General features: G+C 59.5%; 62 protein-coding genes (1 of these 62 only partly in view). 13 read left to right on the forward strand and 49 right to left on the reverse strand.

The features are described 5' to 3' along the window. The 4 genes from AC19YY_RS16145 to AC19YY_RS16160 all read left to right on the forward strand — a co-directional run. Nucleotides 1-1,368, forward strand: the 3' portion of a protein-coding gene (locus tag AC19YY_RS16145; RefSeq protein WP_169952772.1) for an N-acetylglutaminylglutamine amidotransferase. Its footprint begins 405 nt before the window's first position; the window shows 1,368 of its 1,773 coding nt (coding positions 406-1,773); its start codon lies beyond the left edge, outside the window; it ends in the stop codon at nt 1,366-1,368. 3 nt (nt 1,369-1,371) lie between these two features. Beyond that, entirely contained in the window at nt 1,372-3,117 is a 1,746-nt protein-coding gene (gene ngg / locus AC19YY_RS16150) for an N-acetylglutaminylglutamine synthetase (protein WP_500604517.1), read from the forward strand. A 170-nt stretch (nt 3,118-3,287) separates the two neighbouring features. Continuing rightward, nucleotides 3,288-4,472, forward strand: a complete 1,185-nt coding sequence (locus AC19YY_RS16155; RefSeq protein WP_115127811.1) for an osmoprotectant NAGGN system M42 family peptidase — start codon at nt 3,288-3,290, stop codon at nt 4,470-4,472. Nucleotides 4,473-4,531: 59 nt separating this feature from the next. Beyond that, nucleotides 4,532-4,759 carry a YheU family protein gene (locus AC19YY_RS16160; RefSeq protein ID WP_003192759.1) on the forward strand — a complete coding sequence of 76 codons (228 nt, stop codon included), beginning with the start codon at nt 4,532-4,534 and terminating at the stop codon, nt 4,757-4,759. On the opposite strand, the gene csrA is transcribed toward AC19YY_RS16160, so the two are convergent. Together csrA and AC19YY_RS16170 are read right to left on the reverse strand one after the other, a co-directional pair. After that, nucleotides 4,756-4,950 (reverse strand): carbon storage regulator CsrA, encoded by a 195-nt coding sequence (gene csrA / locus AC19YY_RS16165; protein WP_500604518.1) that lies wholly within the window; start codon nt 4,948-4,950, stop codon nt 4,756-4,758. The two genes, AC19YY_RS16160 and csrA, sit on opposite strands and share 4 nt — an antisense overlap. Nucleotides 4,951-5,124: 174 nt before the next feature. Next, nucleotides 5,125-5,940, reverse strand: coding sequence for an SDR family oxidoreductase (locus AC19YY_RS16170; protein ID WP_169952778.1), 816 nt, complete (start codon nt 5,938-5,940; stop codon nt 5,125-5,127). Nucleotides 5,941-6,269: 329 nt separating this feature from the next. Between AC19YY_RS16170 and AC19YY_RS16175 the strand changes: the two genes are divergently transcribed. Next, nucleotides 6,270-6,422 (forward strand): DUF3309 family protein, encoded by a 153-nt coding sequence (locus AC19YY_RS16175; RefSeq protein WP_032863216.1) that lies wholly within the window; start codon nt 6,270-6,272, stop codon nt 6,420-6,422. A gap of 68 nt (nt 6,423-6,490) precedes the next feature. On the opposite strand, the gene AC19YY_RS16180 is transcribed toward AC19YY_RS16175, so the two are convergent. From AC19YY_RS16180 to AC19YY_RS16200, 5 genes are all read right to left on the reverse strand, one after another. Then, entirely contained in the window at nt 6,491-8,578 is a 2,088-nt protein-coding gene (locus AC19YY_RS16180; protein ID WP_169952780.1) for an LTA synthase family protein, read from the reverse strand. Nucleotides 8,579-8,970: 392 nt separating this feature from the next. Next, entirely contained in the window at nt 8,971-9,162 is a 192-nt protein-coding gene (locus tag AC19YY_RS16185; RefSeq protein ID WP_003172956.1) for a PLDc N-terminal domain-containing protein, read from the reverse strand. A gap of 67 nt (nt 9,163-9,229) precedes the next feature. Further along, entirely contained in the window at nt 9,230-9,760 is a 531-nt protein-coding gene (locus tag AC19YY_RS16190) for a hypothetical protein (RefSeq protein ID WP_169952782.1), read from the reverse strand. A gap of 41 nt (nt 9,761-9,801) precedes the next feature. Next, nucleotides 9,802-10,317: an ankyrin repeat domain-containing protein gene (locus tag AC19YY_RS16195; protein WP_170042765.1), complete on the reverse strand. Its 516-nt coding sequence runs from the start codon at nt 10,315-10,317 to the stop codon at nt 9,802-9,804. 109 nt (nt 10,318-10,426) lie between these two features. Then, entirely contained in the window at nt 10,427-12,253 is a 1,827-nt protein-coding gene (locus AC19YY_RS16200; RefSeq protein ID WP_172314023.1) for a long-chain-acyl-CoA synthetase, read from the reverse strand. A gap of 350 nt (nt 12,254-12,603) precedes the next feature. Here AC19YY_RS16200 and AC19YY_RS16205 point away from each other — a divergent pair, with 350 nt between their 5' ends. Further along, nucleotides 12,604-12,882, forward strand: a complete 279-nt coding sequence (locus AC19YY_RS16205) for a DUF3509 domain-containing protein (RefSeq protein WP_038447301.1) — start codon at nt 12,604-12,606, stop codon at nt 12,880-12,882. 53 nt (nt 12,883-12,935) lie between these two features. On the opposite strand, the gene AC19YY_RS16210 is transcribed toward AC19YY_RS16205, so the two are convergent. The 4 genes from AC19YY_RS16210 to aroC form a co-directional block, all read right to left on the reverse strand. Then, nucleotides 12,936-13,238: a response regulator transcription factor gene (locus AC19YY_RS16210; protein WP_169952788.1), complete on the reverse strand. Its 303-nt coding sequence runs from the start codon at nt 13,236-13,238 to the stop codon at nt 12,936-12,938. A gap of 214 nt (nt 13,239-13,452) precedes the next feature. Then, nucleotides 13,453-13,998: a 1,2-dihydroxy-3-keto-5-methylthiopentene dioxygenase gene (locus AC19YY_RS16215; RefSeq protein ID WP_169952790.1), complete on the reverse strand. Its 546-nt coding sequence runs from the start codon at nt 13,996-13,998 to the stop codon at nt 13,453-13,455. 46 nt (nt 13,999-14,044) lie between these two features. Beyond that, the gene (locus tag AC19YY_RS16220) at nt 14,045-15,193 is read right to left on the reverse strand and encodes an MFS transporter (RefSeq protein WP_500604519.1); all 1,149 of its coding nucleotides are present in this window, start codon (nt 15,191-15,193) and stop codon (nt 14,045-14,047) included. 10 nt (nt 15,194-15,203) lie between these two features. Next, nucleotides 15,204-16,295, reverse strand: a complete 1,092-nt coding sequence (gene aroC, locus AC19YY_RS16225) for a chorismate synthase (protein WP_170042763.1) — start codon at nt 16,293-16,295, stop codon at nt 15,204-15,206. 142 nt (nt 16,296-16,437) lie between these two features. On the opposite strand from aroC, the gene AC19YY_RS16230 reads away from it, so the two are divergent. Beyond that, nucleotides 16,438-17,400: an alpha/beta hydrolase gene (locus AC19YY_RS16230; RefSeq protein ID WP_500604520.1), complete on the forward strand. Its 963-nt coding sequence runs from the start codon at nt 16,438-16,440 to the stop codon at nt 17,398-17,400. Nucleotides 17,401-17,500: 100 nt separating this feature from the next. Then, nucleotides 17,501-18,304, forward strand: a complete 804-nt coding sequence (locus AC19YY_RS16235) for a hypothetical protein (protein ID WP_170057020.1) — start codon at nt 17,501-17,503, stop codon at nt 18,302-18,304. A gap of 123 nt (nt 18,305-18,427) precedes the next feature. Here AC19YY_RS16235 and prmB read toward each other — a convergent pair whose 3' ends face one another. After that, entirely contained in the window at nt 18,428-19,336 is a 909-nt protein-coding gene (prmB, locus tag AC19YY_RS16240; RefSeq protein ID WP_169952800.1) for a 50S ribosomal protein L3 N(5)-glutamine methyltransferase, read from the reverse strand. A 238-nt stretch (nt 19,337-19,574) separates the two neighbouring features. Between prmB and AC19YY_RS16245 the strand changes: the two genes are divergently transcribed. From AC19YY_RS16245 to AC19YY_RS16260, 4 genes are all read left to right on the forward strand, one after another. Beyond that, complete coding sequence (locus AC19YY_RS16245; protein WP_169952802.1) at nt 19,575-20,165, forward strand: cysteine hydrolase family protein; 591 nt, start codon at nt 19,575-19,577, stop codon at nt 20,163-20,165. A gap of 142 nt (nt 20,166-20,307) precedes the next feature. After that, the gene (locus AC19YY_RS16250; RefSeq protein WP_169952804.1) at nt 20,308-20,628 is read left to right on the forward strand and encodes a hypothetical protein; all 321 of its coding nucleotides are present in this window, start codon (nt 20,308-20,310) and stop codon (nt 20,626-20,628) included. 76 nt (nt 20,629-20,704) lie between these two features. Continuing rightward, complete coding sequence (locus AC19YY_RS16255; protein WP_169952807.1) at nt 20,705-21,262, forward strand: Smr/MutS family protein; 558 nt, start codon at nt 20,705-20,707, stop codon at nt 21,260-21,262. Between the two features lie 339 nt (nt 21,263-21,601). Then, entirely contained in the window at nt 21,602-21,958 is a 357-nt protein-coding gene (locus AC19YY_RS16260; RefSeq protein WP_115129373.1) for a hypothetical protein, read from the forward strand. Here the strand turns inward: AC19YY_RS16260 and AC19YY_RS16265 are convergent. Continuing rightward, on the reverse strand, nt 21,900-22,457 hold the full coding sequence (locus tag AC19YY_RS16265; RefSeq protein WP_463989376.1) for a lysis system i-spanin subunit Rz: 558 nt from the start codon (nt 22,455-22,457) through the stop codon (nt 21,900-21,902). The genes AC19YY_RS16260 and AC19YY_RS16265 overlap by 59 nt on opposite strands. Beyond that, entirely contained in the window at nt 22,457-22,882 is a 426-nt protein-coding gene (locus AC19YY_RS16270; protein ID WP_115127804.1) for a cell wall hydrolase, read from the reverse strand. Before AC19YY_RS16270 ends, AC19YY_RS16265 begins: the two co-directional genes overlap by 1 nt. Before the next feature lie 189 nt (nt 22,883-23,071). On the opposite strand from AC19YY_RS16270, the gene AC19YY_RS16275 reads away from it, so the two are divergent. Beyond that, complete coding sequence (locus AC19YY_RS16275; RefSeq protein WP_170060773.1) at nt 23,072-24,439, forward strand: hypothetical protein; 1,368 nt, start codon at nt 23,072-23,074, stop codon at nt 24,437-24,439. 692 nt (nt 24,440-25,131) lie between these two features. On the opposite strand, the gene AC19YY_RS16280 is transcribed toward AC19YY_RS16275, so the two are convergent. From AC19YY_RS16280 to AC19YY_RS16450, 35 genes are all read right to left on the reverse strand, one after another. Next, nucleotides 25,132-25,380 carry a hypothetical protein gene (locus AC19YY_RS16280; protein ID WP_115129372.1) on the reverse strand — a complete coding sequence of 83 codons (249 nt, stop codon included), beginning with the start codon at nt 25,378-25,380 and terminating at the stop codon, nt 25,132-25,134. A 29-nt stretch (nt 25,381-25,409) separates the two neighbouring features. Further along, complete coding sequence (locus AC19YY_RS16285; RefSeq protein ID WP_115127802.1) at nt 25,410-25,781, reverse strand: hypothetical protein; 372 nt, start codon at nt 25,779-25,781, stop codon at nt 25,410-25,412. Further along, nucleotides 25,778-26,311, reverse strand: a complete 534-nt coding sequence (locus AC19YY_RS16290; protein WP_115127801.1) for a glycoside hydrolase family 19 protein — start codon at nt 26,309-26,311, stop codon at nt 25,778-25,780. The genes AC19YY_RS16285 and AC19YY_RS16290 overlap by 4 nt, the downstream gene beginning before the upstream one ends. 62 nt (nt 26,312-26,373) lie before the next feature. Next, entirely contained in the window at nt 26,374-26,922 is a 549-nt protein-coding gene (locus tag AC19YY_RS16295) for a tail fiber assembly protein (protein ID WP_115127800.1), read from the reverse strand. A 2-nt stretch (nt 26,923-26,924) separates the two neighbouring features. Continuing rightward, nucleotides 26,925-27,683, reverse strand: coding sequence for a hypothetical protein (locus tag AC19YY_RS16300; RefSeq protein WP_500604521.1), 759 nt, complete (start codon nt 27,681-27,683; stop codon nt 26,925-26,927). A 38-nt stretch (nt 27,684-27,721) separates the two neighbouring features. Beyond that, entirely contained in the window at nt 27,722-28,447 is a 726-nt protein-coding gene (locus AC19YY_RS16305) for a hypothetical protein (RefSeq protein WP_397470011.1), read from the reverse strand. Nucleotide 28,448: 1 nt separating this feature from the next. Next, a complete protein-coding gene (locus AC19YY_RS16310) occupies nt 28,449-28,844 on the reverse strand; it encodes a hypothetical protein (protein ID WP_092236114.1) in 396 nt (131 codons plus the stop codon). 30 nt (nt 28,845-28,874) lie between these two features. Next, entirely contained in the window at nt 28,875-32,786 is a 3,912-nt protein-coding gene (locus tag AC19YY_RS16315) for a TipJ family phage tail tip protein (RefSeq protein ID WP_500604522.1), read from the reverse strand. A gap of 9 nt (nt 32,787-32,795) precedes the next feature. Continuing rightward, the gene (locus AC19YY_RS16320) at nt 32,796-33,392 is read right to left on the reverse strand and encodes a tail assembly protein (protein ID WP_238353741.1); all 597 of its coding nucleotides are present in this window, start codon (nt 33,390-33,392) and stop codon (nt 32,796-32,798) included. Continuing rightward, nucleotides 33,392-34,144, reverse strand: a complete 753-nt coding sequence (locus AC19YY_RS16325) for a C40 family peptidase (protein ID WP_456134291.1) — start codon at nt 34,142-34,144, stop codon at nt 33,392-33,394. The genes AC19YY_RS16320 and AC19YY_RS16325 overlap by 1 nt, the downstream gene beginning before the upstream one ends. A 6-nt stretch (nt 34,145-34,150) precedes the next feature. Next, a complete protein-coding gene (locus AC19YY_RS16330) occupies nt 34,151-34,837 on the reverse strand; it encodes a phage minor tail protein L (protein WP_463990072.1) in 687 nt (228 codons plus the stop codon). After that, nucleotides 34,834-35,172 carry a phage tail protein gene (locus AC19YY_RS16335; protein WP_463990071.1) on the reverse strand — a complete coding sequence of 113 codons (339 nt, stop codon included), beginning with the start codon at nt 35,170-35,172 and terminating at the stop codon, nt 34,834-34,836. The genes AC19YY_RS16330 and AC19YY_RS16335 overlap by 4 nt, the downstream gene beginning before the upstream one ends. Next, nucleotides 35,172-38,549 (reverse strand): tape measure protein, encoded by a 3,378-nt coding sequence (locus AC19YY_RS16340; protein WP_500604523.1) that lies wholly within the window; start codon nt 38,547-38,549, stop codon nt 35,172-35,174. The genes AC19YY_RS16335 and AC19YY_RS16340 overlap by 1 nt, the downstream gene beginning before the upstream one ends. Nucleotides 38,550-38,605: 56 nt before the next feature. Then, nucleotides 38,606-38,950 (reverse strand): hypothetical protein, encoded by a 345-nt coding sequence (locus AC19YY_RS16345; protein ID WP_463990069.1) that lies wholly within the window; start codon nt 38,948-38,950, stop codon nt 38,606-38,608. 116 nt (nt 38,951-39,066) lie between these two features. Further along, on the reverse strand, nt 39,067-39,372 hold the full coding sequence (locus AC19YY_RS16350) for a phage tail assembly protein T (RefSeq protein ID WP_463990068.1): 306 nt from the start codon (nt 39,370-39,372) through the stop codon (nt 39,067-39,069). A gap of 23 nt (nt 39,373-39,395) precedes the next feature. Next, entirely contained in the window at nt 39,396-39,842 is a 447-nt protein-coding gene (locus tag AC19YY_RS16355; protein WP_500604524.1) for a phage tail assembly chaperone, read from the reverse strand. Between the two features lie 23 nt (nt 39,843-39,865). Next, a complete protein-coding gene (locus AC19YY_RS16360) occupies nt 39,866-40,333 on the reverse strand; it encodes a phage tail protein (RefSeq protein WP_092239178.1) in 468 nt (155 codons plus the stop codon). 8 nt (nt 40,334-40,341) lie between these two features. Next, a complete protein-coding gene (gp17, locus tag AC19YY_RS16365) occupies nt 40,342-40,689 on the reverse strand; it encodes a tail completion protein gp17 (RefSeq protein WP_500604525.1) in 348 nt (115 codons plus the stop codon). A gap of 5 nt (nt 40,690-40,694) precedes the next feature. Continuing rightward, nucleotides 40,695-41,165: an HK97-gp10 family putative phage morphogenesis protein gene (locus AC19YY_RS16370; protein ID WP_500604526.1), complete on the reverse strand. Its 471-nt coding sequence runs from the start codon at nt 41,163-41,165 to the stop codon at nt 40,695-40,697. Continuing rightward, a complete protein-coding gene (locus AC19YY_RS16375) occupies nt 41,162-41,467 on the reverse strand; it encodes a phage head closure protein (protein ID WP_500604527.1) in 306 nt (101 codons plus the stop codon). Before AC19YY_RS16375 ends, AC19YY_RS16370 begins: the two co-directional genes overlap by 4 nt. Before the next feature lie 11 nt (nt 41,468-41,478). Beyond that, on the reverse strand, nt 41,479-41,796 hold the full coding sequence (locus AC19YY_RS16380; protein ID WP_282405307.1) for a head-tail connector protein: 318 nt from the start codon (nt 41,794-41,796) through the stop codon (nt 41,479-41,481). Continuing rightward, the gene (locus tag AC19YY_RS16385; protein ID WP_282405306.1) at nt 41,789-42,202 is read right to left on the reverse strand and encodes a HeH/LEM domain-containing protein; all 414 of its coding nucleotides are present in this window, start codon (nt 42,200-42,202) and stop codon (nt 41,789-41,791) included. The genes AC19YY_RS16380 and AC19YY_RS16385 overlap by 8 nt, the downstream gene beginning before the upstream one ends. Before the next feature lie 41 nt (nt 42,203-42,243). Then, nucleotides 42,244-43,446 (reverse strand): phage major capsid protein, encoded by a 1,203-nt coding sequence (locus AC19YY_RS16390; RefSeq protein WP_500604528.1) that lies wholly within the window; start codon nt 43,444-43,446, stop codon nt 42,244-42,246. Nucleotides 43,447-43,456: 10 nt separating this feature from the next. Beyond that, nucleotides 43,457-44,116, reverse strand: coding sequence for an HK97 family phage prohead protease (locus AC19YY_RS16395; RefSeq protein WP_092239167.1), 660 nt, complete (start codon nt 44,114-44,116; stop codon nt 43,457-43,459). Further along, nucleotides 44,094-45,305: a phage portal protein gene (locus AC19YY_RS16400; protein ID WP_500604529.1), complete on the reverse strand. Its 1,212-nt coding sequence runs from the start codon at nt 45,303-45,305 to the stop codon at nt 44,094-44,096. The genes AC19YY_RS16395 and AC19YY_RS16400 overlap by 23 nt, the downstream gene beginning before the upstream one ends. Further along, nucleotides 45,305-45,496: a hypothetical protein gene (locus tag AC19YY_RS16405; RefSeq protein WP_080520369.1), complete on the reverse strand. Its 192-nt coding sequence runs from the start codon at nt 45,494-45,496 to the stop codon at nt 45,305-45,307. Before AC19YY_RS16405 ends, AC19YY_RS16400 begins: the two co-directional genes overlap by 1 nt. After that, a complete protein-coding gene (locus tag AC19YY_RS16410; protein WP_080520370.1) occupies nt 45,493-47,172 on the reverse strand; it encodes a terminase large subunit in 1,680 nt (559 codons plus the stop codon). Before AC19YY_RS16410 ends, AC19YY_RS16405 begins: the two co-directional genes overlap by 4 nt. A gap of 5 nt (nt 47,173-47,177) precedes the next feature. After that, nucleotides 47,178-47,627, reverse strand: coding sequence for a terminase small subunit (locus AC19YY_RS16415; protein WP_186765955.1), 450 nt, complete (start codon nt 47,625-47,627; stop codon nt 47,178-47,180). A 155-nt stretch (nt 47,628-47,782) separates the two neighbouring features. Further along, nucleotides 47,783-47,992 carry an HNH endonuclease gene (locus AC19YY_RS16420; RefSeq protein ID WP_229752169.1) on the reverse strand — a complete coding sequence of 70 codons (210 nt, stop codon included), beginning with the start codon at nt 47,990-47,992 and terminating at the stop codon, nt 47,783-47,785. A gap of 119 nt (nt 47,993-48,111) precedes the next feature. Next, the gene (locus AC19YY_RS16425; protein ID WP_169901843.1) at nt 48,112-48,444 is read right to left on the reverse strand and encodes a phage holin, lambda family; all 333 of its coding nucleotides are present in this window, start codon (nt 48,442-48,444) and stop codon (nt 48,112-48,114) included. A 227-nt stretch (nt 48,445-48,671) separates the two neighbouring features. Beyond that, nucleotides 48,672-49,235 carry a hypothetical protein gene (locus AC19YY_RS16430; RefSeq protein WP_169872141.1) on the reverse strand — a complete coding sequence of 188 codons (564 nt, stop codon included), beginning with the start codon at nt 49,233-49,235 and terminating at the stop codon, nt 48,672-48,674. A 514-nt stretch (nt 49,236-49,749) separates the two neighbouring features. Further along, nucleotides 49,750-51,045 carry a tyrosine-type recombinase/integrase gene (locus tag AC19YY_RS16435; RefSeq protein ID WP_500604530.1) on the reverse strand — a complete coding sequence of 432 codons (1,296 nt, stop codon included), beginning with the start codon at nt 51,043-51,045 and terminating at the stop codon, nt 49,750-49,752. Then, on the reverse strand, nt 51,042-51,350 hold the full coding sequence (locus tag AC19YY_RS16440) for a DUF1364 domain-containing protein (protein ID WP_500604531.1): 309 nt from the start codon (nt 51,348-51,350) through the stop codon (nt 51,042-51,044). Before AC19YY_RS16440 ends, AC19YY_RS16435 begins: the two co-directional genes overlap by 4 nt. A 198-nt stretch (nt 51,351-51,548) precedes the next feature. Beyond that, nucleotides 51,549-52,238 (reverse strand): replication protein P, encoded by a 690-nt coding sequence (locus tag AC19YY_RS16445; protein WP_500604532.1) that lies wholly within the window; start codon nt 52,236-52,238, stop codon nt 51,549-51,551. Continuing rightward, nucleotides 52,235-52,993 carry a helix-turn-helix domain-containing protein gene (locus AC19YY_RS16450; RefSeq protein ID WP_500604565.1) on the reverse strand — a complete coding sequence of 253 codons (759 nt, stop codon included), beginning with the start codon at nt 52,991-52,993 and terminating at the stop codon, nt 52,235-52,237. Before AC19YY_RS16450 ends, AC19YY_RS16445 begins: the two co-directional genes overlap by 4 nt. Nucleotides 52,994-53,225: the final 232 nt, after the last annotated feature.

Below are 53,225 nucleotides of genomic sequence, written 5' to 3' on the forward strand. Positions count from 1 at the left end.
TTCATCGCCCGCGACCGCCTGGGCGTCAAGCCGTTGTACCTGTCGCGCACCGGCCAGCGCCTGCGCTTTGCCTCGGCATTGCCGGCGTTGCTCAAGGGCGGTGATATCAACCCGATCCTCGACCCGGTGGCGCTCAATCACTACCTGAATTTCCACGCCGTGGTGCCGGCACCGCGCACTTTGCTGGCGGGCATCGAAAAACTGCCGCCGGCCACCTGGATGCGTATCGAGGCCAACGGTGCCACCGAGCAGAAAACCTGGTGGACCCTGCCCTACGGCCCCCATGACGATGAAAAACACCTGACCCTGGAAGACTGGACCGACCGCGTGCTCGACAGCACCCGCGAAGCCGTGGCCATTCGCCAACGGGCGGCGGTGGATGTGGGCGTGTTGCTTTCAGGCGGTGTGGATTCGAGCCTGCTGGTGGGCCTGCTGCGTGAAGTCGGGGTGCAGGACCTGTCGACCTTCTCCATCGGTTTTGAAGATGCCGGCGGCGAGCGTGGCGATGAGTTCCAGTACTCTGACCTGATCGCCAAGCATTACGGCACCCGACACCACCAACTGCGCATCGCCGAAAGCGAGATCATCGAGCAGTTGCCGGCTGCGTTCCGTGCCATGAGCGAGCCAATGGTCAGCCATGACTGCATTGCCTTCTACCTGCTGTCGCGGGAAGTGGCCAAGCATTGCAAGGTGGTGCAAAGCGGCCAGGGCGCCGATGAACTGTTCGCCGGTTACCACTGGTACCCGCAGGTGGACGGCGCCAGCGACCCTTACGCGGCTTACCGCGAGGCCTTCTTCGACCGCAGCTACGACGACTACGCGGCCACCGTGGCCCCGCAATGGCTGACTGCCAATGACGCCGCCGGCGACTTCGTGCGCGAGCATTTCGCCCAACCTGGCGCCGAGGCGCCTGTGGATAAGGCCCTGCGCCTGGACAGCACGGTGATGCTGGTGGATGACCCGGTCAAGCGTGTGGATAACATGACCATGGCCTGGGGCCTGGAAGCGCGCACGCCGTTTCTCGACTACCGCCTGGTGGAGTTGTCGGCGCGGGTGCCGGGCCGATTCAAGCTGCCGGACGGCGGCAAGCAAGTGCTCAAGGAAGCCGCGCGCCGGGTCATCCCCAGCGCGGTGATCGACCGCAAGAAGGGCTACTTCCCGGTGCCCGGCCTCAAGCACTTGCAGGGCGATACCTTGAACTGGGTGCGTGACCTGCTGCTGGATCCGAGCCAGGACCGTGGCTTGTTCAACCCGGCGATGCTCGACCGCCTGCTCACCGACCCCCAAGGGCAACTGACGCCGCTGCGCGGCTCCAAGCTGTGGCAATTGGCAGCGCTGAACCTGTGGCTCAGCGAACAAGGAATCTGATTGATGAAACCTCACGCCACGGCCTACAGCCAACGCCTGCTGCGCGGCCAGGCGCCGTCCTACGAACGCCTGCAAGCGCGCCTGGCCGAAGACGGCAGCGAACCGAGCGCGCAACCGATTGCCGTGCATTGCGGGTGGGGCCGGCTGTTGATCGGCCATACCTTCCCCGACCCGGCGAGCCTGGCCCTGGAGCTGCTCAACGAGCAGCCGGGAGAACGGGATATCGCCCTGTATGTGGCCGCGCCCCAGCAGATCCTGGGGATCGATCCGCAACAGTTGTTCCTCGACCCCTCCGACACCTTGCGCCTGTGGTTCACCGACTACCGCCCGGCCACCCGGGTGTTTCGCGGCTTTCGCATTCGCCGCGTCCAGAGCGAAGCCGACTGGCAGGCGGTCAATCGCCTGTACCAGGGGCGCGGTATGTTGCCGGTGGATGCCAACCTGCTGACCCCGCGCCACCAGGGTGGCCCGGTGTACTGGCTGGCCGAGGATGAAGACAGCGGCGCAGTGATCGGCAGCGTCATGGGCCTCAATCATCAAAAGGCCTTCCATGATCCGGAAAGCGGCAGCAGCCTCTGGTGCCTGGCCGTGGACCCGCAATGCTCGCGGCCTGGCGTCGGCGAAGTGCTGGTGCGCCACCTGATCGAGCACTTTATGAGCCGCGGCCTGAGTTACCTGGACCTGTCGGTATTACACGACAATCGCCAGGCAAAAAGCCTGTACGCCAAGCTCGGCTTTCGTGCGCTCACCACGTTTGCCATCAAGCGCAAGAACGGCATCAACCAGCCGCTGTTCCTCGGGCCGGGGCCGCAGGCGGGGTTTAACCCCTATGCGCGCATCATTGTCGAAGAAGCGCACCGACGCGGGATTGATGTGCAGGTGGACGATGCCGCAGCCGGGTTGTTCACCCTCAGTCATGGCGGGCGCCGGGTGCGCTGCCGTGAGTCGTTGAGCGACCTGACCAGTGCGATCAGCATGACCCTGTGCCAGGACAAAAGCCTGACCCATAAAGTATTGAGCGCCGCCGGCTTGAAATTGCCAGCGCAACAACTGGCGGCCAGCGCCGACGATAACCTGGAGTTTCTCGACGAACACCAGCGCATCGTCGTCAAGCCCCTGGACGGTGAACAGGGCCAAGGCGTGGCCGTGGACTTGCAGACCATCGAAGAAGTGCAAGGCGCCATCGAGGCGGCGCGCCAGTTTGACTCGCGGGTATTGCTCGAGAGTTTCCACGAAGGCCTGGACCTGCGCATCCTGGTGATCGGCTTTGAAGTGGTGGCCGCCGCGATCCGCCGCCCGGCCCAGGTGATCGGTGACGGCAAGCATAGCGTCGGCGCCTTGATCGAGGCGCAAAGCCGCCGACGCCAGGCAGCCACCGATGGCGAAAGCCGGATCCCCCTGGACGACGAAACCCTGCGCACCTTAAAGGCAGCGGGTTACGACTACGACAGCATCCTGCCTGCGGGCGAAGTGCTGGCGGTGCGGCGTACCGCCAACCTGCACACCGGGGGTTGCCTGGAAGATGTCACGGCGACGCTGCATCCGACGCTGGTGGATGCAGCGGTGCGTGCGGCGCGCGCCCTGGATATTGCGGTGGTCGGCCTGGACCTTATGGTGCCGGCCGCTGACCAGCCGGAGTACGTATTTATCGAAGCCAACGAACGCGCAGGATTGGCCAACCATGAACCACAGCCCACGGCAGAACGGTTTGTGGATTTGTTGTTTCCCCACAGCCAAACCACGGCTTGAGACATGAGCTGTCTAGACGGGCCTCATCGCGGGCAAGCCCGCTCCCACAGGTTGATGTGTGAACACATTTAAAGGTGGGAGCTGGCTTGCCTGCGATGGGGCCGGCCGAGGCAACACATACCCAGCCCCTCATCGAAACCATCGATGCCCTCAATTCATCAGGAGTTTCCATGACCCGAACCATCCCCGAACCGGATCTCAACTACCTGCAGAAAGTGCTGCTGGAAATGCTCGCCATCCCCAGCCCCACCGGGTTTACCGACACCATCGTGCGCTACGTCGCCGAGCGCCTGGAAGAGCTGGGCATCCCCTTTGAGATGACCCGGCGCGGCACCATCCGCGCCACCCTCAAGGGCCAGAAAAACAGCCCGGACCGCGCGGTTTCCGCGCACCTGGACACCATCGGCGCCGCCGTGCGGGCGATCAAGGACAATGGCCGCCTGACCCTGGCCCCGGTGGGCTGCTGGTCCAGCCGTTTTGCCGAGGGCAGCCGCGTCAGCCTGTTCACCGACAATGGCGTGATCCGTGGCAGCGTCCTGCCACTGATGGCCTCCGGGCACGCGTTCAATACCGCAGTGGATGAAATGCCAATCAGTTGGGACCATATCGAACTGCGCCTGGACGCCTACTGCGCCACCCGCGCCGATTGCGATTCCCTGGGGATCAGCGTCGGTGATTTCGTGGCCTTCGACCCGCTGCCGGAATTTACCGAAAGCGGCCATATCAGCGCCCGCCACCTGGATGACAAAGCCGGCGTCGCAGCCTTGCTCGCGGCCCTCAAGGCCATCGTCGACAGTGGCGAACCGTTGCTGATCGACTGTCACCCGCTGTTCACCATCACCGAAGAAACCGGCAGTGGCGCGGCCGCCGCCTTACCCTGGGATGTCAGCGAATTCGTCGGCATCGACATTGCCCCGGTCGCCCCCGGCCAGCATTCCAGCGAGCATGCAGTAAGCGTGGCGATGCAGGACTCTGGCGGCCCCTACGACTATCACCTGTCCCGCCACTTGCTGCACCTGGCGGCGGAAAACGACCTGCCGGTACGCCGTGACCTGTTTCGCTATTACTTCAGCGACGCGCACTCGGCGGTCACCGCCGGCCACGATATCCGCACCGCGTTGCTGGCCTTTGGCTGCGATGCAACCCACGGCTACGAGCGCACCCATATCGACAGCCTCGCCGCCCTGAGCCGCCTGCTGGGCGCCTACATCCTCAGCCCGCCGGTATTTGCCAGCGATGCGCAACCGGCCCAGGGCTCCCTGGACCGCTTCAGTCATCAACTGGAACATGAAACACAAATGGAGAGCGACACCCGTGTGCCCTCGGTGGACAGCCTGGTCGGACAGAAATCCTGAGGCTGGCAACTATGATCCCGGCACAGTAGGATCGCCGGGATCCACCATTTGAGGCTTGTATGCTGATTCCCTACGATGCACTTGAAGTCGACACCCTGACCCGCCTCATCGAAGACTTCGTGACCCGCGACGGCACCGACAACGGCGACGACACGCCCCTGGAAACCCGCGTACTGCGGGTACGCCAGGCGTTGACCAAGGGCCAGGCGCTGATCGTTTTCGATCCGGAGAGTGAACAGTGCCAGTTGATGCTCAAGCACGACGTGCCCAAGCACCTGTTCGACTAAGGGTTGGCCACGGGCACCGGGTACCCCTGTAGGCTGCGGATCTTTTCGTAGACCTCCGCCCGATGCACATTGACCCCTGCCGGCGCTTCCACGCCGAGTTTCACCTGGAGGTTGTTGACCTCCAGGATCCGCAGGGTGATGTGATCGCCGATGGAAATGATTTCGCCTACCGCGCGGCTAAGTACCAGCATGGCGTTTGTCCTTTGGAAAGTTACCGGACCGCGACCATGCGCCCTCCCCTACGAGCCATCAATAACCTGCTAGATAAACAGATCCACCCTACAAACCATAGCTGCCTTTACTGACAGACGAATATCAAACAGCCCAATAAGTCCGCAAAAACATAAACCCATTGTTTATATCTTTCAGCCTTTGGCCGACTGCGCCTTGGCGCGCATTTTTTCCGACATGTTGGTCATTTCGTCATACAGCAACTGCGGATTTTTCTGCTTCAGTGCCCAGGCCATCCGCCCCTGTTCGTGAGGCAGGATCATGAATTCACCGACGGCCACACGCTGGTAGATGTAATCGGCAATGTCTGCTGCAGTGATGGGCGAACTTTCCAGCAATTTGCCGACCTGGGCCTTCATCGCCGGGGTCGGGCCGCGGAATGAGTCCAGCAGGTTGGTCTGGAAGAACGACGGGCACACCACATGCACCCCGACTTCCTGCTGCTTGAGTTCCACCAGCAGGCTTTCCGAGAGCGCCACCACACCGGCCTTGGCCACGTTGTAGTTGCTCATGGCCGGGCCTTGCATCAGGGCCGCCATGGAGGCGATGTTGATGATTCGGCCCTTGCTCTTTTCCAGCAGCGGCAGGAAGGCCTTGCAGCCCTTGACCACGCCCATCAGGTTGATTGCGATCTGCCAATCCCAATCCTCCAGGGACAGTTCGCTGAAGAACCCACCGGAGGCGACCCCGGCGTTGTTGACGATCACATCAATGCCGCCCAGCTTGACCTCACAGGCCTGGGCAAAGGCCGTGAGCTGGCTGTAGTCACGCACGTCACAGCGCTGGATAAACCCGTCGCCACCGGCCTGGCGCACCAGCGCGAGGGTTTCCTGCAAGCCCGGCTCGCTGACATCCGACAAGGCCAGTTGCCAGCCTTCGCGGGCCCAGCGCAGAGCGATTTCGCGACCCAGGCCGGATCCGGCGCCGGTGATCATCATGCGATTTTGCATAGGAAGTAGCCTTGTGGTTCAGGGAGGAAGTAAGCGCCAGTGTAGCGAAGGTTATTCACCGGCCCATGCACCATCAAGTTGCTGAATGCCCGGGGCAAACCAAAAGCCCGGTCGGATGCCGGGGCCTGGGGTAAGTTCAATCTTTTTAAACTAAGTGCGACACAGCACAACAATTAAAAAGGAAATAAGCCAGCGGCCAAATCGCATTAAAAAAACAGGGAATTTTCTGCAAAGTGCAGGAGTCGGATCAGTTAAGGCAGCCGTTTTAGATGTTCGGCTCTGGTATTAACAATCTGGTCTTTTCAGAAGACGAATAAGGAAAACACACTATGAGCCTCATTCTTATCATTGTTCTGATCCTCCTGCTGGTCGGCGGTCTGCCGGTGTTCCCGCACTCGCGCAACTGGGGTTATGGGCCATCGGGTATTCTCGGCACGGTGCTGGTGGTGCTGTTGATTCTGTTGCTGCTGGGCAAGATATAACCCCCCAGCGTTAAAAAAATGCAAAAAAAAGAGGCCTTGTAAAAGGCCTCTTTTTTATTGCCGGGCGATTAGTCCGGCTTGCCGTCCACTACGCCTGCGGTGTTATCCAGCAGGCTCTTGGTGGCGGTTTGCAGGAACGACTCAAGTTTCTGCTTGAGTTGCGCCTCATCCGCCGACTCAGGGATCACCTTGCCACTTGGGTTGGCGCCCAGTTCGTATTGCCACAGCTTGGGTGGCATTTCCTTGGGCAGTACCAACACGCGGTCAGCGGTGAGCAAGGCCACGGTCTGGTCGCTGCCCGAGGGCTTGATCACGCCAAAGCCCTTGTCGCCTTCCGGCAGGTTGAGCAGGTCACGGCCCCAGCACTGGTGGCGGGTTTCCCCGCCCAGGCGGCCCATGATGGTCGGCACGATATCGATCTGCGTGCCCACGGTGTGGTCACGCACACCGAACTTGTCCTGCACGCCCGGTGCGATCAGCAGCAGCGGCACGTTGAAGCGGCCCAGGTCCATTTCGGTGATCTGTTGCTCGTTACCAAAACCATGGTCGCCGACGATCACAAACAGAGTGTCCTTGAAGTACGGTTCCTTGCGGGCCTTCTCGAAGAACTGGCCCAGGGCCCAGTCGGAGTAGCGCATGGCCGTCAAATGCTCGTTGAGGCGACCACGGTCAGTCACCGCCTCGACCGGCAACGGCGTCGGCAAGGCGTACGGCGTATGGTTGGACAGGGTTTGCAGCAGGGCGTAGAACGGCTTGCCGCCTTCGCGTGCCTTCAGTTCCTGCAGGCCACGATTGAACATGTCCTGGTCGGACACGCCCCAGGTCGGATCGGAGAACACCGGGTCGACGAAGTCATTGCGGCCAATGAAGTTGGTCATGCCCTGGTTGCTGAAGAAGCCCGACTGGTTGTCCCAGGCGAAGTCGCCGTTGTAGACATACACGTCGTCGAAATCACGGGCACTGAGCAATTGCGGCAGGCCCGACAGCTTGTGGCTGCCTTCGGGGGTCTGCATCAGGTATTCGAAGCCTGGCAGGTTCGGGAAGCAGGCCATGGTGGCGAACATGCCCTGGTGGGTATGGGTGCCATTGGAGAAGAAGCGGTCGAACAGCAGGCCTTCCTTGGTCAACTCGTCGAAGTACGGCGTGATCTTGCCGCCACTGCCCAGGGCGCCCACCGAGTGACCGGCGAAGCTTTCCATCAGGATTACCACGACGTTCTTGATCGGCAGGGTCTTCTCGGCCGGTGGCGTAAAGTCACGGCGCACGGCGGCAGTGTCGGTATCCACCAGTTTTTCGTCAGGCAGCACCAGCATGTCGCGCACGGTCTGGGTGGCCAGCGGCTGCTCCAGGGTGGCTTTCCAGACGTTCTCGCGGTGCTCGGAGAACCGCGCCTTGGCCGCCCCGATCAGCGACAACGTACCGTTGAGGCCCAGGTGGTTGGCGAAGTTCGAGTCGGTGGTGTACACGTCACCCCAACGCAGCGGCGGGCCCTGGCGCAGGGTGCCGCGCGCGGCGACCACGGCAATCAGCAGGCACACCACGAACACCGCGATGCGGCTGTACCACGGCGCGACCTGGCGGGTGCCGACGGTGCCACCGCTGAACGGGCCACGGGGGCGCGTTGCGCGGTCGGCGCCCTTGAAGGCGATGCTCAGGATAAACGTACCCACGGCCCAGCCCAGCAGGTAGCGCACCACCGGGAAACCGTACCAGAGCATGCTCATCACGGTTTTCGGATCTTCCTTGACGTACTGGAAAACCAGGCCGTTGAGGCGCTGGTGGAACTCGCGGTAGAAGTCCATCTCCATCAGGCCGAGGAACAGCGCAATACTGGAGACCACGGTCAGCCACAGCCGGAAGAACCCGCGGGCGGCCATGGCGCGCACGCTGAACAGGGCCAGGATCAGCGGGATGCTCAGGTACACCACCAGGCGCAAGTCCAGGCGCAGGCCATTGGCGAACGCTTCCAGGAAGGTCGCGGCCGGGGTGTCGAGCATCATGTCGCGGTTGTACACCAACAGTCCCAGGCGCAGCAGGGAAAGCATCACCATCATGACCAGGGCGCAGAGCAGCGTGTAGGCCAGGTGGGATTTGACGGTCGGTTGCAGCAGGCGATTAGCAGCTCGCTGCTGATTCAGGGCGTCCGGGTTTGCCATGTTGTTTGAGGACCCATTGGAAGTTTAAGTTGCGAAATAATGCAGCGGCGTCCTGCCCCGCCAATAAAGGCGCAGGGTCCAGGGTATTACGCGGTGGGCAGATGGTGCCCGATCAACGTCGGCAACGCTATTGATTACTCATTGCGCAGGGCTCCTGGCGGCACAGACGGACCGTGGCAGGAAAATAAAGCGGGGGAATTGTCTTGGATGAAGTGTGAAAATTTTGTGCAGCGAATATCTCGAAACACAAATCTACAGAACACAGCGTAATTAAAGGTGGGAGCGGGCTTGCTCGCGATAGCGGTGTATCAGTACCAGATTGATTGGCTGACACACCGTTATCGCGAGCAAGCCCGCTCCCACATTATTTATCTGCTTGTGCGCGCTAAGGGTCAGATCCGCACATTGCCCCGTGGCCCGGCGATGGCCCAGATAATCAGGCCCAGTACCGGCAACAGCAGGATCAACAGGATCCACAACACTTTGGCCCCGGTGCTGGCGCCGCTTTTGAACACGTTGATGATCGCCCAGATATCCAGCGCCAGGATGATCAACCCGATCAGACCATTAAATGTGGAACCCATGGTGTCGCTCCTAAGTGAGGGTTTGCCTGTTTAGGATAGCCAGCCCTGGCCAGGGTTCCGTTTTATTTCAGACATGCACTGCGATGCGCAGGGCTTCCAGGGACGGTTCGCCCTTGATCCCGAGTTCGGCACACAACGCCAGCACCCGTGGCACGTCGTTGCCATACACCAACACCGCCTGGATTTCGTCGTCGAGCAACTGGCTGAAGTTCATCAGGGTATAGCCGCCGTTTTCCGGGTTCATGGCGTCGAGCTGGATCTGGATGCGATTGAGCGCCGTCAGGGCTTCGGTCTTGGCCAGTTGCTTGGGCTTGAGGTTGAACGCTACGTCGGGGCCAAAGGAGGCGACGATCTGGGCGAACAGGTCCTGGTAGGTATCGGCCTGGAACAGCACCGTCTCCGGCAGGCTGCCCACCACAATCCACTCGCCCAGGGGGATGGGGAAGCTGTCGTCGTAGTTGATATCGGGGTTGGCCGCCAGGAATCCATCGGCATCGGCGTATGCCTGACTGGCCTCATCGGCGATCCGCACGATCTCGGCGTCGCCCAGGCAACCGGAACTGATTTTAGTGATGAGTTCGACGAGCGCGGTGTTCATGGGCGAATCCTGTGGCGAGGCTGATTTTGAGGGCGCAAAGCCTACACCAGTTTTTGCAACTGCGCCGTCGTATCCGCTGCTCCCATGGTCTGGGCCGCACCCAGCGCAGTCACACCCTGGGCATCCGTGGCCTTGGGGTTAGCCCCGACGCTGAGCAGGTACTCGACCATCTCGGTACGGTTGAACATCGCCGCCATCATCAGCGCCGTGCGGCCATCGGCAGAAGCGCCGTCAACCGGGTTGCCGCCCTCGATCAATGCCTTGACCACCGCCAGGTTGCCCTTGAATGCCGCGCCGGCAATCGGCAGTTGGTTCTTGTCGTTGGCGATCTGCGGGTCGGCCTTGAACTCCAGCAGCACCTTCACCGCCTCGGCGTGCCCGTGGTAGGCGGACAACATCAACAAGGTGTCGCCATTGTGGTTACGCAGATTGACCGGCAAGCCCTTGGCCAGCAGCGCGGCCAGCATGGCGGCATCGCCTCGACGGGCGACGTCGAAGACCTGCTCGGCAAATTCGGCGGCTTCTTCTTCGGTCATTTGTTTGGCTTGATCTGACATCTGCGGCTCCCTGGAGGGTGTGGCGTAAGGCCGTCAGTTTCCCGAGCAGCGCCACGCCTGTCACCCCTTTTCTATCGAAAGCTTCGATAGCCAGACTCTATCAAGTGCCTTAGTAGCGATACTTTCCACCCTGGATATCCGCCAGCACCTGGCCGGTTACCGGTACGTAGGCATCCGTACCCGGCAGCCAGGCATACAGTGGATCGTCGCCAACCCGGGCCGGGTCGAACGCTTCTTCCTTGAGCCGCACCTTCTGGTACTTGAAAGTGCCGGTGGTTTCCATCTTCACCTTGATCCGCAGGAACAGCGGCACCGCATAGGCTGGCATCTGGCTCTGGGCGAATTGCAGCAACGCCTGCATATCCAGGGTGGCCAGGGATTCGGACGGGGTAATCGCGGCCATCCCGGCACGACCGTTGGTGTTGGCGATTTCCACCCCGTAGGCCACCGCCTCAGTGATCTGCGGGTGCTGCATAAAGATGTTCTCCACTTCGGTTGTGGAGACGTTCTCGCCCTTCCAGCGATAAGTGTCGCCCAGGCGGTCGACGAACTGCGCATGGCCAAAGCCGATACTGCGCAACAGATCGCCGGTGTTGAAATAGCGATCGCCCTTCTCGAACACATCGCTCAACACCACCTTGCGGTTCTTTTCCGGGTCGGTGTAGCCATCGAACGGCGCTTTGTCGTCGATCCTGGCCAGCAGCAGGCCCTGGCCGCCCTTCTGCACTTCACGCATAAAACCATTGCTGCCACGGATCGGCTCGCAGGTGTCGTGGGCGTAGTCCACCAGCGCCCAGTGCATCAGGGAAAAGCCGATGGTGTTGTCGAAATTCAGCACGTTGGTGAAGCCGATATTGCCGTCGCTGGCCGCGTACAGCTCGCAGATATGATCGACGCCAAAGCGCTCCTTGAACGGCCCCCAAACACCGGGACGCAAGCCGTTGCCGATCATCTTCACCACGCGGTTGTCGCGGTCGCGCTCGCTGGGCGGCTGGTCGATCAGGTAGCGGCACAACTCGCCGACGTAACCCAGGGTAGTTGCGTTGAATTTGCGCACATCGTCCCAGAACTGGCTGGCGCTGAACTTGCGCCGGATGGCAAACCCCGACGCGCCGGCAATCGCCGAGCCCCAGCACACACACAGCCCGGTGGCGTGGTACAGCGGCAGGGTGCAATAGACGACGTCTTCAGGACCCATGTCCAGGGCAATGGTGCCGAAGCTGGCCGAGGACTTCATCCAGCGGCCATGCTTGAAGATGCCGGCCTTGGGCAAGCCCGTGGTGCCGGAGGTGTAGATATAGAAGCAGGGGTCGTTGAAGTAGATCTGTTGGCTGCTGGCCGGGTTATCCGTCGAGCAGTCCGCGCTGGCGGCCATCAGGTCGATATAGCCCTGGGGCACCGGCGCCGCCTGCTGATCGGCGACATACCAGGTACGCAGCGGATCAATCGCCACCTGCCCCCGCACCGCGTCGAAGGCCTCGACCAGTTCGGCGCCGACTACAATCGCCACGGGGTTGACCAGGGTCAGGCTATGCACCAGCACCGCCTGGGTTTGCGCGGTGTTGAGCATGGCGCAGATACCGCCGATCTTGGCCACCGCCAGTACAGTCAGCAACAGCTCGGGGCGGTTTTCGATAAATAGGGCGACCACATCGCCCTTGCCAATGCCTTGGGCCTGCAAGTGATGGGCGATGCGATTGGCGTGCTGGTTGGCCTGGCGGTAACTGAGCACCTGGTCGCCATATAACAGCGCGGCGCCCTCGGGGTTGCGCTGGGTAGCCTGCTCGAAGGTCCAGCCCAGCCCGCAGGGCTGGTCGGGGTCAGTGATGTTGGCGACGCGGATCCCGCGCACCAACCGTGGCAGGGCCCGGACAATGGTCGGCACCTTACGCAACATCATGCCGAGGGTGATCATCTCGCTGTTCGGATTGCTCATGCACAGAAGTCCTTTTTCTTATTGTTGGTAGGGTGCGCGGGCCTTCATGCGGCGTAGGACCGTTCCTGAATGACTTGCAGGAAAATACGACAGCCGTTCCCTGGCTGTACACGCAGGATTTGCAATGTTTTGTATCCCGCCCAGAGGTAAACGCCAGCACCGCTCGTCAGCGGCCAATAGCGCAAAATGCAGGATGCACGATGGCCATTCATGCATATTGCACGAATCTGAAAATTTCGAATTTTTATAAGATGCTGATTTATATGATGTTTTTATAAATAGCGATACTGGCACAATCACTGCACCTATCACTCCATGCCGCACAACACGAGCCAATGGAGCCGATAGACATGAGCCTGATCCAAGACAAATTCGCTTCTGTATTCTCCAACTACGACGTCACCACCCAGCCACGTCCCGACGGTGGCATCCTGCTGACCCTGCGCAACACCGAGGGCAAGCAGATCAAGCGCTCGATCTCGTACCAGCAACTGCACACCGCCGACCAACTGACCTGGGTCATTAGCGCAATCCGCCGTGACCTGGCAGAACAGGCCAGCGAGTTGCCACAGATTTCGATGCTGCAAAGCCAGCACCGCTTTGCCCTGCCGACCTACCACTCGGCCTGACTACCAGCTTGTTTCCCAGGGCCGTGAAGCCGTTGCGCTTCACGGCCCTTTTTTTACCCGCATAAACCGCGCCGGATCGCTTCGCTTGCCGCCTGGACCCGGTTATTGACGTGCAACTTGCTGTAGATATTGCGCAAATGAAACTTCACCGTGGCCTGTGAGACACAGCGGATCCGGCTGATTTCCCACACTGTCTTGCCCTCCGTGGCCCAGCGCAGTATTTCCAACTCCTTGGCGGTCAACGGTTTATCCGGCAACGCCAGTTGCGCGCCGCCGGCCTGGCCGTCGCATGCCTGTACACAGGCTTCGTCTGCCGCAGGCTCCACGGATGGGGTTGGCTCCTCTGGGCTGCTCATACATACCTCTCCGTCTCTTATTGATTTGCACTGTCAATAATCGGATTCCTCCTATTGACAGACGAAATACACAGCGACGGGAGAGTTACATAAAGCCTGGGATTAACACATCGACCCACAGACAAATAGCTGGAACTTACAAACTATAGAGCCCATTCCCACAAACTTTTCCAACTTAGGTGTATTGAATAAGTTTCCGGAGAGTGAACTAACGTCAATCATCCAACCCAGGGAAATGTTGGGCGATGTCACTGCCGCTTACTTGCGCAACGGCCCCGGACGCCGTCTGGAACAGGCTGATCGCGACCACGCGCGGCTCTTCCCCCAAGTCGAACCAGCGCGGCATGCCGGCAGGGATGCGCAGCAGGTCGTGTTTTTCGCAGAGCACCGTGTACACGTAATCGTCGATGTGCAAGCCGAGCAACCCACGCCCGGCGGCAAACAGGCGGATTTCGTCGGCATCATGGCGATACTCGTCGCGCAAACCTGCAGCCACGGCATCCTTTTGCGGATGCTCGCGACTCACGCTCAACACCTGCACCTGCGCATAACCGTGTGCCGTCATGCAGGTGTCGATTTGCGCCTGGTACGCTGCGCTCACCTCGGCCGCACTGGCGCCGGCCTCGACACGGGTACTCGCCTGCCAGCGCTCGAAACCCACGCCCTGCTCGGCCAGGGTCGAGGCAATGTCGTCAGCGTGGGTCAGGACCTTGTTCGGGGTGTCCGGGGTAGAAACGTGATAAACGCAAAGAATGCTCATAAAAAGGGTCCTCGGGCGGTAAGAGTCTGCAGATGATGGGCCGGGCTCACGGCCGCTCCTCGGGCAAGCGCTGCGCCATGATCAACGCAGCGGCCAGGGCTGCGAGGCTGGCGATACTGAAGGTCAGGGTCGGTCCCAACTGGTTCCAGCTATACCCGGAATACAAGGCGCCCAGCGCGCCGCCGGTACCGGCCAGCGCGGCGTAAAGGGCCTGGCCCTGGCCTTGTTGGCGCGCACCGAAGCTGCGCTGCACAAATTGGATGGCCGCTGCATGAAAGCTGCCAAAGGTTGCGGCATGCAGCAATTGGGCAAATAGCAGCGCCCACAGGAACTCGGCGAACGCGCCCAGCAACAACCAGCGCAACGCCGCCAACAGGAAACTGGCCACCAGCACCCGGCGCACCGAGAAGCGCGAGAGGATCCGGCTCATGGCCATGAACATCAGCACTTCCGCCACGACGCCCAGAGCCCACAACAGACCAATCACGCCACGGCTGTAACCGAGGCTTTCCAGGTGCAGGGTGAGGAAGGTGTAGTACGGGCCGTGGCTCATTTGCATCAAGGCGACACAAGCATAAAACGCCAGCACACCTGGGCTGCGCAGTTGCCGCAGGAAGCCGTCGCCGGCACCGCGCTCGCCCGTGGCAGCCGGCTGGGCATTGGGCACCCACCAGCTGGCACCGATGATACCGGCCATGATCAATACGATCGCCACCGGGTAGATATCCAGGCTCAGGGCCTCGAACAGCCGCCCCAGGGCGACGACGGCGAGGATGAACCCCACCGAACCCCACAGGCGGACCTGGCTGTAGCGCGAGGTCTGGCCTTGCAGGTGCGCCAGGGTGATGACCTCGAACTGCGGTAATACCGCGTGCCAGAAGAACGCATGCAGGGCCATCACCAGCGCCAGCCAGGCGTAGCTCTGGCTGACAAAGATCAGCGAAAAACTGAGCAGCGTACACACCGCGCCAAAACGCACGATGGCCAGGCGCCGACCGGTGTAGTCCCCCAGCCAGCCCCAGATATTGGGGGCCACGCAGCGCATCAGCATCGGGATTGCAACCAACTCGCCAATACGCGCGCTGGAGAACCCCAGATGATGGAAGTACAGCGCCAGGAACGGCGCCGTCGCCCCCAGCAGGGCGAAATAGAACAGATAGAAGCTGGAAAGTCGCCAGTACGGGAGTGCGGTCACGGTCAGACCGTCACAGCTGGCCCAGTACCGGGGTACTTACACGCACATCGGCATTCTGCCCACGGTGCCGCAGCAGGTGATCCATCAGCACAATGGCCATCATTGCCTCGGCAATCGGCGTGGCGCGGATGCCAACGCACGGGTCATGGCGGCCCTTGGTGATCACATCCACCGGGTTGCCATGCACATCAATGGAGCGCCCCGGCGTGGTGATGCTCGACGTCGGCTTGAGCGCCAGGTGCGCCACAATCGGCTGGCCGGACGAGATGCCGCCAAGAATGCCGCCCGCATTGTTGCTGACAAAACCTTCTGGGGTCAGCTCATCGCGGTGCTCGGTGCCGCGCTGGGCCACGCAGGCGAAACCGGCGCCGATTTCCACGCCCTTGACCGCGTTGATGCTCATCAGCGCGTGGGCCAGTTCAGCGTCCAGGCGGTCGAAAATCGGCTCGCCCAGGCCCGGCATCACCCCTTCGGCGACCACGGTGATCTTTGCACCCACCGAATCCTGGTCACGGCGCAGCTGGTCCATATAGGCCTCCAGCTCCGGCACCTTGTCCGGGTCGGGGCTGAAGAAGGCGTTGTCTTGCACACTGTCCCAGCTCTTGAACGGGATTTCGATCGGGCCCAACTGGCTCATGTAGCCACGGATCACAATGCCCTGGGTTGCCAGGTACTTCTTGGCAATGGCCCCGGCGGCCACGCGCATTGCGGTTTCCCGCGCCGAACTGCGGCCACCGCCACGGTAGTCGCGCTCGCCGTATTTATGGTGGTAGGTGTAGTCGGCGTGGGCCGGGCGGAACAGATCCTTGATTGCCGAGTAGTCCTTGGACTTCTGGTCGGTGTTGCGGATCAGCAGGCCAATGGCGCAGCCGGTGGTGCGGCCTTCGAACACGCCGGAGAGGATTTCGACTTCGTCGGGCTCCTGGCGCTGGGTGGTGTGGCGGCTGGTGCCAGGCTTGCGGCGGTCGAGGTCGCGCTGCAGGTCGTCCAGGGACAGCTCAAGGCCGGGCGGGCAGCCGTCGACAATGGCGACCAACGCCGGGCCATGGCTTTCGCCCGCGGTGGTGACAGTGAACAGCTTGCCGTAGGTATTGCCGGACATGCAGAGCGCTCCGTGAAATCAGTTGAATCAACTCAACCGTGATAACTAAGCGCGCCAGTATACGCAGGCTCACCCAGTAGTTCATCCTCGAAACCTTCCCGGTAGACGTTGGTCCAACCGGCACCTTCCTCATGATGGCGCGATGATGCTGCGAGTTTTGCTGTTCACCCTCACCCTGTTCTGTACCGTCGCCCACGCCGCCAGCCCTGTGGTGCTGCAACGCCCCATCAGCCTGGACACCGGCAGCGGCGAGTTGTTTGGCTCTCTGTTGCTGCCCCAATCTGACAAACCGGTGCCCGTGGTGCTGATCATCGCCGGCTCCGGCCCCACCGACCGCAACGGCAACAGCGCCGAAGGGGCACGCAACGACAGCCTCAAGCGCCTGGCCTGGGTCCTGGCCCGGCATAACATTGCCAGCGTGCGCTACGACAAACGCGGCGTGGCCGCCAGCCTCAAGGCCACACCCGACGAGCGCAACCTGACCCTGGACGCCTATGTGGCCGACGCGGTGGCCTGGGGCCAATTGCTCAAGACCGATCCACGTTTCGGCCCCCTGGTGGTACTGGGCCACAGTGAGGGCGCCTTGGTGGCTGCCCTCGCCGCCCCTGAACTCGAGCCCGCCGGGGTGATCTCCCTGTCCGGCAGTGCCCGCCCGGTAGACCAGGTGATTCGCCAGCAACTGGCAGATCACATGCCGCCGGCCCTGCTGCTGCGCAGCAACCAAATCCTTGATCGACTCAAGGCCGGCCAGGTGGATGCCGATGTACCAGGCCCGCTGCAAGGGATTTTCCGTCCCAGCGTGCAGCCATACCTGATCAGCCTGTTTCGTGCCGACCCCGCCGCGGCGTTCGCCCGCTTGACGATGCCGGCCCTGATCGTCCAGGGCACCACCGACCTGCAAGTGGGAGTGGCCGATGCCGAAAGGCTCAAGCAGGCCAAACCCGACGCAGAACTGGCGGTGATCCCCGGCATGAACCACGTGATGCGCATCGTGCCCAACGATGTGAAACAGCAATTGAGCTCCTACAACGACCCGCAGTTGCCCCTCGCCGATGCGCTGGGCAGGCGCCTGGTTGGCTTTATCGACGGACTTCGCCCCCGATAAGCGACTATTGCCCCTCCAGTCCTGGAGAAAACGGCCGATAAGCACAGGGTCGACAGCAAAAAGACTGTCGACTTGCTGGGCTTGGACAGGATCGCGCCGAATGACGAACACCGAAGCAGTACCACAACCTCCCGCCGACACCACCGCCGACACCGAAGCGGCGGCTGCGGCTGCGCTGCCGTGGGCAGAGGTTGAGGCCGAACACTTCAAGATGCTGCGCCTGGCGCCCTTGGCCACCGACCGCGCCACCGGCGCCCGACCATTGCGTTTTGTGCAATTTGGCTATGCCGAGCGCAACAACAAGGACCACAGCCTGCTGCGCATGGTCATCCAATTACCCGCCCAACGGGTGCGACGCGAACAGAATCACCTGGACGTGTGGGTCGACCACGCCACCCACCGCGTGCATTTTGGCCCGGGCAACAGCCTGGAAATCGAGCCGGCCAACCGAGGCCTGGGCCGCTTCCTGGTGGCCCAGGGTGCCGCATGGGCGAAAAAGAAGTGGTCGCACTATCGCGTCGACGGCGTGGACCTGGCGAACAAGGATGCATTGAACGAAGCCACCCGCCTGCGCCGCGACCACTTTTTGCGGATCCAGGGATTTGATGTGGCCTATGCCGATGTCCAGCATCTGAAGGGGCATGTGCAGCCGGGCAAGGTCAGCGAAGTGCTGGACAGCTGGAACACCGAGAAGGTGCAGTTCGTGGAAATCCTCGAAGCCGCGCAGATGCTGCAACAGGCTGAGCAGAACCTGGCGGAGCAGGAAGTGAAGCTGCGCCACGAAGAAGAAAAGGTCATCAAGTTCAAGCGCGAGGACAGCGGCCTGCGTTTCACCATCACCTGCCTGGTGGCGTTCACCGTGTTCCAGGCGGGGCTGTTGATCTGGATTGCGACGCACCGCTGACAACACGCTTTAACTGATCAAACCAAATGTAGGAGCTGGCTTGCCTGCGATGCAGACGACTCGGTGTATCAGCCACACCGAGTTGATGCCATCGCTGGCAAGCCAGCTCCTACATGGACCGGGTTAGACCCTGGAGGCAAACACCGCCTGATGCTCCCGGCACTGCTGCGCCGTCAGCATGAACACGCCATGGCCACCGTTCTGGAATTCCAGCCAGGCAAAATCCACTTCCGGGTACAGCGCTTCAACGTGCACCTGGCTGTTGCCCACCTCGACAATCAGCAAACCCTTCTCGCTCAGATGGTCGGCCGCCTCGGCCAACATCCGGCGCACCAGGTTCAAGCCGTCGTCACCGCAGGCCAGGCCCAACTCGGGCTCGTGCTGGTATTCGTCGGGCATGTCGGCAAAGTCTTCGGCATCGACATACGGCGGGTTGGACACAATCAGGTCGAAGCGCTGGCCGGGCAAACCGTCGAAGCCGTCACCCTGCACGGTGTACACGCGCTCGTCGACGCCATGGCGCTCGATGTTCTGGTTGGCCACTTCCAGCGCTTCGAAGGACAAGTCCCCCAGCACTACTTCGGCTTCCTGGAACTCGTAGGCACAGGCGATGCCGATGCAACCGGAACCGGTGCACAAGTCGAGGATGCGCGCCGGTGGCTGGGCCAGCCAGGGTTCGAAACGGTTTTCGATCAACTCGCCAATCGGGGAGCGCGGGATCAGCACGCGCTCGTCGACAATAAACGACATGCCGCAGAACCAGGCCTCTTTCAACAGGTAGGCGGTGGGCACGCGCTCGTGGATACGCCGATGCAGCAGGCGCTGTACGTGGGAAATCTCTTCTTCTTCGAGGTTACAGTCCAGATAGCTGTCGGCAATTTCCCAAGGCAGGTGCAGCGCACCCAACACCAATTGCCGGGCTTCGTCCCAGGCATTGTCGGTACCATGGCCAAAAAACAGGTCTTCCCCATGGAAACGGCTGACAGCCCAACGGATATGGTCGCGCAAGGTGCGCAGGCGGGAAGTGATCACGGGGCAAGCTCCAGGAAAAAACGACTGGCAATTCTAACAGCCTTAAGCTGTACGGACGATGTATGAAAAACCTTTGCGCCACGTCGGATTTAACCTGATTCAAGGTTTTTCTGTTACACCGCAGTCCCTCTTGACATGGCTGTAGGCCAACAACGGCGCACCTTACGTTAGTAGCGATTCACAGAACCGCTCAGCCAGAGGACAATGTCGCAAAAGCCCCACTCACAGGAGCCCCAGAATGTCCGTTCCAAAGACGATGTTTCAACTCAGCGGTCGCGGTTACGCACCGGCCAATTTGAGCCACGCGACCCTTGTGATCATCGATGCCCAGAAAGAATATTTGAGCGGCCCGCTCGCCCTGTCAGGCATGGACGCCGCCGTAGAAAATATCCAGCAACTGAGCGCTGCCGCACGCAGGGCCGGGCGGCCCATCGTGCATGTCCGCCACTTGGGCACCGTCGGTGGCCTGTTCGACCCCCAGGGCGAGCGCGGCGAGTTCATCCCCGGCCTGGAGCCGCAAGCTGACGAAACCATCATCGGCAAGCTGCTGCCCAGCGCTTTCCACGGCACGCTCCTGGAAAAAACCCTGCAGGACCTGGGCTCCCTGGACCTGATCGTCTGCGGCTTCATGAGCCACTCCAGCGTCAGCACCACCGTGCGCGCGGCGAAGAACCTGGGCTTTCGCTGTACCCTGGTGGAAGACGCCTGCGCCACCCGTGACCTGCCTTACAAAGGCGGCATCCTCAGCGCCGAACATGTCCAGCAGACCGAAATGGCCATCATGGCCGACAACTTCGCCACCCTCGCCCTGACCCAAGATCTGATCTGATCGCCCTGTCGATGAGCGGCGCGGCCACCGCAACGGCCCCGCTCATCCGCTAAAGCCTGTCATTTACCGCAATTGCCTCCCAGCCCGGAACAAGTTGTTTATCTTCCGGTCGAAGGGCCGATACCCTGGAGGAAAGGTCGGAATGAAGATATCCGATGGTTTTGACGCTCGTCGCTTGCGCCCCAAGGGCCCGAGCAACTGGCGTCTGCGCCTGGGCGTGGCATTTGCCGCGTTGCTTGCGTTGTTTGGCTTACTGCTTGCGTTGGCCGGTGGTGCCGGCCTGTTGGGCCACTCGCCCGCGCTGGGCGAACTGAATGCCAGCCCGGGCGGTGCCGCCGTGCTGCTGGGCAGCGGGCTGTTGATCCTGTGGCTGGGTGTCTGGTTGTGGCGCCGTTGCCGACGCCGTATGCGCCAGCCCCTGGCGCTGAACATTGCTTCGCACCTGATGAAAAAGCACGATTGAGGGAACACTGATAGCGTTTTGTCCCGCATCAACCGCCTCGATTTGGGTAAACTGCCCGCCCTTCGCGGAGGCTGACATGCAAGACGACGATTTTTCCCTGTTCAAGAACGAGCTGCGCGGCGTCAAGCCGATCAAGCACGACCGCGCCGACACCGGCAAACCCAAGGCCGACCGCGCGCAGATCGCCAAGCTGCGCCAGGCGGCCACGGTGCGCACTGACGCCACCACGGTGGACGGTCTGTCGGACCAGTTCGTGATTGACGTAGGCCCCGAAGACGATTTGATGTGGTCCCGCGATGGGGTCCAGGAAAGCCAGGTGCGCAAGCTCAAGGCCGGGCAGATCCCCTTCGAGGGCAGCCTCGACCTGCACGGCATGACCGTGGAAAAGGCCCGGGAAACCCTGTGGGCCTTCCTCGCCGAAGCCACCAAATTCGAAATCCGCTGCGTGCGCGTGACCCACGGCAAAGCCGTGCGCCTGGACGGCAAGCGCCCGATGATCAAGAGCCACGTCAATACCTGGTTGCGCCAGCATCCCCAGGTGCTCGGCTTCACCTCCTGCCAACCACGCCACGGCGGTGCCGGGGCGGTGTATGTGATGCTCAAGCGCACGATGCTCGAAGGACGTGACGAGTAACCCACGCTTGCAGCGATCTGCCGGCCACCGTACCCTTGCACTTTGCGAAAATCCCACAGGTAGTTTCATGTCCCTGGAACAGAATTACACAGCGATTTTCAATGGGTAGTGGTAAGTAGTAAAAGCCAATGAATCCGGGGGTTTGCTCCCTCAGAAACACCCGGATTTACCCTGGCAAACACGGTCATTGGTACAAAAAGTGGTACAAGATTAATCCCCTCCCCCGGCGTCCTGCCGACCGAACACCAAACCAAAATCCCCTACAGCTCGTCGCCTCACATCGCACAACCTGCAAACCTCGATTACTGTATGCGCATACAGTATTCGGATTACCCCACAATGAACATCGACGAAGACACCTCGACGTGGCTTGGGTGCCCTACGCCCCTGGAAATGTACAAGCACCAATGCGCGCTACTCGAGGACGAGCTCACAACCGCCTATCGCCTGCTGAGCAAGGCACGGGCGAACGTTGCGGGCCTGGTCCAGATGAATGACCTGCTCGCCACCCGAAAAGCGTCGGCAGAGACGGCACTGAGGGACGCCCTTGAGCGCATATCGGCGATGGGCAATGACCAGACTGACAAGAGAAGCTTTCAAAGCGTCGACCTGGTGACCGATCAACGCGACCATCTCTTCAGGGAGAATCAGCGGCTGCTGCTGGAGTTGAAAGTATTGAGGGGGCCACAGCCCTGACATACGCCTGGCATGCCCGCAGCGCGATCAATCCTTGGTCGCCGGCATCGGTGATGGCGACAATTCGTTGAGCATGCGCTGGGTCAAGTTGGGCTCGACGGGCTGCATGAACCACGCCGACGGCGCCGGAGGCGGCAGGCACGTTGCAGCCACTGGCTGAATCCGTGGCGTCGAGAAGGACTGACAGCCGCAAATCAGTAGTAGCAAGGCGGTCAAGCAGGCGGGCCTGGTTGCGTTGAGCATCGGAAAGTTCTCGGGTGTGTTGTTGATCGGAGGTGGCCAGCGTCTTCTCCAGGCCCAGGCGCCTGTCCTGCTCGTCGCGCACTTGCTTGATGGCCACCGCGCTGATCCTGTCCAGCTCGTCCTGGTGCAGGCCGGCCTGCTCGGCCAGCGTCTTGCCAGTGCGCCACTCCTGAACCTGCCAGGTGACGCCGGCGGCGCTGGCCATCAGCGCCAGGATCAGCACCACCAGCCCGGCCAGCTTCTGTACGGGCGTCATCACGGCACGTCCTTGAAAAAGATGTGGTGCCCCAGGCGCAGCGTTTGCTTGGCCTTCGCCGCCCAGGCCGGGGCCTTGGGCATCGTGGTTGCGTAGTAGTGCGTGGCCCCGCCGGTTGGATCCGGTACCGCACCGGCCATCACCTGGTCAGCAGCACGCTGGGCCTGGGCGAGTTGCGCGGCCGGGATCGGCTTCGCACCGCTGAGGTAGGCGTAGTTCGAGTCGTTCTGGTTCCAGCAGCTGAACTGCCATGGCTTCAGGCACACGCCGGCGTAGCCTTCGCCCCACCAGGACTTGGCCTTGCCGTCGAACACGCGGTTGCGGATGGTCCAGGCCACGGCGATCTGGCCGTCCAGGCCTTCACCACGGGCTTCACCCCATAGCGTGCGCGCCAGGATGTCCCGGTCTTTATCGGAAGTGGTCATGCTTTTCTCCAGGCAAAAATAAACCCGCTCAATGACGGGCACAAAATCTCAAATGTGGCAGTTATCACTTATCTGACGTTCGATACTTACACGCCCGGCGTTCTCTTGTAGAATCCGGGCCATTAATAATTTACCCCCGGCTGCACCGGAGAAAGGGAATTCATGAAACACAAAAACTGGAGAGCAATTATGATCAACAGCAAAGGACCTTTGAGGATCCTTAGGTGCCTGGACTTGCGCCTATCCCTTGCGCTATGCCTCATCCTTGCCGTAATTTCCACTCTTTCAATATATCCATTTATTGCTACCGCCGATGGACTTGCAAGAATTGCATCTGCCGTGTCTTCCGGAGGTGGATTTACTGTTCTGCCTCCGATGCAGTCATATTTTATGAAGGCGTCGATTTGGCTTGTTGGAGGGCTGGGGCTTTACACGTTGTTCCAGGTTTTTTCTTTTTACGCCGCGACAGCAATAACCTATAAATTCTTGTTAAATGACTTCCCGCCTGCTACTGCATTTTTTTCCTCAATATTGACAATTACAACTCCAATGTTTTTTGTTTTTCCCGCTATTATTACTGACTCAGCATTGGTATTTACTTGCATTGCATTAATTGGAGTTATGATAAGCGCTATAGAGCCAATGAAGCTAAATAAGATCTCCAGCTTTTTTGCACTCACAATTCTGCTTTGCATTCTATTTGGGATGCGACTCAATTCAATAGCAGTGGCACCTGTAATTGTTATTTTGATTTTACTATTTGCTAAATCATTTAAGTGGCATGCCATTGCAGCAATCATTATATCTACTGCGTTCGTATTTTACATAAACAGCGATCTCAGGAAAAACTCAAGACCTGAAGCCCTGGGTATGGCCTGGGAGATAGTGGCTATTGCCAAAAGCCAGCCAGGTGAAGAGCGGCTAAAGCACTCTCTAGATTTTTGCGGAAGTACTGAGGGAGCTATAGAGAAATATAACGAACGGTACCTGAATGCCGTTTTTTGGGATGGCGCCCCGCCTCTACCAGTGACCTGCATAACCTCTGTGGAGGGCAGCGCCAAAGTAAAAGCCGTATACTTTTCAATGATTAAAAGCCAGCCATTGGACTGGGCATTGATGAAGCTTTCTTTTTGGGCTCGCGTATATGGCATGACAGCCCCCCTGGAAAGCATTAAAAGGGGTATTCACGACGTTGACGAGAAAACCATTGAGTGGGGCGGAAGAAACACTACTCAGCAGGCGTCTATGCGTGAATACTTCTTCAATGGAGCTGAAAGTCTTGGCTCTTTAGTTTACCGACCTTTCGTAAGTGTACTGCTATCAATGCTGTGCCTTGTGTTCATTTTTGACAAAAAGATTTTCCCTCGCTTTTTCTGCATCTGGGCGATTGCCAACGCTTATTACGCTGGCTTCTTGATTTCCGCACAATCGATGGAATTCAGGTATTTCGCGCCAACCTTCTATGTGAATTGCATAATAATTGTTTCATTGATAGCATATTCTGTTGCAAGGCTCTATAGAGTAGCCAGTAAGAAAAGTGGCGAGGCCATCCAATAAAAATGGATATCGCGGGGATGCCAACATTATGGCAGCCCCTTGCACTCTCCAATTAATTCACCATGTATTTACTTTGACTTTTCAACAGTAAATGTAAATGCAGTATAAAACGCATTGCAGTGATTACTGCGGATCAGTATTTGCAAGGCCAAGTCGTCATGAGTAATCACCCGTAACGCACGGAAATGCACCCGTTGGTTCCAGAAGTGGTCCCAGCGGGTATTTTCCGGCCTATGCAAAAATTGCATAACCCCATCCCCGGCGTCCTGCCGACCGAACACAACTCCTTAATTTACAGCTTTACTTCAATAGCGGCTCCCACGTTTAATTCGCGTGGGCGCTGGCGGGTAGCAGGACAGCATGCACGCTTAGCTATCCACCAGTGACCCTCTCATTTTCGTGCGATCAATCAGTTGCAATGGTTGACAGCTCGACCAAATCGCTCCGAAGCTTGGTTGACAAAACCCCGAATTCGCCATAATGGGACTTTCTAGGAAGAATTCCTGATAACGGAATTAGGTCCAAGCAGGCCGCATCATCTTTTGTGATATCTTCCCGCCACGCCCGCTTTCATTGAGGGATAGGCTTTGCTTTTTGTGCGTGTTAGTTTTCGCGACCGCGAATGTAGGTCTGAGTCGTCATTATTCTTAAAGCGGATTTTCAGCTCAGTTTTATTCTTTTTGAGTTGAGGCCTACCGGCAGGCGCCAGACGCTGCAACAAGCTCTCGCTCGTACCCGATCCGCTGTCGACGCTCGGCCAGCAGCGCACGGACCTTCAGCTCCACGCTGTCAGATTTCTTCAAGCTCGCTGTAGCCCAAGGCGGCACTGCAACCTCCTGCGTCTTGCACGGAACCAGCACCGGCACCTCCACCCGAACAGTGCGCACCTCGGGCTCTCGCGTTCCGCACCCTGCCAGCACAAAACACAAAGCGACCATCATTACACCAGGTGTAAAGCCGGTAGTCCGCCTCATAATCCCAACTCCTGATCAATGATCAATGCTGCTGCCTGGGTTGGATCGCCGCCGGTTCGCTCTTGCAATAACCGGTTTGCTGCGGCGTAGTCAGGCTTGGCCAACTCTCTAGCACCTGCCTGAGCCTGAGCCGCCAGTGCCTCCCGCTCATTGCCAGCCAGCACCAGCTCGCCGAGCTTCCTGCCCTGCTCGCCCGCCAGCGCTTCCAGATTGTTGCGCGCCGACTGAGCGCTGGCCAGGCTGGTGTTCGCGGTGTCGAGTAGCGGCCGGTAATGCCGGGTAGCCAGCCACACACCACCACAAGCGCCTAAGACCAGCAAAAGGATCATCGCCGATCCCAGGCAAGCCAGCTTCTGTCCGGGCGTCATGCGAGCACCTTCTGTGCCTGGGCGTAAAGCCGCTGGCGATCCTCAAGGCCATTGACCCCTCCATTGACCCGGCGGGTGATCTTCACGAACTCGCCCTTATCTGCCAGGGTGTTCAGGCCTTTCGTCGACCAGAACCAAGCCGCCGACATTGCAGCGTGCTGCGGCTGCTCCAGAAGCTCAGGCTGATTGATCAGGTCCAGGCCCAAGGCCTCACCGCACGCCGCGTAATTGGCCCGGCCAGTGATCTGGACAAGCCCCCGGCCACGGTACTTTGAGCCATCCCCTTTAACGGTGTTGCCCAGGTCAGCACGGCCTTCATATCCGGCCTGCTGCGCCGTGGGGCCCCAGATCTCCCGCACATAGCGCAACTGGCCCGACTCATGCCCGACCTGGGCGATGAACGCCGCAATGCGAGCAATGGTGACAATTCCGTATTTGCTCATGGCCGTGTTCAGCACAGGAACAAAAACGCCGGCTTGGCGGCCGGCGTTCGGGAGAATCCGCAGCAACTGCTGCTCGGTGATTGGCATAGCTCTCTCCTGGCAAAAATAAACCCGCTCAATGGCGGGTGTGGTCGACTACGGCGCCGATGCTACGGCGCGGCGGGCCAATCAATAGCGAGCGGGTAGCCTTCCTGATCAGGCACGCGATTCAGGGCCACGCGGTATTTCTTCCAGGCCTTGAGGGTCGCCAGCTCTGCCTCGGTCCCTTCGTCGATATCGACCGCGTCCTGAAGTGGCGCGATTGCGTAATCCGCCTCGGCTCGCAGGTGCGCGATCTGGGTTTGTGCAGCCACCACAGGATCCAGCGCCGGCGGCGGCAGCTCTTCCTGTGGGGGAAGATCCGGCACCAGGATGTGCAGCGTGATCATGACCTTCAAATCGTACGGCTCGCCCTCTTTGGTCACAGTGACCGTGAGTAGGCCGTCCTCAAACGAGATGTTCGCCTCGGCGGGGCTGTCTGCTGGGTGGAGCCCGTAGCCCCAGCCCTGATCGATGGGCGGAAATGGGACCATGCCCTGCGTGCCGGTGACGCAGTAGACGCCCACGTCCTTGCGAGAACAGGTCACATCCGCCCCGCCAAGCGAGACGAAATCAAACTTTTCACCCGCGCCAGTAACGTTAATTGCTGCTCTTGCCATGATCAGATCGCTCTTAGTGTGTTGTCGGCCATGCGGGTGGTGTTGCCGGTGTGGTAAACACGCACCCAGGGGAGAAACCCGTTGTAGGCAGAGCGGAACAGAAGTTGGTTGTCGCCGTTGTAAACCATCAACTGGGCACCTACACGACCAGCACGCCTCAGGCTTATGCCGGTTGCATTGATCGCTTCTCCGGTACCGCCTGGATATGCCGCATTCCCAGCAATGAATGCTCCGCCGAGATTGTCGTATGCCTCGTTCCAGTCGGCGATCACTACGCTATCTGCGCCAACTCCAAAATCCCCGACTTTCAACACACGGCCACCCGTAGTGTCGCTATTACCCACGGTCACGGTCGCTGTTGCCGCAGTACCCAGCCCCAGGCCCGAGCGCCCCTCAGCCTGGTTTCTGCCACCAGTACCGCCCATGGCCACCGGCACAACATCCTGAGTGGACACATCACCCAGGCCCGCGAGCGTTGCGCCCCACTGCTGAACCATTTGGTTCACTGCGTCGGCCAGGGCTTTGGGATAGCCATTGACAGGCACGATCCCGTACCCGGCGCCGCCAACGGCCGCACCACGGTATGCCGGGGAGATCGACAACGAGGTATCGCTTGCAGGGTTGATCACTTGATAGATGCCCTGGTCAGGGCCGACGAACATATCCCCGGCACGGCAGTTCGAGAACTTGGTGCCAACGCCCGTTACTGTCGGGCTCCCGTTCTGCACGCTCACAGTCCCTTCTGAAAACCAAGAAGCCATAGGTTTCTCCAGTTGAGTGCCCACATCAGCACTTGAAATTAGTTGTAGTAACGTTCTATTGGAAACTTGCAGACGGGAATGCTTAGACAAAAACCATCTGAGCCTTGCCAATAAAATCGTTCTAGGTAGTGCCTCTGATTAAAGATCTGCAACACCGGAACCCCACCCTCTAAAATTGTGATGCCCGCATATTTTGAGTCGTTTGCAAACCACATTATTCCTCGATCAAGGCTCGACACGCTTATAAAGTCGTCAGCATCTACCGTTACATCGCTGTAGTAGATATCTACGAAACGTCCTCTGCCTACCGTCCAATTCTTTGAAAACTTCCCATAACGAACAACCCTATCACTGGACACAAACATGATCCGGTTTTGCGCATCGCGCACTTCAAGTCCGTATTCAGATGAGCTGCTTTGGTCGGAATACTTGCAAGACACAAACTCCATTAAATAGTCTTGCAACACGCTTCCGCCCCGAACTGCTGATGTGACATGAAACCCGGTCCAGTTACCGGAAGATCCTTCAATGGAGGTATACAGCCCAAGGCTGGCGTGTGATGCCGATATCGTCCTCAAAAATATTTGGGGCGGTTCCACGGTGCGAATAGGTTTGGCAAAGGTAAACTGCCCTTTGCCTTCCTTGTCAGTGTAGCGAGACTGGATTCTGAACTGCCCTCGTTCGGAGAACACCAGTACTTTGTACACGCTGCTGATGCTGACAGATCCGTGATCGTTTACAGCGACAAAACCGTAGTCATCCATATCAATTTACCTTGACCACTTCTACGACGCTCTCCACAACATTGCGCGTCCACATCTCGCGGTTTTTCCCGCCACCACCACCGTCCGGCTCGCGGTAATTGATTTGTGTGTAAATCGCAATTCTTGTCCCGCCCAAGTTTGTGTAAGTCGGTAAGCCACCCCAAGTATCAGGGTAACCAGGCTGATCATACGGCGCGTAAACTTTGGGAGTGATCGTGACAAAGCAGGTGGCGGGGTCATAGCCTGGAACATCCATAAGGATGTACTCATAGTTAGAACCTCTTCCGCCACCAGTTGCCGCCGGGACTATCAACACCGCCAACTTCTGCAGGGTGAAATCCTCCATACCTAATGTTTTAACGCCGTTAGCGTCAAACACACTTAAACCAAAGTCCATGCCCACACCTCCCCTGCAACTTCAACCAAGTCAAAGCCTTAGATTGCCGGTCATAGTCCGACGCACGTCATTACCGTCATACACAGCAAGGCCGTTGTTATTGAGCAGAATCGATCCGCCAGTACCATCGCCACGAAGTGCGAATGTGCCTGACTTAACGTTGATCTCCAGCAATGGCCGACCTCTGGAGTCGACATCCTCAGATCGTAGCGTCATGCCCAGGATGATCTCCTGGATGAGCGCCTTGCTGATGATCGCGGTGTTGAACACAACCTGATTGTTCTGGACCACAAACATCGGGATAACTGTTCCGTCGATCTCGTTCACGACTGCAAAGCGCTGCGCGAAGATCAGGAACTCCGACTGTTCACCATCCGAACCAAACGCCAGCCCAGTAACAACCTTCCGACCATCCACAATGGTTTGAGCCTTCATGGTGGTCTGGGCAGACACCTTGCCGTCGAGCTGGACCACGGTCTCGCTGACGGCCTGCACAGATGCACTGGTCTGGCCGATGCTCGACTGCAGGGTCTCTGTCCTCTTGGCCAGCGCCTCAGTCGCAGTAGCCTGCACCTTCTTCTCGACCTCAAAGCTGGTTGTCGACTCCCAGGCCTTGATCGCGCCGGCAAGATCGCCAGAACCATCATCGCCGCGCACCGAAGCCCGCAGCGCCTCATTGCTGGACGCTTGAGACGTGACCTTACCGTCGAGGTTGGTGACCTTGGTGTCGAGGCCGGTGATGGCCTGGGCATTGCCGGCTACCTTCTGTTCGGTCAGCTCCAGGTCGCTTTTGAGCTGCGTCAGTTGAGTGGCTGCCGTCTGCTTGTTGGTGGCCACCACCTCCTCCAGCACGGTCAGCTCGGACTGGTTCGCCCCGACCCTGGCGTTGAGCGTGGTCAGTTGCCGCGCCATTGCATCGCTTTCTGACGCCCGTGTGCGCTTCTCAATCCCGAGATCAGCCGTCGACTGCCACCCTTTCACCGCGTCAGCCAAGTCGCCCGCACCATCATCGCCGCGGGCGGCCGAGCGCAGCGCCTCAACCGATGTCGCGGTGGCCACCACCTGGCCCTCGATCTCCTCGATCATGCTGGTGACCAGTTGAACCTGCTGGGCCAGCGCGTTGGTGGTTTGCAGGATCGTGCCGATGTCCTTCCAGTACAGCGGGTTTGGCGGTGCTTCGCCGGCCGGTACCGGGCCAATCGCCTGGTACAGGTGGCCATCCTTTTGCGTGAATGCGCCGGCGCCGTATGGCTTCGCCGGGTCGTATGGCTCTGCCCCGGTGATCTGTCCCAGCAACCCCTCCAGTTCTGCCTTGGCCTCTTTCAGCCGTTCGTTGACCGACCCGTCGCCGTCCCCCGAAATCAGGTCGATCTCTTCTCGCAGGCTTGGATACAGCGCGCCCTTGCCGATCTTGTCGGCGAAGTACTTTTCGTACTCGGTCTGGTCCGAGCTGGCCTGGCCATTTACCGCACCAGGGATCGGGAAGAACGGGCCAACGTTGCCGGTCCGGTCCACCAGGCGCGCCCAGAAGAACAGGCTCGCACCCGCCAGCAGGCTGTGCATTTCGTGCGTGGCCTGCGGGTAGCTGAAGTCGCTCAGCTTCTTGGCGGTCTCCAGATCGGCAGACTCGCTATACCAGACCTCCGTTCGCTGGGTGTCCTCTGCACCTGGTGGAAAACCCCACTGGATGCCGATGCCGTAGACCAGGCTGGTGGTGGTCAGGAACGCAACCGCCGGCGGCAAGCCGACCTTGCCGGTCAACTCGACCTCTGGACTACTACCCCAGATTGAGGTCACATCCATAGCGTTAGCCGAACTCACCCGGGCGACATAACGCCCGCTGTAGATGTTTTCTACCTCCGCGCCAAGGTTTCCGGTACGCGGCAGGCGCACCCAGTTCCCGCTGTCCTTGCGCCACTCCACGTTGTACGCAGTCGCCCCAGGAACAGCGTCCCATGTGATGCGCATGCCGGTGACAGCAATGCCCTGCGACACGACGCTGCGCGCCTCCAGGGTGATGTTCGCCGGCGGCGACATGACACCCGGCGGTAGAACGCTGGTGGGCTGCGGATCAATCCGGGCGCCGGTGTCGATGGCCGGAAACTTCAACGGTTCGTGCTGAGTCGCGGCGATCTTGAACTGGTGCAAGCCTTGAGGCTCGATGGTCTGCACTCGAAAGCGCATCACAGCCAGGTCAGCGCTTTCCACGGACCAGCTGCACTCAGGCTCAGGCAGCTCAGAATAGTCCGCCATCACGGTGACCAGGCGGCCCGATACCGACTTGACGATTCGCCCCTCTGACTTGCCGCTTGGCAGGTTCAGGATCAACCGGTCCTCTTCATGCACCTCGGCATCGATATCCAAGGTGATGACGCGCCTGGTGGCCGCACTGATGCGCCCGCCATTCGGCCGCCCCGAGAACATCTCATCAGCCACGCAGATAATCTGCCCAGGCTCAACGTTTTGGCCTTCCATGCCGGTAGTGAAGCTGACAGACCACTCTTCGTACTGCTCGGACTTCAGCGCCCAGACCCCGTGACGGATCGCCTCGCCCTCGACGGTGCAGGCGAAGCGGGAGATATCGAGCATCCGGTGGCCAAGCGAACCGATCAGTTCGTCATTGGTAACAGGGGCCGGCTGAGTCTTGAACTCGTTCTCTGGGTTGTCCCAGGCCACCTTGGCCCGGGTGTGTCGGTCAGGGTACGCAGCAGCGACGTATTCAAATTCACCGATGATGTTCGAGCGGGTGAAAACATAGCCGTCTTCATTGCCCGGGATGTCAGCCACCATGGTGACCTTGGATCCGTTCCAGCAGCTGCTGCCACGAAACACGCTGGCCAAGTCCGACAGCAGCGCGTAGCCCTCTATCGAATCCTGGATGTAAACGTTGGTCGTCATACGGGGCTGCAAGCCGCCCTTGCCATCGGACACCATCACATCGCAGTAACGACCGATCTCGTAGAGCGTCCAGTGATCGACCATGTCAGCAGTGATGCGACGGCCCAGGCCATAACGGCGGTGCAACAACAGGTCGCGCCAAACCCAAACAGGGTTGTTGGTGTAGGCCAGCTTGAACGTGCCGTTCCAATCCCCGGTGTAGGTGCGGCTTTGCGGGTCATAGTTGGTGGGAACTTGGACGATCCGGCCCCGCATCAGGAAGCTGGCCTTCGGCGTGTCCTGGAATTGCTTGGCGTCAAACTGCAGGCCGCCCAGGGCCAGGTTTGGATAACGTAGCTTTTTGTCGATGACCTCGGTCAGGCCCTTGACCCGCATGAGATCGGCGAAGTTTGAGTCATTGCGGTTCGGCGTGAGCCGGCGAACACGCACAAGCGCGCTGGTGAAACCTTCCGGCAAGTCAATCCGGTGGGTGCGCTCGTACTCCGTGGTGCCCTTATCGTCCAGCGTGGCCGATACAACGGTCTGATAACTACCCCCATCGACGGATAGGTCGATGGCGTAATCAATGCGATAACCGATCTGGTCACCGTTGGTCTTTACCTGCCAGATCTGCGGCCAGGACAGACGGATACGAACCGCCGACAACTGCTGATCGGTAATGGCGCGCGTCCAGGCGTTGTCCGACTTCAGCTCAACCGGCAGGCCTTGTGAGGCCTCGTTTTCGATAGCCGGGAAGCCAGCGATATGCTCTTGGTCCACGGTGCCCGGGCGAAAATCCCAGATAGTGCCCGGGAAGTTCTCGCTCCCGTCCGGCGAAATCAGGGGTGTACCGTTGAGCTTAATCGACCGCTTGTCGTCCACCGGCCCAACAATCGGCCCCTCGCTCAAGGCATAAAGCAGCTTGACCGTGGCTACCGACAGCGCGCTATCTGGCGCCTTGTATGGGGTGTATGGCTTCTTCTCGCCACCCTTGCCGCCCATAATGCGGGCAGCAGCAGGCCGGCGCCGGCGCTTGGTAGCGGGCGCTGTTGCGGTCTTGGACATAGTTTTTCCTTACTGCTGGTCTTCCGAGAAGATGCCGGCCGAGATGAGGGAGCCGCCGATATCGCGCTCACCGTAGAGCAGTGGCTTGCAACGGCCTTGAGCCATCGTGGTAACCGCGCCGCCGAATGCATAGGAGGGCCTGTTGCCATCGCCCTCCTTATCCAGCACGCCCATCGGCGAAGGCGACATGCTCATGGCGATACCACCAATCATCAGGCCAGCGCCCGCTGCCACCAGGTAGTACTGCTGGGTAATCGCCCCAATTACCACAAGGGCCAGGCCGGCAATGGTGGCGAACAGGCCGCCGCCCTTGCTGCCGATCACGATTGGCGCAATGCGGATAGGCTCAACGGTGTCCTGGCGCATCTCGATCTCGTTTTCACCGAGGTTCTGCTTGCCACGAAATACCGCATAGGTCAGGCCGCGCTCTTCGGAGAACCTCAGAAAGCGTTTGAAGCCCGGGATTTTCACGCACAAGGCGTGGACGGCCTCCGCACAAGAGGCGACGGCCAGGTGATGCACGCGCCCGAACCGGGCACCCAGCACGCCGTAGAGCATCACCAGCACCACCAGAGGCTGCGGGCGAACCGTTGTTCTCATGGCCATCAGTCAACCTCCGGCACTCGTTGGTGCCGAAGAATCAGCACGGTGTAGTCGGCCCACATGCCGCCGTAAACGTCGCGGGTGGATTTCTTGTTGTAGCGGTGATGCAGGAAGGTGCCCGGGGCCGGGTGTAAATCCGGATCGCTGGACAGCAGGCCGTCGCCCAGATAGATGCCGGCGTGGTTCGGTGCAGCGGCATTGATCTGCATGACAATCATGTCGCCCTTGCGCGGCATCGAGACCGGGTAGAACCCAGCATCCTCGTAGTACTTTTCGTAGAGGCTTTCACCGTCGTTCCACCAGCCGTCCCGGCGCGGGTAGTTCGGCAGCTCAATACCATGCTCGCGCTCGTAGTAGTCGCGGCACAGGGCATAGCAGTCCAGCAGGCCATGACCGAACTCTCGCCCGACCAAGGGCGCCTGATACCCACAGGGCTTGAACTCGAAATACTCCCCAGACGGCCAGCTCACAATGCCCCAGGGCTTTTCGTGCAACTCACAGCTGACACGGTCGGCCATGCTCGGCATGGGCGGTACGTCGGGGTGGCTGTGAATGATCATTGTCACTTCGCCTCGATCCTCTGCGTCGCACTTGTCGCCAGGGTTGATGATGAAGTGCTCGCTCGGGGTCTTGGCATCATTGCGGCACGGGACGTACTTGAGGCGCCCCGCCTCGCGGATCACCACGCCACAGCTCTCCTTGGGAAACTCAGCAGCGGCGTGGGCCTGGATCTGTTTCAGCATCGTTTTATTCATGGTTGCCTATCCAATAAGCGAAGCGCCCGGCGCACCACCAAATGGCAGAGGGTTGCCCCGGCCATGACGTATTTCACAATCGCTCACGCGCCCGCCGCAGCGGTCCAGCGCCGGATCGTCAACGGGGTTGCCGTCGAGGTCGAACATCTTGATGCCGGTGTAGTTGCAGTCGGGGCCGCGATACTCGCCCCACAGGCACCACTCGCAGCGGTTCATGATCAAGCCGCCGGGCAGGCGCTGGCCCTTAACCGCCGTCGGCGGCGCCAGAGTGAAAACTACTTCCTGCCGCCCCAAGCTGGTCACCTGGTTGATGTAGGAGATATCCAGCTTTTCCATAGCGCTGGCCGTGGGATTGCCTTCGGGGAAGTTCGCGGCGTCCAGGTATTTGGCATAGGTCTGCCGCACCGTCAGCTTGACCCCGCTCATCCCCTGGAACTGGCGACACAGCGCAGTGATGGTGCCGTCGATGTTGCTGATCTTCAGCATGGGCGTTGAATTGTTGCCTTCGACGCTGCGGCCAAAGCCGCCCGTTTCGTACGGCCTGGGCAGGTAGACCTCGCCCTTCCAGATGATCGGGGTCGACTGCTGGTGAGCGTGGTAGCGCAAGATGCCCATGCCCCGCGCCTCACCATCCAACTCGATCAGTTGGATAATCGCGCCCGGTTCGAGCTTCTGGTTGTCCAAGGTGATCATGGGCTGAATACCTGCTGGAAGGTGGTGCTCAGGGTGTATTTCTTCTTGCCATGGGTTTGCAGCTGCCAGCCCCCAGTGGTTTTGTAAGCGCCCTGCACCTCCATGGGCGGCGTCCACAGAAAGTGATTTGCCCCCTTGTGCCGCTTGAAAAACTCCCGAATCGGTTTGATGTAGGCCTCACCACCAGTGAAAGACACTGCATAGGATCCGGCGACGTTGTTGATCCCGACCGAAAGCCGCTGGCTGTAGCCGTTGCCAAACTTCGATTCGAGGGTGTCGGTCTGGTCATCACCAGACGCACCAACCCGTGGCGACCAGGTGAATACCTCTGCCATCAGCTGTTTCTCCGATTGTTTGGATCGAGCAGGCCGTTTTGGCCCTTCTCCTGCTGTATCACCTGCCGGGCGATCTTCGGCATCTCTGATCGGGCAGTGGCCAACAGCGCCAGCCCCATCTGCTCATAGCCCTCCGGCGCGTTGACAGCACCGCCAGAGCCATCACCATTGATATGCAGGTGAATCTCCGGAGCAGCTCCAGTGCCTGCGCCGCCAGCAACAGAGGGTGCGGTGAACGCAGGCGAGATGCCCGGGCTGCCGACGAACCCGCCGCTGGCATAGCCAGGCTTACCGCTGCGGTTTAGGCCTATCAGGTAATCCTTCATTCCGGGCTGGTCGACCACTTCCTTGCGGATCACCACTTCACCGCCGTGGACGACCCCCTTGGGCTCGAACTTGCCGCCCGGCCCTGTGTAACCGCCCTCCGAGAAACCGACCAAGGCCATGCCGGCAACCATGCCCGCATTGGCATAGCCGGCCGCAAGCAGCGCCGCTCCGACAGGGATGCCGCCCAGAATGGTCAGTTCCGCCGGCGCCTTCGCTGCCGCGATCTGGGCGTTCATGATGATCGACGCAACTGCAAACGCCTTTTGCGCCACGAACAGAGCCTTGTAGGCGCCGGACTGCTCGCTAGCGATCTTGCCGACCATGTCGGCGGCCTGACCCGAAAGCTCGCTGAAGGTGCCGATCACTGCAACCTTGTACGCCCCCTGGATATCAGACAGGCGTGACTGGTTCGTCTTGTTAATTTCGGCAACACGGTCCAGATACTGCTGCTCGGCGGCCAACTTCTGCTCGTTGGTGCTTTGCTGGTCCGCCAGGATCTGGTCGCGCAGATCGGCTTGCATCGCCAACTGCTTGTCGTGCCACTTCTTGAGTGCTGCCTCAGCTTCAGCGATCTTGACCAGCTCGCCGGAAGGACCACCCACCGACGAATCGATGCCGCCGAACTCCGGCGCCTCGGTAACAGTGGCTTTCGAGATTGCATCAGCACCGGCGCGGTAGTCGTCCGAGCTGAGCTTCCCTGCTCGATTGGCTGTTTCCAGCACCTGCATCCGTTCTTTCGTGGTGGCTAGCAGTGCCTGCTCTTTCGTTTGCAGTCCAGCCATCAAGCCGTCATAGGCTTTTCGGGCATTAAGCGCGTCCAACTCAATAGCCTTGCCTTCAAGCATGACCTTGTTTTTTTCGGTCAGCTTGGAAAGCTCACCAGTAGTAAGGTCGTACCGAAGGCGCCCCAGCTCCGTGGTCTCACCGTACAGGGCAACCTGCTGGGTGAGATTTGCCAGGGTTTGTTTGTATGCATTGGTCAACTGTTCTGTTTGGCGCTGAGCCTCTTCGCCAGCTTTTTTCGCCTTCTGCTGGGCCTCCTCTGTAGCCTTTGCTGCATCCTTAGCAGCTTGCTCAGCGGTCAACAGAATGCGCCAGCCTTGAGCCACCCCTGGGTCTACACCTTCCCGCTGTATTTTCCGATTGAGCTCACCCATCGGGTCGCCGCCGTCGCGAGCAGCATTCAGTCTTTCAACGAGCGTTTTGGTGTAGCTGTCCCAGCCCGCAATTATTTTCGGGTCGGGGCCTTCAATCTTCTTGAGACTTACGCCGGCCTGGCCAGCGGCTACTGCAACATCGTTCAGGCGCGCCGTGAGCATATTGGCAACGTCGCCATAGTCACCAGAGGCCTTGATTGCTTCGCCATATGCAGAAGCCGACTCGTTGATGGCCTTCGTCATTTCCTTGTTGGGGCCAATAGCCGTGACCAACTGCTGGCTTGCTGAGTCAATGTCCTGGCCACCAGCTATCCGACGATTGAAGTCGGTCACTGCCCGATCCCGCTGAACTGGAGTGGCGGTGTAAGTGTCGCCCCACTTGTCATTGCCCTGGGCTGCGGCGCGAATCTCTCGCAGCGCTTTCTGTGCCGCCACCTGAGCGTCAGCCTGCTGCTGGATAACGCCGTCCAGTTTGTAGCGGGCCTGTTCTTTGCCGAGCTCAGCGAACTCCTTGCGCAGTTCTTCTACCGGGCGCTTGAGGTCGACGGTGGCCTGCCGGGCCTTATCGCTGTTGTCGCGAAACAACAGGTAGCTGGCAGCTACTGCGCCGGCAGTAACAGCCAGCCCGACCGGGCCGCCCATGATCCCAAGAAGCGCTGATCCGGCACGCCCAGCCAGCGATGTAGCAGCTGTTTGAGCTGCTTGTGCAGCGGTTTGCGCGGCTGTCGCCTGCGTATCCGCCAGCCTGGCTAGCCGCAGACGGCTGAGCGCGGCAGTATGAGCATCCGTGAACCTGGTCGCCGCAACCTGAGATTCTGCGGCAACCACCTCGGCAGCAGTGCGACGTGCGGCGGCGGTTGCCGCATCAAGCTGAGCGCTGGTCCGGCCAATCTCTGCGGAGCGAGCATCGCGCAAGGCGCTGACCTGGTCACGCAACCCCTTAATCAGCTCACCAGACTTCAAGCCAACATACGCAGCACCGGCAGTTAGAGCTGACGCGGCCAGCACGTCCATGTTCTTGGCGACAAGATCAATCGCGCCCGATAAAACTGCAGTACTTCCGGTTGCCGAGTCAGCCCCTCCAATCCATGCCTGAAAAGCATTTGTCAGAGCCGTGGTCGATCTACTGACGGATGGTGGCATTTTACCAAACTCGTCGTTTAGCACGCCGAGCTGGCTGATCAGGGCCGGGACAAGCTTATCGATAGTGATAAGCCCCTTATCAGCCATGGCTTTAAGTTCGCTTCTTGCAACGCCCATTCCTGAAGCAAGCGCTCGAAGGACGCGATCACCGCTATCAGCAATAGAGTTGAACTCCTCGCCCCTCAGGACACCCTGAGCCAGTGCCTGAGCAAACTGAGTAATAGCAGATGAAGCTTCAACGGAGCTCGCCCCCGACACCTGAAGGCCAACAGAAAGAGCTTCCGTAACCCCCAACACATCCGACGTGGAATACCCATACTCACGCATCGACGATGCCGATCGACTAAACAGACCGGCATTATCGGCGAACGAAGTACCAGTCCTCTGGCTGAGATCAAACAATGATTTCTGACTGACTGCGAAATCTTCAGTGCTGGTTGTCGCTTGCTTAAGCCGGGCATTGACTTGGTTCCAGGCGTCAGCCTGATGGATGACATTGCCGACGGCCAGAGCGCCAGCCATTGCCGCCGCATAACTCCCAACCGTGGATGTAAGCGATTGCATCGCCGTGCCCTGAGCGCGTACAGCTGCCTCCTGAGATCGCCACGATGTGGTGGCGTCCCTGTTGCCTGACGTTATGGTCCGAAGGTAGCTCTGCCCCATACGGCCAGCCCTCGCCATCTCGCGCTGATAGGCACTGGTCTCGGCGGAAACGCTTACCACCAGGGAGCGAAGGGTTTGCCCTGCCATGCTTTTCTCCAGGCATTAAAAAACCCGCCAAAGCGGGTTAGTGGTTTGATTTGAAGCTATCGAAAAAGGAATAACAAAATTAGAACCCCGAGAACGATTGAGACGAAATACGCAGTGATCCTCAGACCATTTTCTCTCTCTCGGGTCTCTTGCTCCTGCATGACCTTGAACTCAGTTTCTATCTGCCTATGTTCATGTCGAGAGATGATTAAGTTTTCCCGGGCTTTTTGTTGATCAATCTGCAATTCCGAATCAATGAGCTCATCAAAGATTGCTCTTTCCGAGTCACTCATGATCTTTCTGAGTCGTTCAATCTCTTGATTGTTCTTTGCCAAAGCCTCATCTGGATGGCCAAGAATCCTTTCGCTCCTCTTCACTTCAGCAGCGTGCTCATCAAGCAAATCCCTGACCTTCTGTCGATCAAACTCCGTGTACCTAAGCACGTGGACACCTCATGACGAAAAATCAAACTTTACCACTTGACCCTCAACAAAAAGAAACCAGCCCCTCCAAACAGCTAATCCTCAGCAGCCTTGACCATCAGGAAAGCCTTGAACATCTCGACCCCCACTTCGGCCTGGACCGCCTCATCTACGACTATTTCTGGCTCTTCCTTCCACTTCGGCAGGAGGTCAACAGCCGAAACCTTGGCGCCCTGGGCCTGGAACACCGACGCAGCGATGATTGAGGCCTGAATATCGCCACGGGCATCGCTCAATGGCGACTCCTGGTTGTAGGACATCCAGAGAAACAGCTCTTCAGCGCTCATCCGCTCGCGCAGATCCTGAAGCGTCATGCCAAGCCGGAGGGCCAGAGTCAGCATAAAGGCCAACTCTGGCTCCTCCCTTAGCCGTTTCCCGCTGCGTCCACCGGATCCTCTGCACCGGCACCAGCAGCAACGCCGCTCAACTCGAATACCTTACCGACAAGGCGGTCATGCACCGGGCTGAAGGCCTCAGCGACCGCTGGCACGTCGTCATCCGTGAAGACTCGCGCATTGCTCTCATCGAGCAACGCACGCACCAGGACAAACGCGTACAGCGGCGAAGAGTGGATTTCTACTCGAGGCTCAATCGGTGCACCTTCGGCATCCTCGGCTTCTGAGTTCTGGACAGGCAGACCAGCATCCTGCCGCGCCTCTGCAACCGCCAACGACGCGCGGCGACGGTACTCAACCCAGTCACCTGCACTCAACGCCCGAACGACCACTTGCGCGCCGTCCCATTCTTCGATGGTCAGGCGCTCATGTTTGAAGTTGCGCATCGGGTCCAGCGCCATGGAGCGAAGATCCACGCCGCCGGCTTTAACCCGGGCCATTAAGGAGCCCCCGGCAGATCGAAGGATACGGCGCCAGTGATACGCACGTTAAACGTGCCGTTCACGGTACCGTTCGGCGCAGCATCCCAGGTGAACTGGGTGACCAGGCCAAGGAACGTCGAGGAGGTGCCATCCTTGAACACCGACTTGAAGGCGCGAGGCTCGGCGTCGTCGCGCGCGGTACGCAGGACGGTCTGCGCTTCGTCGTCTGCCTTCCAGTTGCCAGACATGCTGAAGGTGCCGTTGTCAGCCAGGCCCGTGGTGAACTCCTTGGCCACACTGGCGAGCACCGTGGTTTCAATTTCGTCCGACTGGCCGCCCTGGAACTGAGGCTGCTTAATGGTGACTGACAGATCGGCCCAGGTCAGGGCCTCATCCTTGGGGTCCAGGGTGGTGGTTTTAGAAACGCTGAGAGCCGTGCCCTGCGTTTTGACGAACTTCGCTTTCGTTGGGTTTTGAGCGGCCATGTGGCCTCCTATGGTTGCAGGGTGTATTCCCAGCTCACGCTGAAAAGTTTGGTGTCGCTTTCAAATAGGTCCGCCAGGCGGTCAGCGCTGCCGGTAGTGAAGTCGTCGCCATCCGTGGTCATCGCGGTGAAGGCCTCGCCCGCAAGGGTCAGCGCCTGGAGAAAACTTTCACCCCATGCGTCGAGCTGGATTGTCAGGTCGCTGGAGCCGTCCCAACCGGCGAGCGTGAAACCGGTGGTGGCGCCTACCGTTTGAATAACCAGGCGAGGCTGGGCGGCATCCTTTGGCGCAACGCCGAAGTACACGCGCCCGTCGACCAGAGGCGTGAGCCTGTCGATGAGGGATTGCTCGATCATTGGGTTTACCGGGTGATGGCGTTGTCGATGCCTTCGGCCAACTTGTCAGCGACAGCCTTCTCAATCTCAGGAAGGCTGCCGTCCCATGCAGGCCGGATGAAGGGGTGGGCCTGCATCTTCGAGGTGCCAAGCTCCAGGAATTTCCAGTAGAACGGGGCATCCCACTCGGTTTTGCTGGTGCGGCCATTCTTTCCAGGGCGCTTGAGCGCCTTGGATTGTTTGCCGGCTGGCGTCTTTACACGGATGCCGGCGGTCGCGCCGCCCGGTGTATCAGCCTGCTTGAGACGTACCGCCGCGATGTTCTTCTTCAGCTTTCCGGTGCGAACAGGCGCAGTGCCACGCACCTTGTCCCGGGCAACTCGGGCGCCGGCCATGACAGCGTCCCGGACAACCTTATTACCGACAGACTTGGCCAGCCGCTCGAAGTCAATCTGCAGCTCACCAAGCCCTAGAACTGTCAGCGATCCGTTGCTCATTTGGGCTTCACCGTTTTGCACATGAGTTTCAGCATGTCCCGCTGGTTGGTGGCCAACGGCGCGATGATTTCGTAAGTGGTGCCGTCATGCACCAGGTGCTGGCCCGCCACCACGTCCTTGCAGTAGCGGATGTTGATCTCGGCGGTGACCGTGACCTGCATCTGTGACGCGGCTTCGTACATGCGCCCGGAGGGAATGCTGATCTCCGCCCAGAGCTTGCCCAGGTCTCCCCAGACCTTCGAGGGCTGGCCGAGGGCATCCTTGCCTTCGATGTAGCCGCGCCGCATGCAGCGGTGACGCATTCGGCCGGCTCTCATATGTTCACCCAGCGATGAGGCTTCCAAAGCGCGTTGGTCGCCATAGGCAACTCAGCAGTGATCGTTCCAATCACCACCGTCTCGCGACTGCTGTACCAATGACCGATCAGCAGCAGCGCTCCCTGCTGGATAGACTTGCTCATCCGTAGCGCATTGCCGACCGGTTCTGGCAAGGCCGTCTCTGGGCTGACGAGCGTGCGATTGGTCCAGGTCTCAAACGCGCTGAGGGCTGCATCCCTGTAGCCCTCAATCAGCGCATCCTCGTCGTCATGGTCGACCCGTAAGTGAGCCTTGACGATGGGGAGATCAATCACTCTTTGGCACCAACGCCTGAAGTGCCTCTTTGTTGGCGGAGGGATCGAACTCAATCCCTTTGCCGGTGAGCCAGACCTTCAGGTCGGGAACCTTCATCTTCAGCGGATCGGTTTCTTTCTGAGCCTCGATCGCAGCGTCGATTTCTTCCTGAGAGCTGCGCGATGCGTAACCCTCGGGCGGGTAATTCACTGCCAGGTAGCCGGCTGCTAAAAACTCAGCAATGGTCGGGCCATCCAGCTTCAGACCATTGGCGTCCAGTTGATTGGGGTAAGACGCCACCCCCAGGTGCTCGACCGCCACCAGCGCGCAACGCTCCGAGACCTCCTGCTCGCCAGCAGGAACCTCAACCACATGATTGCCGTCCGCAGAGAATGGGAACGGCTTCTTCACAAGAATAATCGGCATAAATCCTCCGGCAGGCTGGGCGCCCGAAGGCGCCCACCAAATCAGGCGGCGCTCAGGGTCAGAACCTTGATCGCCTGGGAGTCGACGAGCATGCCGCCGACGCGCTTGGTGGTGTAGAAGCCAACGTTCGGCTTGTTGGTGTAGGGGTCGCGCAGCACGCGGGTGCCGATACGGTCGACGATGGTATAGCCGCGCTTGAAGTCACCAAAGGAGACTGCATTCGCGTCTGCGGCGCGGTCGGGCATATCCTCGTTTTCTGTTACGCCGTAGCTCAGGAGCGTGGACGGTTGACCGAGCGTCAAACCGGGCTGCCAGATGTAATCACCGCGCTCGTCCTTCAGCTTCCGAACATAGGCAACGGTAAGGTTCGACATCATGAAGAGGGCATTTTTACGATAGCCAGCCTTCAAGGAGTGAATCAGGTCAATCAGGTTGTCGGCAGTAAAGCCGGCAGCGGCGCCAGAAATCAGCTTCTGTAATTTACCGAAGGCTCGGTCCTTGTCGGCTTCGGTGGTCAGCTCGTACGCCAGGTAACCTTTCGGCTTATTGACGCCATTACCGCTGGTGAATGCGCTCCCTTCCTTTTCCGAAAATTCGCGAGCCACTTCGTCGTTGAGCCAACCCTCGGCATCGAAGAAAATGTCATCAAGGCTGGTCTGGGTAGCTTGGGGGTTAGCGTAGAGCTCACCCATAAATGCGGCGATCTGCCCAAGGGTCGGCGTGCCAGTCGCTGGGCGAGCCTCAGTTTCGCCGACCCAGCCAGAGCCGGCGCCGCCCAGACTTACCAGGCGCTTGTAGTCTGGGGAGCCTACGGTGATCTGATTGCACACCTGGCGCATCGGAGAAGTGTCTTTCAGCAACTCGATGATGCTTCGATCCAGCTCTTCCGGCACGGCATAACCGCCGTCAGCTTCGGTACCGATTTGCAACGCTTTGGCCTGCAGCTCGCCAAGGCCGGTGTCGACACCCTTCCGCACGAATTGCATGAACGCAGTTTTGTGCTCACTGGCAGCCTTGGTGCCGGTGCCGTCTGGACGCTTGAGGGACAACAGCTCTTTTTCCAGATTGCTTTTCAGCTCATCCAGCTCGCTCAGCTTTTCGTTGAGGGTATCGACCTGGCCGGACAGCTTGCCCTTTTCGGCTTCAAGACCGTCGATGCGCTTGTCGTTCTTTTCCTTGAACTCGTCGAACTTCTTGCCCAATGCTTCGGCAACGTCTTGTACGTCTTTAATTTCAACAGCCATGAGAGGCTCCTTACATTCGATCAGATAGGGTTTTGAGGAATTGCAGTGCTTCGTCGGCACCCGCCTCTCGCGGTGAAACTGCGCCGTAGCCCTTGGCCATAAAGGCCTTGGCCTGGGAGCCAGAAAACCCAACCTCTCGAAGGGCTCGCTCCACTTTGCTGGGCGGCGGTGTTTCGCCGCGGGCCAGCAGAGATTTCACATCAGTGATCCGGGCCTCGTCGTTGGCCGGGAAGGTGACCGGGGAAACTTCCCAGAGGTCGATAGCCTTCAGCAGCCAGATGCCCTTTTCCTTGTCGTATTCGTAACCGCCGTCCTCGAGCACGTAGCCGATGGACAGCCCGGTAAGGCTTCTTGCTTTCATGTGCCCGTGCGCACGCTTGGCCAGCGGGTCATCATCGACAAGCAGTCGACCTTTGACGTAGAGACCCACGTCGTCTTCGCGCATCTCGGTGTAGACGCCGATCGGCTCGCTCATTTGGTGTTGCCAGAGCATCGCTGGCAGGCGGCCTTTCTCTTTCCATCTGGCCAAACTGGCAGCGAATGCGCCGCGCACAACAACATCGCTGTAACTGTCCACGACGCCGAACACCGACCCGTAGCCCTCGAACTCGCCGCTGTCGCTGACCGATTTAAGGGTCAGCGGCACGTCAAGACGCTGTTTTGTCTGCATCGTCGGCAGCCTCTGGTTTGGTGGTCATGTTCATTGGGGTGAGGTACACATCTCCCCCTTCACGCGGGTTCATGTCCTCAAGGTCGCGGCACTCGTTGGCACTCAAGATGCTCCACTGAATCCCCTTGGCGTATGCCTCGTATCGCCCTTTCAGGTCGCCACGCATCAGCGCGCCGGCATTGAACTTGGCGTAGTGCGTCAGGCGGTCTTTCTCATTGAGCAGGCCGACCTGAATGCGGTGCTCGATGCGGGTCATGATCGGAACAAGTGAGTAGTTCACAAAGCTCATGCCCATGTGCTCAATGTTGTTGAGCGTCATCTTTTCCATGCTGGCCACTAGGTGCGGCGGCACACGGAACAAGCCGCAGATCTGCGCTTCCGTCAGCTTTTTGGATTCGATGAACTGGGTGTCTTGGGCGCTCAGACTGATTGGTTTCCAGTCCAGCCCCATCTCCAAGATCATTGGCTTATATGCGTTGGCCACACCCATGTGCTCACCCTGAAACTCAGTCTTGAGTCGACCGAAAGCCTCGTCGGAAAGCTGCTGCTCAGTCCGTAGAACGCCACTGGTTACCGCGCCGTTGGTAAAGAGTTTGGCGGCGTGAGCGTCCATCGCCTGGCCAAGGCCTAGGGCTTGACGAGCATATGCAATCGGGTTCAACCCATTGAGCCCATCCAGCGTGAACAGCCGAACGTGCCAGATCTCATCCTGGGTTAGCGTTCGTGTACCGGATTTGAAATTGACCGTGTACTCAACCGTCCAATCGTCCTTTAGCTTTGGTGTGACGATGTCCGGGTTCAGCGGTAGCAGCTCACCAACATTCCCCAGCGCCGTCACCTTGTAGGCGTAGAAGTTGCCTCGCAGACACAGACAAGCCACCAACAACTCCCAGAACTCCTGAGCAGTCATGTAGCTGTTAGGAGCCATGGTGATTAGGGGGTAAAGCCGGTGGCTCGTAGCGGGCAACCTGAATCGATCTGTTTTCTTGAGAAGCTGACAAGGAAGCATCCCCATCGACTCCGCCAAGACTCGGACGCAGTTGAACACGACCAACTGTTGCATCGCGCTATTCGTGGTGACGCGCTGCCCTGAGTTGCTTTCGTATCCTGCGCCCAGAGCTTGCGCGAGTTTCTCCGACGTATCGATGGCCTGCGGGGCGCTCTTTCTTCCAAGGAGTGATCGCAGCATTACCGGTCACCCCGCACTATCGAGACAACAGACAAGGTGATCAGGAGCGCTCCGCAAACAGTCAGGGCCAGAGGTTCGCCCATCCATGCCCACAAACCCCGGGTCAGCAGGCCAAGCCCAAGTATCCCGATAACGTCAGGCAAGGCTTCCTTCAGCGCAGCAAGCTTTGGCGCCTTAATTTCATCGGTCATAGGGTTCTTAGTCCGTGTTTCATGATGTGGTCAGAAAGGGTGCCTTCCACTTTCGGGTTCGTTGCCATTATCGAAACCGCACAGAACAGAGCCATGAGCGGGTCGATCTTTGCCGAGCCGCTGGCCTGTTTTGTAATCAAAATTGAGTTGCCCTTGGGCTCGACCCTTGCGTTACCGCAGCACCAATTCATCAAGGGCTGGTCGGCATGAATAAGCCCGCCCTCGGCAAGCTTTCGCTCAGTTGTTTTGATCGCGCCACCAAGTCGCCAACCCTGACTGACACCGACCACCTTCTCCTGGCTGACGCCGCGAGCGGTGATCGCTTCGAGAATTGCCCCGATGCCAGCCGGATCTAGCCCCACCTGATGCAGGAGGCCGGAGGCGTCAACCTGATCCACAATGTCCGCCACTTCATCCACGTCATCGCCAATGTGCTTAACCAGCACCAGATCACCGCTTCGGGCGTAGTCGTGGAGGTTTGCAGCGATATCCTTCCGCCTCTCAAGTACCGATGGATGCGCCCAGGCCCGGCACCAGGCCAACCACTCTCGGGTTTCCCGATCACGACCAAGCACGGCGAGGCCAAGCAAGTCGTCAAGACCGCCCCCATCAACGCCAATCGTCACCACCTCGCTGCGTTCGAGGATGTAGTCCAGCGTGACGCACTTGCGGATCTGAGACTCCCAGAACTCCGCGCCGGCCCAGCGGCTCGACATCAATGCCAGGCCGATCTCAACGTTGAGGAATTTTGAGAGGAAGCCGCGCAGCGACTCCTCTCCAGACTCTTCGGCCTTCGCCAATTCGCGCTCAAGGTATTCGCGATCTACTGAGTACCCGAGGTTCGGGTTTACGACATGAAAGTTCTCTGGCTTGCGATGCTCGCCGGCCTCAATCATCGAGCGAGGGAACTCGTAGATCACCGCCAAGAAGCGGTGATCCTTAATCTTTCCGTCCCGGACGCCTCGGGCGTACTGCAGCTTTTGCAAGAAAACCCCAGCCGGAGGCTTGTCCGACTGGGTTGTCAGGTAAATGATGCAGCCCTCAGGCCGCGAGGCTAGACCGCCGGTTGCCTCGCGCAGCATGTTCTCGGCATTGTGATTGCTGCCGAACAGGTGAATCTCGTCCACCAGGATGAAACTGGCCTTCTTGCCGCCGACCGTGTTCGAGTCAGCCGCTACAACCTTCAGCGTTGCGCCCGTCTCTCTATGGGTGATAGTCCTGATGTGCTCTTGAACATGGAGCAGATCGGCCAACTCCTCATCGTGCTTGACCATGTCTCTGGCCGGGGCAAAGGCGTTTTGCGCTACTTCAATGGTTGGCGCCAGAATGATCAGCTCCGCCGATTGCCGCCAGTTGCGGATCAGCAACGTCAACATGATCGCAGCAGCGATAGTGGACTTGGAGTTCTTCTTCGGGATGACCAGGGCGAACTCTTTGATCTCGCGCCGGCCTGTGTCTGGGTTGTAGGAGCCGAATACAGAGCCGGCGAAGTCTGACACCCAAGGCGCGCATGCTTCACCAATGGTTGGACTACCTGGAGCGTCCACGATGCGCAGTTGCTGCATGACCTCAAGGCCGGCTGCTGCCTCCTCCGGGAAGAGCGGCTTGATAGGCACCAATGACTGACCGGCAACGATCCTTGCTTCCCAGTCAAGGCAAGCAGTTGACCACTCCATTCAAATCACCGTGTGTTATCGACCGCTAGTCTTGGTGGCGCACCCTGGCCGAATCGGCCTGCCGAGGCTTTCTTGGCCGCATTGGCCTTCTGATCTTTCTTGCCTTGCTCCGCTACCTTCCCGTGGGTGTAGGGCAGCAACGCTTTTGCAGCATCGATCCGAAGCTTGGGGTCTGCTACCAAGTCCTTCATGACCCCTTTTAGAAAGTCGATAGGGTCATCCGCTGCCGCTGGAATGTAGGGATCTGGATCAGCTGCAGGCTGATCAGATTTTTTGGCCGAGTTAACAGCAACCGCACGCCCCATTGCAGCCTGAACCTCAGGATCTTTTTCGAGCCGCGATGCCGCCTGCGATGCAGTCTTTTCGGGGCACCCAGCAGATATTGCCGCCTGCTTTTTGCCTTCACCGGACAGCCGCGCTTCGGCGTACCGGCGCTTTTGTTCGGTTAACGCCATAGTTAACGGATCCTGTTAACGGGGAAAAAATCTACGAATGGGAGAGGGTGAGGTTTCCGGGCAAAAGAGGCCTGAGGTTTTACCCCCTCCCCTCCCCTTGTAGCACGCCAAAGCCCCGATACCGCACCATTTCGGTGCAGCTTCTCAAGCCGGGTTCAGGATGCTTCAGCCACGGTCTTGGATGCGTGGCAGCCCTTCTTGATGCGCTGACCATCTACCAACTCGAAGCGCACACAGAGCACCTGGCAGTTCGCCTCGACATCCTCACCGCCCATGAATAGCGGAGTCTTGTGGTCCAACTCGAAACCATCAGGGAAGTTGACCACTCGGCCGCAGGCGGCGCAGGTTGGGTCTTGTCGCCACACAGCTAGGCGTCGCGCCTGGAGCCGGCGGCCCGTGATTCGCCTGTCAGCCACGACGTGAACCTTTAAGGTTTGGTTCGTGGCCATCTTTAGAGGCGACTTATGCATCGTTAGCTTGGCCATCAATCAGAACTCCTACCTGGAAGCTTGAAGCCCGTGACCCGATCGGCAAAGGCGCGAACCTTATCGACGCCTAGCAACCCGATCATGCCGCCGATCAAGCTGGCCGCTGACTGCGGGATGCCGATCAGCTCGAGGCCAGACAGCATCGACAGCGTGATGCAGCCACACAGCAGGCTCTCGAAGAACGCCGCCTTGCGTGTGCCACCGCCGTAGATGATCCGCAGCGCAGAGATCGATATCGCAAAGCCTGCGGCGTAAAAGGCCGGGGCGTGCTGACTCAGCCACGCGAGTACAAGAACCCAGGTGTCTGGCTTATCGGGCATGTTAGGCATCCGCTATCCTCCCCGATCAGGGGGGCGATTAGGTCCGGCTCCAGCAGCACTCCCAGCTCGGAGCAATGGGCGTGGTGGAGCCGAAAACGAAAAAGCCCCGGCAAATGCCGAGGCTCGATGAACTGAAGAAAGCAAAAAGCCCAGCGATGGCTGGGCTTTTGGTGTCGTCTCTCATAACGCGCAAGATCGACATGATGGGGTTAATTTACGGCCAGTCGGCCAACAGGTCAAGCGGCATCTACAAAGATTTGCTCGCTGTCGAATATCTCGGTCGCGTGGATAACAGCCTGCTCTTCGAGCTTCTCCAAACGTTTGTGGATTCCGCCTCGCCAGTTGCGGCGTGTGCGCTCAGGAGAGCCCGCCAAGTCCCAAGTGTTCATGTCGTAGAACTCGGCAGGCAGCACGATCATATCGGTGGAGCGCTTGCCAACCTGCACGCCCTTCAGCTTCGGTATGGCCCAAGCAGTCAGTGCCTTATAGACGAACAGTTGAGGCGCCGGTGAAACCATACGAGCGACCAGACGGCCAATGGCGCCGACCTTGTTGGCTTTGTGGGTCGAGTACTTGGCCACCAACACATCCCACTGCGCCGGGTCGAGCTGACGATGCAGCAGTGCGTATAGGCAGCAGTCGTAATCGAACTTGTCCCGGACCGACAGCGTGCTACCTGTGCCGCCCTGGCGCAGATCGGCGTCGATCAGCTTCTGCCAGGACTGCTTGGTGCTGTTGTCAATGTTGTCTGCTGCAAGCACCCGCACCAGGGTGCCCATCACGTCCTTATACATAGCCATGTATCACCCCTCCTTGGGCGCATTGAAAGCCCGACGGCCAGGCCGAGCCAAAACCATGTCCTGGCAAGCATGGATCGCCCGACAGAACTCGTCGCGCTCCATTGGGTGCTCGACCGGAAGCTTTAAGTACTCATTCCACACACCAGCAAGAAGGCCCGCAATGAACCCTTCCTGGTCACTCAGCAAGATCGGCATGGTCAGTCCCCTGTGTAGTTGGTGGCACCAGGGCCACGGCGGTTGTTCTCGTTGTACTGGTCCTGGGCTCCACCAATCGCCGGCGATCTGCCCAGCCTGCCCCGGGCCTGGCGAACGACACGACCCAGCTGAACCACTAGGTCATCCATGTTCAGCGGCTCCAATGTTTGAGCATGGACAAACCCAGATGAGTGGCAACCGGTACAGTCGAGCTCATGGAGAAGGCCGGCGATCAAACCTTTCCCGGCACATGCTGGGCACTCAGTCATCGGTATCAACCTGCGCACCAGGGCGGGACCATGCTGCTTTTTCATCATTTTTAAACCTCGCCCTTAACAAATTGTGGTTCTGGCTCGCAGGCCCCGCCGTTCAAGGCGTCTACGAGGTTTTGCGAATCTCCATATCTAACGCCTGTCTGCATGTGGATCGCCTTGAAGCCACGCTGATCTAACCAGTTGTGCCACTTCACCAGGGCCAGGCGGCGCTGCTCCTTGGCCTGGGTGTTGATGTAGGTGGAGGCGATCTTGCCCAGCGAGTGGTTGAGCAGCATCTCGCCGATGTGGCCGTCGACGCCGAGGTCAGTCCACGCGGTACGGGCCACCTTGCGCAGGTCGTGACTGGTCCAGGTGCCCTGCCCTAACCGTGTGAATACCGCGCTCGCCTGGTTGTCGCTGAGTGCCTTGCCCCGACGTGACGGAAACAGGAGCGGCCCCTCATAGCCCCGGGCGTTTTGCCGGGTGCGGTACAGCTGTAGGAGCGAACACACCTGATCGGTCAGCGGCACCCGCAGCTCGGTCTTGGTCTTGGTGTGTTCTGCCGGGATGAACCACTCACGCTCTGGCAGCGCGATATCGGCCCACCGGGACTGGCGGGTCTCGCCGATCCGGGTGCCGTGGCACAGCATCATCAAGGCCAGCATGGCGTCACCCGGCGCGCTGTCGAATCGCTCGGCCAGCAGGCTCACCAGGTCATGCAACTGCACGTCACGCAACCGCGCCGGCTTGGGCAGGATCCGCGCTGTGGTGAAGTTGACGAACTTCATTTCCGCCATCGGGTTGACCGGGATCAGGTCCAGCTTGCGGGCCTGACGGAACGCCACCGCGAGCAGGCGGTACAGCTGCTGCACGTAGGACAGCGACAGTTCAGCCTGGGCCGGCCACATCAGCAGCTTGTCGAGGGTCTGGGCGCTCACGTCGCGCAGCAGTAGATCGTCCAAACGCGGCTTGAGCTGGCAACTGATAGCCGACTTGCCCGCAGCCCGACGCTTGTCGGAAAGCGAACGCGACTTGGCCATGCGATCACCGAACCAATCGAGCAGTTCACCCACGGTTACCCAGCCCGAAACACTGGCCGCGCCGTCGGCAGCGACCCGCAGGCGCACCGCCGGCAGCGCGGCGATCACCTGCTTGGTATTCAGGTCGGGAAAGCCGCCGATGCGATGCCATTTGCGCTTGTTGAGCAGGTACCAGGAGCCGCGAGTGCGATTCTTGGCGAAACGAAAGTGCAGCGCCGGGTGGCCGGCGTCCCGCAGGTCGCGCACATGCTCAAGCTTGGCATTGCGGGCAATCTCGGCATCCGACAGCTTCACCGTCAGGGTTTTGATTTGGGTGCTCAAGCGCTCACCTTTCCTTCTTTGATCAAAATAGCCTGAGTCCGCAAGACGGCCTCGGCGTGGTAGAGGCGGATCTCGTCGTAACTCATGCCCAGGATGTTTCGGTTGGTGCGGCCATCACTCAGGCTGTGGCAGTACTCGCAGGCCCAGGCCCCAATCAGGTCAGGCGGCTTCATGCCCGTTCCGCAAATCCCAGCCAGGCGGTAATGGGCCAGCACAACGGTTTCGGTGTCGCCTGGGCAACCTGGCAGGCGGACCTGGCAATCTCGCCCGTGCGCGGCCTTGGTCAGCTTGGTCTGGCGGGTCATGGGGCAACCCTCTGGGAGGTACGCAAATCAATCACTTGGTACGTCTCAGGCCACATCCCGCAGCCGTATCGAGCAGCCATGTTGCGGTCAGCAAAAAGCGCCATGGCGTGGTCTGGGGTATCGCCAAGGTCGAACTTGAACGAGCAGCAAAAGACCGCGTATGGGTACAGGTGAGGGTCGGGCGTTGCCAGGAGACGATCAACCACGGGAACCTCCGGCGCGGCATGCGCGCAGTTCTGCCAAGGCCCTATTGCCTACATCGGGGGTAATTTTTGGTTTAGGTGCAGCAAGCTCGGCGACCGGAACGGGCTCAAGATTCTCGCCCTGCCAGATTCGACGGCATTGGTTTAGGTACTGCTTTTCGAAGCTCGCCATGCCCAGCTCACGGGAGAGCAGCGGCAGACTGTGGAAGCCGGCGGCAGCCGTTGCGTGGTAGACGGCTGGGTGATACCACTTCGAACAGTTGCGCATGGCTGGATGGCAGTTGCGGAGCGCCTGTGCGTAAGCAGACTCGACGCTCGGAAGGCCCAGACCTTCAGGGGCAAAGCACCAACTGACAAAAACGCCAGGGGCCGGCACAAAAGCTGACTTGCTCGCACTCACTACCCGCATGCCGTGGTCGATCTGCTCCATACGGCTGATGCCCGAGCGCATGAACTCGCCGAGCCACTCAAGCTTAGAGGCGTTCATGACAGCCTCGGTGGGCCAGGACTGTCGCCAGGCACCACATGCCCCGCGCAACCGGAGGAACAGGTCGTCGATGACAGCCTGGGTGGAGGGGTCGACAGGAACAACGGCCTGAGCCTGATCAGGGCCCTGGTAGGCCGGATCGCATTGACGGCGAGCAACCAGTTGGCTTGCCACGACAGGTTTGTTAGCTCGGTTCATAGCCGTACCCCTTTCGATGCCCAGTCTTCACCGGCAGCGCCCTCTTCCACCGAGGCGGATCCGGCGGTCTGGGCGCGCTCTCGCTTGATCCAGACCACCAGCTTGAAACACCAGCCAGCAGCGGTATCGAGTACGGAGGTTTTGGCGACGAAGAAACCCTTGAAGCCGGCCAGCAGTTCGTCGGTCATCGAGTCGACTGGCAGGCCCGCGATTTTCAGTTGAGTCTGCAGCGCGTCTTCGGGCGGAACGAATTCGGCGAACATGGCGAAGCGCTGGCGATCATCTTGCGACTCCAGGGCCTGGCGATCTTGCTCGGCAATCAATTCCGCAAGCTCGCGCTGCTGCTCTTCGGTTAATTGATGGTTAGATGATGTATTGGGTGCAGTGGCTGCACCCCGTTCTGTCGCAGGCTGCACCCCGTTCTGACCAAGGCTGCACCCCGTTACATCTGGACGGGGTGCAGGTGCTGCACCCCGCTTGATCATGAGGTCATACACAACCGGGCGGCGGTCATGACGGTCGATGTACACCGCAGCCAATGCCTGATTTCCGCGAACGATCAGGCCGCACTCTTCCAGCAGGTCGAGCTTGATACGGACTGTTCGTTCGGAAAGACCGGTGTCATCGGTAAGGGTTTTTGCCGACGGGAACGCGCCAGCACCATTTGAGCCGGCGTAGTTGGCCAGGCACAGCAGTACGTGCCGAGCGCTGGAGTCTTTTAGTGATTGGATGGGCAGAGAAAGCGCCCATGACATTGCCTGGACGCTCACAGCGAGCTCCCTTTGATGATTTGATTGACCGCAGGGGATGAAGTGAGGTGTCGCGACACATATTTAAGATGGGCTGAAGGTGTCGCGACGCTCCTGGAGGTGTTGACTGTTCTGTCTTGATTGATCATTATTGACCCCGTTAAACGCTGTACTAAGCCGCCCTGCCAGGCGGTTTTTTTATGCCTGCGATTCAGGCGTTATGGGTGTCCGGTGCATC

Source organism: Pseudomonas sp. MF09156, from assembly GCF_059862305.1.

What these genes read in the sequence shown, in the direction of transcription:
- AC19YY_RS16215 (WP_169952790.1), bottom strand. Translation starts at nt 13,998, where the DNA reads ATGAGCATTCTTTGCGTTTATCACGTTTCTACCCCGGACACCCCGAAC.
- AC19YY_RS16170 (WP_169952778.1), bottom strand. Translation starts at nt 5,940, where the DNA reads ATGCAAAATCGCATGATGATCACCGGCGCCGGATCCGGCCTGGGTCGC.
- AC19YY_RS16385 (WP_282405306.1), bottom strand. Translation starts at nt 42,202, where the DNA reads ATGCCGATTATTCTTGTGAAGAAGCCGTTCCCATTCTCTGCGGACGGC.
- AC19YY_RS16320 (WP_238353741.1), bottom strand. Translation starts at nt 33,392, where the DNA reads ATGGCCATGAGAACAACGGTTCGCCCGCAGCCTCTGGTGGTGCTGGTG.
- AC19YY_RS16235 (WP_170057020.1), top strand. Translation starts at nt 17,501, where the DNA reads ATGACGAACACCGAAGCAGTACCACAACCTCCCGCCGACACCACCGCC.
- AC19YY_RS16280 (WP_115129372.1), bottom strand. Translation starts at nt 25,380, where the DNA reads ATGATGGTCGCTTTGTGTTTTGTGCTGGCAGGGTGCGGAACGCGAGAG.
- AC19YY_RS16415 (WP_186765955.1), bottom strand. Translation starts at nt 47,627, where the DNA reads ATGGCGTTAACCGAACAAAAGCGCCGGTACGCCGAAGCGCGGCTGTCC.
- AC19YY_RS16190 (WP_169952782.1), bottom strand. Translation starts at nt 9,760, where the DNA reads ATGAACACCGCGCTCGTCGAACTCATCACTAAAATCAGTTCCGGTTGC.
- AC19YY_RS16295 (WP_115127800.1), bottom strand. Translation starts at nt 26,922, where the DNA reads ATGGCAAGAGCAGCAATTAACGTTACTGGCGCGGGTGAAAAGTTTGAT.
- AC19YY_RS16410 (WP_080520370.1), bottom strand. Translation starts at nt 47,172, where the DNA reads ATGGAGTGGTCAACTGCTTGCCTTGACTGGGAAGCAAGGATCGTTGCC.
- AC19YY_RS16175 (WP_032863216.1), top strand. Translation starts at nt 6,270, where the DNA reads ATGAGCCTCATTCTTATCATTGTTCTGATCCTCCTGCTGGTCGGCGGT.
- AC19YY_RS16305 (WP_397470011.1), bottom strand. Translation starts at nt 28,447, where the DNA reads ATGGATGACTACGGTTTTGTCGCTGTAAACGATCACGGATCTGTCAGC.
- ngg (WP_500604517.1), top strand. Translation starts at nt 1,372, where the DNA reads ATGAAACCTCACGCCACGGCCTACAGCCAACGCCTGCTGCGCGGCCAG.
- AC19YY_RS16360 (WP_092239178.1), bottom strand. Translation starts at nt 40,333, where the DNA reads ATGGCCGCTCAAAACCCAACGAAAGCGAAGTTCGTCAAAACGCAGGGC.
- AC19YY_RS16300 (WP_500604521.1), bottom strand. Translation starts at nt 27,683, where the DNA reads ATGGCTTCTTGGTTTTCAGAAGGGACTGTGAGCGTGCAGAACGGGAGC.
- aroC (WP_170042763.1), bottom strand. Translation starts at nt 16,295, where the DNA reads ATGTCCGGCAATACCTACGGCAAGCTGTTCACTGTCACCACCGCGGGC.
- AC19YY_RS16285 (WP_115127802.1), bottom strand. Translation starts at nt 25,781, where the DNA reads ATGACGCCCGGACAGAAGCTGGCTTGCCTGGGATCGGCGATGATCCTT.
- gp17 (WP_500604525.1), bottom strand. Translation starts at nt 40,689, where the DNA reads ATGATCGAGCAATCCCTCATCGACAGGCTCACGCCTCTGGTCGACGGG.
- AC19YY_RS16325 (WP_456134291.1), bottom strand. Translation starts at nt 34,144, where the DNA reads ATGAATAAAACGATGCTGAAACAGATCCAGGCCCACGCCGCTGCTGAG.
- AC19YY_RS16180 (WP_169952780.1), bottom strand. Translation starts at nt 8,578, where the DNA reads ATGGCAAACCCGGACGCCCTGAATCAGCAGCGAGCTGCTAATCGCCTG.
- AC19YY_RS16450 (WP_500604565.1), bottom strand. Translation starts at nt 52,993, where the DNA reads ATGTCATGGGCGCTTTCTCTGCCCATCCAATCACTAAAAGACTCCAGC.
- AC19YY_RS16445 (WP_500604532.1), bottom strand. Translation starts at nt 52,238, where the DNA reads ATGAACCGAGCTAACAAACCTGTCGTGGCAAGCCAACTGGTTGCTCGC.
- AC19YY_RS16430 (WP_169872141.1), bottom strand. Translation starts at nt 49,235, where the DNA reads ATGGCTATGTATAAGGACGTGATGGGCACCCTGGTGCGGGTGCTTGCA.
- AC19YY_RS16210 (WP_169952788.1), bottom strand. Translation starts at nt 13,238, where the DNA reads ATGAGCAGCCCAGAGGAGCCAACCCCATCCGTGGAGCCTGCGGCAGAC.
- AC19YY_RS16200 (WP_172314023.1), bottom strand. Translation starts at nt 12,253, where the DNA reads ATGAGCAATCCGAACAGCGAGATGATCACCCTCGGCATGATGTTGCGT.
- AC19YY_RS16245 (WP_169952802.1), top strand. Translation starts at nt 19,575, where the DNA reads ATGTCCGTTCCAAAGACGATGTTTCAACTCAGCGGTCGCGGTTACGCA.
- AC19YY_RS16205 (WP_038447301.1), top strand. Translation starts at nt 12,604, where the DNA reads ATGAGCCTGATCCAAGACAAATTCGCTTCTGTATTCTCCAACTACGAC.
- AC19YY_RS16275 (WP_170060773.1), top strand. Translation starts at nt 23,072, where the DNA reads ATGATCAACAGCAAAGGACCTTTGAGGATCCTTAGGTGCCTGGACTTG.
- csrA (WP_500604518.1), bottom strand. Translation starts at nt 4,950, where the DNA reads ATGCTGGTACTTAGCCGCGCGGTAGGCGAAATCATTTCCATCGGCGAT.
- AC19YY_RS16260 (WP_115129373.1), top strand. Translation starts at nt 21,602, where the DNA reads ATGAACATCGACGAAGACACCTCGACGTGGCTTGGGTGCCCTACGCCC.
- AC19YY_RS16185 (WP_003172956.1), bottom strand. Translation starts at nt 9,162, where the DNA reads ATGGGTTCCACATTTAATGGTCTGATCGGGTTGATCATCCTGGCGCTG.
- AC19YY_RS16335 (WP_463990071.1), bottom strand. Translation starts at nt 35,172, where the DNA reads ATGGCAGAGGTATTCACCTGGTCGCCACGGGTTGGTGCGTCTGGTGAT.
- AC19YY_RS16265 (WP_463989376.1), bottom strand. Translation starts at nt 22,457, where the DNA reads ATGACGCCCGTACAGAAGCTGGCCGGGCTGGTGGTGCTGATCCTGGCG.
- AC19YY_RS16310 (WP_092236114.1), bottom strand. Translation starts at nt 28,844, where the DNA reads ATGGACTTTGGTTTAAGTGTGTTTGACGCTAACGGCGTTAAAACATTA.
- AC19YY_RS16255 (WP_169952807.1), top strand. Translation starts at nt 20,705, where the DNA reads ATGCAAGACGACGATTTTTCCCTGTTCAAGAACGAGCTGCGCGGCGTC.
- AC19YY_RS16155 (WP_115127811.1), top strand. Translation starts at nt 3,288, where the DNA reads ATGACCCGAACCATCCCCGAACCGGATCTCAACTACCTGCAGAAAGTG.
- AC19YY_RS16405 (WP_080520369.1), bottom strand. Translation starts at nt 45,496, where the DNA reads ATGACCGATGAAATTAAGGCGCCAAAGCTTGCTGCGCTGAAGGAAGCC.
- AC19YY_RS16270 (WP_115127804.1), bottom strand. Translation starts at nt 22,882, where the DNA reads ATGACCACTTCCGATAAAGACCGGGACATCCTGGCGCGCACGCTATGG.
- AC19YY_RS16370 (WP_500604526.1), bottom strand. Translation starts at nt 41,165, where the DNA reads ATGAGCAACGGATCGCTGACAGTTCTAGGGCTTGGTGAGCTGCAGATT.
- AC19YY_RS16160 (WP_003192759.1), top strand. Translation starts at nt 4,532, where the DNA reads ATGCTGATTCCCTACGATGCACTTGAAGTCGACACCCTGACCCGCCTC.
- AC19YY_RS16195 (WP_170042765.1), bottom strand. Translation starts at nt 10,317, where the DNA reads ATGTCAGATCAAGCCAAACAAATGACCGAAGAAGAAGCCGCCGAATTT.
- AC19YY_RS16375 (WP_500604527.1), bottom strand. Translation starts at nt 41,467, where the DNA reads ATGCGTCACCGCTGCATGCGGCGCGGCTACATCGAAGGCAAGGATGCC.
- AC19YY_RS16350 (WP_463990068.1), bottom strand. Translation starts at nt 39,372, where the DNA reads ATGCTGACTCTGGCCCTCCGGCTTGGCATGACGCTTCAGGATCTGCGC.
- AC19YY_RS16400 (WP_500604529.1), bottom strand. Translation starts at nt 45,305, where the DNA reads ATGCTGCGATCACTCCTTGGAAGAAAGAGCGCCCCGCAGGCCATCGAT.
- AC19YY_RS16395 (WP_092239167.1), bottom strand. Translation starts at nt 44,116, where the DNA reads ATGCAGACAAAACAGCGTCTTGACGTGCCGCTGACCCTTAAATCGGTC.
- AC19YY_RS16290 (WP_115127801.1), bottom strand. Translation starts at nt 26,311, where the DNA reads ATGCCAATCACCGAGCAGCAGTTGCTGCGGATTCTCCCGAACGCCGGC.
- AC19YY_RS16330 (WP_463990072.1), bottom strand. Translation starts at nt 34,837, where the DNA reads ATGATCACCTTGGACAACCAGAAGCTCGAACCGGGCGCGATTATCCAA.
- AC19YY_RS16340 (WP_500604523.1), bottom strand. Translation starts at nt 38,549, where the DNA reads ATGGCAGGGCAAACCCTTCGCTCCCTGGTGGTAAGCGTTTCCGCCGAG.
- AC19YY_RS16315 (WP_500604522.1), bottom strand. Translation starts at nt 32,786, where the DNA reads ATGTCCAAGACCGCAACAGCGCCCGCTACCAAGCGCCGGCGCCGGCCT.
- AC19YY_RS16390 (WP_500604528.1), bottom strand. Translation starts at nt 43,446, where the DNA reads ATGGCTGTTGAAATTAAAGACGTACAAGACGTTGCCGAAGCATTGGGC.
- AC19YY_RS16250 (WP_169952804.1), top strand. Translation starts at nt 20,308, where the DNA reads ATGAAGATATCCGATGGTTTTGACGCTCGTCGCTTGCGCCCCAAGGGC.
- AC19YY_RS16230 (WP_500604520.1), top strand. Translation starts at nt 16,438, where the DNA reads ATGATGCTGCGAGTTTTGCTGTTCACCCTCACCCTGTTCTGTACCGTC.
- AC19YY_RS16440 (WP_500604531.1), bottom strand. Translation starts at nt 51,350, where the DNA reads ATGACCCGCCAGACCAAGCTGACCAAGGCCGCGCACGGGCGAGATTGC.
- AC19YY_RS16425 (WP_169901843.1), bottom strand. Translation starts at nt 48,444, where the DNA reads ATGCCTAACATGCCCGATAAGCCAGACACCTGGGTTCTTGTACTCGCG.